At 60.3% G+C, this 55,562-nt stretch carries 58 protein-coding genes and 1 pseudogene (1 of these 59 running past the window's edge); 28 read left to right on the top strand and 31 right to left on the bottom strand.

Going from position 1 to position 55,562, the window contains the following annotated elements; translation table 11 throughout:
- The 8 genes from QRM57_RS12025 to QRM57_RS12060 all read left to right on the top strand — a co-directional run.
- The coding region (locus QRM57_RS12025; protein WP_284986770.1) for a DUF6668 family protein at positions 1–581 on the top strand (581 nt) is incomplete at its 5' end.
- An 11-nt stretch (positions 582–592) separates the two neighbouring features.
- Positions 593–862 carry a hypothetical protein gene (locus QRM57_RS12030; RefSeq protein WP_011777317.1) on the top strand — a complete coding sequence of 90 codons (270 nt, stop codon included), beginning with the start codon at positions 593–595 and terminating at the stop codon, positions 860–862.
- A 28-nt stretch (positions 863–890) separates the two neighbouring features.
- The gene (locus QRM57_RS12035) at positions 891–1,625 is read left to right on the top strand and encodes a DUF8175 domain-containg protein (protein ID WP_284986771.1); all 735 of its coding nucleotides are present in this window, start codon (positions 891–893) and stop codon (positions 1,623–1,625) included.
- Positions 1,622–2,920 (top strand): TrbL/VirB6 family protein, encoded by a 1,299-nt coding sequence (locus QRM57_RS12040; protein WP_284986772.1) that lies wholly within the window; start codon positions 1,622–1,624, stop codon positions 2,918–2,920. The genes QRM57_RS12035 and QRM57_RS12040 overlap by 4 nt, the downstream gene beginning before the upstream one ends.
- On the top strand, positions 2,907–4,415 hold the full coding sequence (locus QRM57_RS12045) for an SCO6880 family protein (RefSeq protein WP_284986773.1): 1,509 nt from the start codon (positions 2,907–2,909) through the stop codon (positions 4,413–4,415). Before QRM57_RS12040 ends, QRM57_RS12045 begins: the two co-directional genes overlap by 14 nt.
- The gene (locus tag QRM57_RS12050) at positions 4,415–6,010 is read left to right on the top strand and encodes a putative type IV secretion/conjugal transfer ATPase (protein ID WP_284986774.1); all 1,596 of its coding nucleotides are present in this window, start codon (positions 4,415–4,417) and stop codon (positions 6,008–6,010) included. Before QRM57_RS12045 ends, QRM57_RS12050 begins: the two co-directional genes overlap by 1 nt.
- Positions 6,007–7,776, top strand: a complete 1,770-nt coding sequence (locus tag QRM57_RS12055; protein WP_284986775.1) for a type IV secretory system conjugative DNA transfer family protein — start codon at positions 6,007–6,009, stop codon at positions 7,774–7,776. Before QRM57_RS12050 ends, QRM57_RS12055 begins: the two co-directional genes overlap by 4 nt.
- A 10-nt stretch (positions 7,777–7,786) precedes the next feature.
- Positions 7,787–8,230: a DUF4913 domain-containing protein gene (locus QRM57_RS12060; RefSeq protein WP_284986776.1), complete on the top strand. Its 444-nt coding sequence runs from the start codon at positions 7,787–7,789 to the stop codon at positions 8,228–8,230.
- Between the two features lie 134 nt (positions 8,231–8,364).
- On the opposite strand, the gene QRM57_RS12065 is transcribed toward QRM57_RS12060, so the two are convergent.
- Together QRM57_RS12065 and QRM57_RS12070 are read right to left on the bottom strand one after the other, a co-directional pair.
- Positions 8,365–9,852, bottom strand: a complete 1,488-nt coding sequence (locus tag QRM57_RS12065) for a UbiD family decarboxylase (RefSeq protein WP_284986777.1) — start codon at positions 9,850–9,852, stop codon at positions 8,365–8,367.
- 10 nt (positions 9,853–9,862) lie between these two features.
- The gene (locus tag QRM57_RS12070) at positions 9,863–10,474 is read right to left on the bottom strand and encodes a UbiX family flavin prenyltransferase (RefSeq protein ID WP_284986778.1); all 612 of its coding nucleotides are present in this window, start codon (positions 10,472–10,474) and stop codon (positions 9,863–9,865) included.
- 81 nt (positions 10,475–10,555) lie between these two features.
- Here QRM57_RS12070 and QRM57_RS12075 point away from each other — a divergent pair, with 81 nt between their 5' ends.
- Positions 10,556–10,984: a MarR family winged helix-turn-helix transcriptional regulator gene (locus tag QRM57_RS12075; protein ID WP_284986779.1), complete on the top strand. Its 429-nt coding sequence runs from the start codon at positions 10,556–10,558 to the stop codon at positions 10,982–10,984.
- A 158-nt stretch (positions 10,985–11,142) separates the two neighbouring features.
- Here the strand turns inward: QRM57_RS12075 and QRM57_RS12080 are convergent, their stop codons facing one another.
- The 7 genes from QRM57_RS12080 to QRM57_RS12110 all read right to left on the bottom strand — a co-directional run bounded on the left by QRM57_RS12080 (position 11,143) and on the right by QRM57_RS12110 (position 19,860).
- Complete coding sequence (locus QRM57_RS12080) at positions 11,143–11,421, bottom strand: hypothetical protein (protein WP_284986780.1); 279 nt, start codon at positions 11,419–11,421, stop codon at positions 11,143–11,145.
- Positions 11,422–12,012: 591 nt separating this feature from the next.
- Positions 12,013–13,497, bottom strand: coding sequence for a CocE/NonD family hydrolase (locus tag QRM57_RS12085; RefSeq protein WP_284986781.1), 1,485 nt, complete (start codon positions 13,495–13,497; stop codon positions 12,013–12,015).
- Between the two features lie 52 nt (positions 13,498–13,549).
- The gene (locus QRM57_RS12090) at positions 13,550–15,424 is read right to left on the bottom strand and encodes a dipeptide ABC transporter ATP-binding protein (RefSeq protein WP_284986782.1); all 1,875 of its coding nucleotides are present in this window, start codon (positions 15,422–15,424) and stop codon (positions 13,550–13,552) included.
- Positions 15,421–16,119 (bottom strand): ABC transporter permease, encoded by a 699-nt coding sequence (locus tag QRM57_RS12095; protein WP_284986783.1) that lies wholly within the window; start codon positions 16,117–16,119, stop codon positions 15,421–15,423. Before QRM57_RS12095 ends, QRM57_RS12090 begins: the two co-directional genes overlap by 4 nt.
- Positions 16,120–16,279: 160 nt before the next feature.
- Positions 16,280–17,233, bottom strand: coding sequence for an ABC transporter permease (locus QRM57_RS12100; protein ID WP_284986784.1), 954 nt, complete (start codon positions 17,231–17,233; stop codon positions 16,280–16,282).
- A 4-nt stretch (positions 17,234–17,237) separates the two neighbouring features.
- On the bottom strand, positions 17,238–18,788 hold the full coding sequence (locus tag QRM57_RS12105) for an ABC transporter substrate-binding protein (protein WP_284986785.1): 1,551 nt from the start codon (positions 18,786–18,788) through the stop codon (positions 17,238–17,240).
- Positions 18,789–19,227: 439 nt separating this feature from the next.
- Positions 19,228–19,860: a GntR family transcriptional regulator gene (locus QRM57_RS12110; RefSeq protein WP_284986786.1), complete on the bottom strand. Its 633-nt coding sequence runs from the start codon at positions 19,858–19,860 to the stop codon at positions 19,228–19,230.
- A 263-nt stretch (positions 19,861–20,123) separates the two neighbouring features.
- On the opposite strand from QRM57_RS12110, the gene QRM57_RS12115 reads away from it, so the two are divergent.
- The 5 genes from QRM57_RS12115 to QRM57_RS12135 are packed head-to-tail and all read left to right on the top strand — an operon-like array spanning position 20,124 to position 23,984.
- On the top strand, positions 20,124–20,918 hold the full coding sequence (locus tag QRM57_RS12115; RefSeq protein ID WP_284986787.1) for a carbon-nitrogen family hydrolase: 795 nt from the start codon (positions 20,124–20,126) through the stop codon (positions 20,916–20,918).
- A gap of 7 nt (positions 20,919–20,925) precedes the next feature.
- Entirely contained in the window at positions 20,926–21,609 is a 684-nt protein-coding gene (locus QRM57_RS12120) for a DUF2848 family protein (RefSeq protein WP_284986788.1), read from the top strand.
- Positions 21,609–23,084, top strand: a complete 1,476-nt coding sequence (locus QRM57_RS12125; protein WP_284986789.1) for a 4-hydroxyphenylacetate 3-hydroxylase family protein — start codon at positions 21,609–21,611, stop codon at positions 23,082–23,084. Before QRM57_RS12120 ends, QRM57_RS12125 begins: the two co-directional genes overlap by 1 nt.
- Positions 23,085–23,086: 2 nt before the next feature.
- Entirely contained in the window at positions 23,087–23,458 is a 372-nt protein-coding gene (locus QRM57_RS12130; RefSeq protein ID WP_284986790.1) for a cupin domain-containing protein, read from the top strand.
- A 1-nt stretch (position 23,459) separates the two neighbouring features.
- Positions 23,460–23,984 (top strand): flavin reductase family protein, encoded by a 525-nt coding sequence (locus QRM57_RS12135; protein ID WP_284986791.1) that lies wholly within the window; start codon positions 23,460–23,462, stop codon positions 23,982–23,984.
- 348 nt (positions 23,985–24,332) lie between these two features.
- Here the strand turns inward: QRM57_RS12135 and QRM57_RS12140 are convergent, their stop codons facing one another.
- Genes QRM57_RS12140 through mobC form a run of 3 tightly spaced genes read right to left on the bottom strand, consistent with a single transcriptional unit; the run spans position 24,333 to position 27,616 of the window.
- Positions 24,333–25,553, bottom strand: coding sequence for a hypothetical protein (locus QRM57_RS12140; RefSeq protein WP_284986792.1), 1,221 nt, complete (start codon positions 25,551–25,553; stop codon positions 24,333–24,335).
- A 30-nt stretch (positions 25,554–25,583) separates the two neighbouring features.
- Positions 25,584–27,221, bottom strand: coding sequence for a relaxase/mobilization nuclease domain-containing protein (locus QRM57_RS12145; RefSeq protein WP_284986793.1), 1,638 nt, complete (start codon positions 27,219–27,221; stop codon positions 25,584–25,586).
- A gap of 2 nt (positions 27,222–27,223) precedes the next feature.
- Positions 27,224–27,616, bottom strand: coding sequence for a plasmid mobilization relaxosome protein MobC (gene mobC, locus QRM57_RS12150; protein WP_502868644.1), 393 nt, complete (start codon positions 27,614–27,616; stop codon positions 27,224–27,226).
- A gap of 222 nt (positions 27,617–27,838) precedes the next feature.
- Here mobC and QRM57_RS12155 point away from each other — a divergent pair, with 222 nt between their 5' ends.
- Both QRM57_RS12155 and QRM57_RS12160 read left to right on the top strand, forming a co-directional pair.
- Positions 27,839–28,141: a hypothetical protein gene (locus tag QRM57_RS12155; RefSeq protein ID WP_284986794.1), complete on the top strand. Its 303-nt coding sequence runs from the start codon at positions 27,839–27,841 to the stop codon at positions 28,139–28,141.
- A gap of 189 nt (positions 28,142–28,330) precedes the next feature.
- Entirely contained in the window at positions 28,331–29,389 is a 1,059-nt protein-coding gene (locus QRM57_RS12160) for a HEPN domain-containing protein (protein WP_284986795.1), read from the top strand.
- A gap of 467 nt (positions 29,390–29,856) precedes the next feature.
- Here the strand turns inward: QRM57_RS12160 and QRM57_RS12165 are convergent, their stop codons facing one another.
- From QRM57_RS12165 to QRM57_RS12180, 4 genes are all read right to left on the bottom strand, one after another.
- A complete protein-coding gene (locus QRM57_RS12165; RefSeq protein WP_284986796.1) occupies positions 29,857–30,471 on the bottom strand; it encodes a hypothetical protein in 615 nt (204 codons plus the stop codon).
- Between the two features lie 61 nt (positions 30,472–30,532).
- Complete coding sequence (locus QRM57_RS12170; RefSeq protein ID WP_284986797.1) at positions 30,533–31,111, bottom strand: recombinase family protein; 579 nt, start codon at positions 31,109–31,111, stop codon at positions 30,533–30,535.
- The gene (locus QRM57_RS12175) at positions 31,108–31,962 is read right to left on the bottom strand and encodes a nucleotidyl transferase AbiEii/AbiGii toxin family protein (protein ID WP_284986798.1); all 855 of its coding nucleotides are present in this window, start codon (positions 31,960–31,962) and stop codon (positions 31,108–31,110) included. Before QRM57_RS12175 ends, QRM57_RS12170 begins: the two co-directional genes overlap by 4 nt.
- Positions 31,962–32,318 carry a transcriptional regulator gene (locus QRM57_RS12180; protein ID WP_284986799.1) on the bottom strand — a complete coding sequence of 119 codons (357 nt, stop codon included), beginning with the start codon at positions 32,316–32,318 and terminating at the stop codon, positions 31,962–31,964. Before QRM57_RS12180 ends, QRM57_RS12175 begins: the two co-directional genes overlap by 1 nt.
- Positions 32,319–32,863: 545 nt before the next feature.
- Between QRM57_RS12180 and QRM57_RS12185 the strand changes: the two genes are divergently transcribed.
- Positions 32,864–33,721 carry a S1 family peptidase gene (locus tag QRM57_RS12185; RefSeq protein WP_284986800.1) on the top strand — a complete coding sequence of 286 codons (858 nt, stop codon included), beginning with the start codon at positions 32,864–32,866 and terminating at the stop codon, positions 33,719–33,721.
- Positions 33,722–34,055: 334 nt separating this feature from the next.
- Entirely contained in the window at positions 34,056–34,547 is a 492-nt protein-coding gene (locus tag QRM57_RS12190) for a hypothetical protein (RefSeq protein ID WP_284986801.1), read from the top strand.
- 133 nt (positions 34,548–34,680) lie between these two features.
- Here the strand turns inward: QRM57_RS12190 and QRM57_RS12195 are convergent, their stop codons facing one another.
- Both QRM57_RS12195 and QRM57_RS12200 read right to left on the bottom strand, forming a co-directional pair.
- Positions 34,681–34,992 (bottom strand): hypothetical protein, encoded by a 312-nt coding sequence (locus QRM57_RS12195; protein WP_284986802.1) that lies wholly within the window; start codon positions 34,990–34,992, stop codon positions 34,681–34,683.
- 139 nt (positions 34,993–35,131) lie between these two features.
- Positions 35,132–35,983, bottom strand: a complete 852-nt coding sequence (locus QRM57_RS12200) for a hypothetical protein (protein WP_284986803.1) — start codon at positions 35,981–35,983, stop codon at positions 35,132–35,134.
- Positions 35,984–36,366: 383 nt separating this feature from the next.
- Here QRM57_RS12200 and QRM57_RS12205 point away from each other — a divergent pair, with 383 nt between their 5' ends.
- On the top strand, positions 36,367–36,945 hold the full coding sequence (locus tag QRM57_RS12205; protein WP_284986804.1) for a recombinase family protein: 579 nt from the start codon (positions 36,367–36,369) through the stop codon (positions 36,943–36,945).
- Positions 36,946–37,654: 709 nt separating this feature from the next.
- Positions 37,655–38,266 carry a beta/gamma crystallin domain-containing protein gene (locus tag QRM57_RS12210; protein WP_284986805.1) on the top strand — a complete coding sequence of 204 codons (612 nt, stop codon included), beginning with the start codon at positions 37,655–37,657 and terminating at the stop codon, positions 38,264–38,266.
- Positions 38,267–38,429: 163 nt separating this feature from the next.
- Here QRM57_RS12210 and QRM57_RS12215 read toward each other — a convergent pair whose 3' ends face one another.
- On the bottom strand, positions 38,430–38,870 hold the full coding sequence (locus tag QRM57_RS12215; RefSeq protein ID WP_284986806.1) for a hypothetical protein: 441 nt from the start codon (positions 38,868–38,870) through the stop codon (positions 38,430–38,432).
- Positions 38,871–39,094: 224 nt separating this feature from the next.
- Positions 39,095–39,427, bottom strand: a complete 333-nt coding sequence (locus QRM57_RS20980; protein WP_350309844.1) for a PadR family transcriptional regulator — start codon at positions 39,425–39,427, stop codon at positions 39,095–39,097.
- 304 nt (positions 39,428–39,731) lie between these two features.
- Here QRM57_RS20980 and QRM57_RS12220 point away from each other — a divergent pair, with 304 nt between their 5' ends.
- Positions 39,732–39,959, top strand: a complete 228-nt coding sequence (locus QRM57_RS12220; RefSeq protein ID WP_284986807.1) for a hypothetical protein — start codon at positions 39,732–39,734, stop codon at positions 39,957–39,959.
- A gap of 454 nt (positions 39,960–40,413) precedes the next feature.
- Here the strand turns inward: QRM57_RS12220 and QRM57_RS12225 are convergent, their stop codons facing one another.
- The 7 genes from QRM57_RS12225 to QRM57_RS12255 form a co-directional block, all read right to left on the bottom strand.
- The gene (locus tag QRM57_RS12225; RefSeq protein WP_284986808.1) at positions 40,414–41,325 is read right to left on the bottom strand and encodes a hypothetical protein; all 912 of its coding nucleotides are present in this window, start codon (positions 41,323–41,325) and stop codon (positions 40,414–40,416) included.
- Positions 41,326–41,399: 74 nt separating this feature from the next.
- A complete protein-coding gene (locus tag QRM57_RS12230; RefSeq protein ID WP_284986809.1) occupies positions 41,400–41,909 on the bottom strand; it encodes a single-stranded DNA-binding protein in 510 nt (169 codons plus the stop codon).
- Positions 41,910–41,929: 20 nt separating this feature from the next.
- The gene (locus tag QRM57_RS12235; protein ID WP_284986810.1) at positions 41,930–42,082 is read right to left on the bottom strand and encodes a hypothetical protein; all 153 of its coding nucleotides are present in this window, start codon (positions 42,080–42,082) and stop codon (positions 41,930–41,932) included.
- A gap of 139 nt (positions 42,083–42,221) precedes the next feature.
- On the bottom strand, positions 42,222–42,368 hold the full coding sequence (locus QRM57_RS12240) for a hypothetical protein (protein ID WP_284986811.1): 147 nt from the start codon (positions 42,366–42,368) through the stop codon (positions 42,222–42,224).
- Positions 42,369–42,430: 62 nt separating this feature from the next.
- Positions 42,431–43,057 (bottom strand): hypothetical protein, encoded by a 627-nt coding sequence (locus QRM57_RS12245; RefSeq protein ID WP_284986812.1) that lies wholly within the window; start codon positions 43,055–43,057, stop codon positions 42,431–42,433.
- Between the two features lie 73 nt (positions 43,058–43,130).
- Positions 43,131–43,364 carry a glutaredoxin-like protein NrdH gene (gene nrdH, locus QRM57_RS12250; protein WP_284986813.1) on the bottom strand — a complete coding sequence of 78 codons (234 nt, stop codon included), beginning with the start codon at positions 43,362–43,364 and terminating at the stop codon, positions 43,131–43,133.
- Between the two features lie 159 nt (positions 43,365–43,523).
- Entirely contained in the window at positions 43,524–44,132 is a 609-nt protein-coding gene (locus tag QRM57_RS12255; protein WP_284986814.1) for a DUF6349 family protein, read from the bottom strand.
- Between the two features lie 432 nt (positions 44,133–44,564).
- Here QRM57_RS12255 and QRM57_RS12260 point away from each other — a divergent pair, with 432 nt between their 5' ends.
- Both QRM57_RS12260 and QRM57_RS12265 read left to right on the top strand, forming a co-directional pair.
- The gene (locus QRM57_RS12260; protein ID WP_284986815.1) at positions 44,565–44,915 is read left to right on the top strand and encodes a hypothetical protein; all 351 of its coding nucleotides are present in this window, start codon (positions 44,565–44,567) and stop codon (positions 44,913–44,915) included.
- A 22-nt stretch (positions 44,916–44,937) separates the two neighbouring features.
- A complete protein-coding gene (locus QRM57_RS12265; RefSeq protein WP_284986816.1) occupies positions 44,938–45,951 on the top strand; it encodes an ATP-dependent DNA ligase in 1,014 nt (337 codons plus the stop codon).
- Here the strand turns inward: QRM57_RS12265 and QRM57_RS12270 are convergent.
- Complete coding sequence (locus tag QRM57_RS12270) at positions 45,948–46,796, bottom strand: hypothetical protein (protein WP_284986817.1); 849 nt, start codon at positions 46,794–46,796, stop codon at positions 45,948–45,950. The genes QRM57_RS12265 and QRM57_RS12270 overlap by 4 nt on opposite strands.
- Before the next feature lie 166 nt (positions 46,797–46,962).
- On the opposite strand from QRM57_RS12270, the gene QRM57_RS12275 reads away from it, so the two are divergent.
- From QRM57_RS12275 to QRM57_RS12290, 3 genes are all read left to right on the top strand, one after another.
- Positions 46,963–47,295, top strand: coding sequence for a hypothetical protein (locus tag QRM57_RS12275; protein WP_284986818.1), 333 nt, complete (start codon positions 46,963–46,965; stop codon positions 47,293–47,295).
- Positions 47,296–47,580: 285 nt separating this feature from the next.
- The gene (locus tag QRM57_RS12285; protein ID WP_284986819.1) at positions 47,581–47,979 is read left to right on the top strand and encodes a hypothetical protein; all 399 of its coding nucleotides are present in this window, start codon (positions 47,581–47,583) and stop codon (positions 47,977–47,979) included.
- A 9-nt stretch (positions 47,980–47,988) separates the two neighbouring features.
- Positions 47,989–48,135, top strand: coding sequence for a hypothetical protein (locus QRM57_RS12290; protein ID WP_284986820.1), 147 nt, complete (start codon positions 47,989–47,991; stop codon positions 48,133–48,135).
- Positions 48,136–48,202: 67 nt separating this feature from the next.
- Here QRM57_RS12290 and QRM57_RS12295 read toward each other — a convergent pair whose 3' ends face one another.
- Positions 48,203–49,075, bottom strand: coding sequence for a DUF8370 family protein (locus QRM57_RS12295; RefSeq protein WP_502868645.1), 873 nt, complete (start codon positions 49,073–49,075; stop codon positions 48,203–48,205).
- 526 nt (positions 49,076–49,601) lie between these two features.
- Between QRM57_RS12295 and QRM57_RS12300 the strand changes: the two genes are divergently transcribed.
- Positions 49,602–50,258 (top strand): M48 family metalloprotease, encoded by a 657-nt coding sequence (locus QRM57_RS12300; RefSeq protein WP_284986822.1) that lies wholly within the window; start codon positions 49,602–49,604, stop codon positions 50,256–50,258.
- A gap of 49 nt (positions 50,259–50,307) precedes the next feature.
- Here QRM57_RS12300 and QRM57_RS21065 read toward each other — a convergent pair.
- Positions 50,308–50,424, bottom strand: a pseudogene (locus tag QRM57_RS21065) (SOS response-associated peptidase); the annotation flags it as partial.
- Positions 50,425–50,525: 101 nt separating this feature from the next.
- On the opposite strand from QRM57_RS21065, the gene QRM57_RS12310 reads away from it, so the two are divergent.
- On the top strand, positions 50,526–51,341 hold the full coding sequence (locus QRM57_RS12310) for a hypothetical protein (protein WP_284986823.1): 816 nt from the start codon (positions 50,526–50,528) through the stop codon (positions 51,339–51,341).
- Positions 51,342–51,382: 41 nt separating this feature from the next.
- On the opposite strand, the gene QRM57_RS12315 is transcribed toward QRM57_RS12310, so the two are convergent.
- On the bottom strand, positions 51,383–55,562 hold the 3' portion of the coding sequence (locus tag QRM57_RS12315; protein ID WP_284986833.1) for a helicase-like domain-containing protein. 548 nt of this gene lie beyond the right edge of the window; only the last 4,180 of its 4,728 coding nucleotides appear in the window; the start codon falls outside the window, past its right edge; its stop codon occupies positions 51,383–51,385.

Consider the following 55,562-nt stretch of genomic DNA (forward strand, 5'->3'; position numbering starts at 1 on the left):
TCACCAGCCCGGACGAGGGCATCGAAGAAACACCTAACGTGCACGTCCCGCCGGCCGCCGTGATCAGCGCACCTCTGAAGGGCATGGTCGAACCCGACACCGCAGATCGTCTGGCAAGCCGCACCATGACCGGGACCGCAGCACTGTGGATTGTCGGCAGCCACGGCGGAGCCGGTGAAAGCCGCACCGCTGACCTGCTCGACGGGGCACGCCCCACCGGGCACTGCTGGCCCATCCTGCAGGACCGCAGCAAGCCCCGCGTGTTGCTGGTCTGCCGCGCCGACATGCACGGCCTCACCACAGCTCAATGCGCCCTGACCCAATGGGTATCAGGAGCCGCACCCGCTGTGGAGCTGCTCGGCCTAGCCGTCCTCGCGGACGCACCAGGAAAAACACCCAAAGCACTCCGCGACTTCACAGCCATCGTCGGCGGGGGAGCGCCCCGCCTCTGGACCCTTCCCTGGGTCGAAGCATGGCGGCACGGAGACACCACCACCACACCAACAGGCCGCGAATACCAACGCTTCATCACCGACGTAACCGCCCTGGTTACCGAAACCAGCCCAAGCACCAACCACTGAAGGGTCACATCATGAACTCGATCACCGCCATCACCACCAGCACCATCCCCAACCCCACGCCGGTCGTCCCCGCAGAAGCCGGCGGCCTGCTCACCGTCCTGAACTGGGCCTCCGGTATCGGCCTCGTCCTGGGCGTTCTCGGCGTCATCATCGTCGGCATCACCATGGTCATCCAGCTCCAGCGCGGCGAAGGCGGCCAGTCCCTGGCCAAGCTCGGCTGGGTCCTGCTCGGCTGCATCATCATCACCGGTGCCGCAGGCATCGTCCGCGCCTTCGTCTAAGCCAGCACCAACAACGGGAGGTTCACCCTTGAGCCAGTCAACAGAGAGCACCACCGAAAGCAATCCGTTCACCAAACCCGGTTTCATCATTGCTGCCGCGCTGGTGGTCGCGCTGATCGCAGCAGCAGTCGTTATCTTCCTGATCCCCAAAGGACAAGGAAACGCCCAACCAGCACCGGCAGAATCCAGCAACTCCGCCACAGCTGATCCCAGCGCATCCGCCGCGTCCGGCAAGAGCGTCTGCGGACTGCCGGCTTCCAACGAAACGGCATTGGGGAAGGCTCCGGCAAGTAAGTGGGAACTCGTTGGAACCATGGCGGCCCCGACAGACCCCAAAGTCGGCCCGGGCAAGACCGATGACCAAGGCATAAGGTCTTGCTTCGCCCACTCTCCGCGAGGGGCGCTATACGCCGCAGTGAACCTCTGGGCCCTTGGCAGCGATCCTTCAAAAGAACGTGCCATTGCTGACCAGCTTGCAGCTAAAGGCCCTGGCCGAGACGCAGGCATGAAGGCTTCCCAAACGGCTGCGCCGCCGACAAACGTAAAGGTTCAGATCGCGGGCTTCAACGTTTCATACACAGCGAACCAAGCGGTGGTAGAGCTGGCATTCAAAGCTGACACCGGCGCTCTTGCGTCCGTCCGCACAACCCTTCTCTGGCAGGACGGGGACTGGAAGGGCGTCGTCGCTGACAGCGGTGCCCCCTTAGAAGAACCGCGCCAGATCCGCGATCTTTCAGGATTTATCCCTTGGAGCGGCGCATGAGGCCGGTATGGAACCCGGTTGGAGATTGGATCTCCGGCCTCACTGATGACGCCATGGGCAACATGGCCAAAGCCATTCTCGAGGGCATGAGTCAGATGGTTACGACACTGTCTACTTTCTGGGTCTCAACTCCGACGGTGAACCTAACTAGCCAAGACGGTTCGACGGCAAGCCCTGTTGTTTCCATAGTCAACAGCGAGTTGATGCCGTGGACCTTGGCTCTGGCAGTCCTGGCCGTCATCCTCGGCGGCATCAGGCTGATTTGGGAGCAGCGCGGAGCGCCCCTGAAGGACCTGCTCCGTTCCCTCGTCACGCTCACCTTGGTTTCCGGCCTGGGCCTTGGAGTGATTTCGATCCTGGTGATCGCCACAGACGCCTTCTCTGCCGCGATCATCGACCGCTCCACGGACGGCAAGGGCTTTGCCGAGTCGTTGCAGCAGTTGATCTCCACAAGTCAGACAGATGTCGGGGTTTTCATCCTTATCGTTCTGGGTCTTATTGGCCTGCTCGCGTCCCTCGTGCAGATCGTGCTCATGGTCGTGCGCAGCGGCATGTTGGTAATTCTGGCGGGCATCTTGCCCACAACAGCCGCGTTCACGAACACCGAAATGGGACGGCAGTGGTTCCAAAAAGCAGTGGGCTGGACCATCGCCTTCATCGCCTACAAACCCGCCGCAGCCATCGTCTACTCGGTGGCGTTCCTCCTCATGGGGAAGAGCGAGGGGAAAGACGCCTTGATCGGTTCGATCACCGGTTTCACGTTGATGGTCGTAGCGCTGTTCGCCCTGCCCGCCCTGATGCGTTTTGTAACGCCAATGGTCGGTGCGGTTGCCTCCGGTGGAGGTGCCGGGGCAGGTGCAGCTGTCGGGGCCATTGCCACCGGCGCTGTTTCACTGGGCCGTGGCGGGAGCGGCAGAGGCAACGCCTCACCAACCCCATCATCGTCAACGAGCACGTCGAACACCCAAAGCACGCAAACCGGCAGCTCGCCAAAGGGCAGCGATGGAACGTCAGGCCCGCGCGGCGGCGGGGGCCAGCCTATCCCGGGTGCTACGGGTCCGGGTGGGGCTGCGGGGACGGCTGCAGCAGCCAAGGCAGGTACGGCCGGCGCCGGAACCGCAGGGTCGGCAGCTGGTGCCGGTGCAGGAACGGCCGCAGCCAGCGGGGGAGCAGCCGCAGCTGGTCCCGTGGGCGTGGCTGTAGCAACAGGAGCAAAGGTGGCGTCCAAGACGTCGCAGGCAATCGAAAAGACCGCGCAGGATTCAACCGGGGAGGGCCCCAGTGGCAGCAATTAGCACCGAATACAAAGAACCGTCCTACGGCAACTGGCGTGTACCGCGCTCAGCAGGACTGGCCAACCTCGGCGCGATCGGCACCGCCATCGTCTTTGCCGGGCTGCTGCTGGGCATTGTGAGCTTCGCTATTTGGGGCCTGTTCGCCGGCCTGGGCGTTCTTGCCTTTGCCGGTGTCAGCGCCTTGCTGCTGACAGTCAAGGACAAGCATGGCCAGTCCGTCGTTGACCGCGCCGGAACCCGCATGGCCTTCAAGGTCTCCAAATCGTCCGGGACGAACCTCTACCGCTCCGGACCGCTCGGAGTGACCGAATGGGGCATGTACCAGCTCCCCGGCCTGGCCGCGAAGTCGACCCTGTACGAATTCACCGACTCCTACAAGCGCCCCTTCGCCCTGCTGCACGTGCCCACCACAAGCCACTTCACGGTGATCTTCTCGACCGAACCCGACGGGGCATCTCTGGTGGATCCGGAGCAGGTCGATGCGTGGGTCGCTAACTGGGGCGGCTGGCTCGCCGGGCTGGCCGATGAGGCCGGGCTGGACGCCGCAGCGGTGACGGTGGAGACCGCGCCGGATTCGGGGTACCGGCTGAGGAACGAAGTGTTGATGAACATCGACCCGGACGCACCCGAGTTCGCCCGGGAAATGCTCAACGAGGTCGTGGACACTTACCCGGAAGGTTCGGCCACGGTCCGCGCTTGGGTGTCGTTGACGTTCAACTCCGCAATCCGTGCCGGTGCCAAGAAGCGGACACCGGAAGATGTTGCCCGCGACCTGGCATCCCGGATCCCCGGCCTGTCGGCACGGTTGCAGTCCACCGGTGCCGGGATCGCCCGGCCCATGTCCGCGCAGGAGCTGTGCGAGGTTGTGAGGATCGCCTACGATCCTCCGGCAGCGCTGATCATTGATGAAGCCCACGCGGCTGGGTCTCCGGTGTCGTTGAGCTGGGGCGAGGTTGGCCCCACAGCAACGCAGGCAAGCTGGGATGACTACCGGCACGATTCCGCGTTCTCCGCGTCCTGGACCATGACCGGTGCCCCGCGTGGATCTGTGAACTCCTCGGTCCTGTCCCGGTTGCTGGCCCCGCATGGGGACATTGACCGCAAGCGCGTCTCGCTGCTGTACCGTCCAATGGACTCGGCCCGGGCCGCTGCGGTGGTGGAGCGGGACCAGAACAACGCCAACGTCCGAATCACCTCCGGCACCCGTCCGTCCGCACGTGCCTTGGTTGATGCCCGTTCAGCGCAACAGACCGCGCAGGAAGAAGCACAGGGTGCCGGGCTGGTGAACTTCGGCATGGTCGTCACCGCCACCGTGACCGACCGGGAACGACTCGCGGACGCTGTAGCGGCCGTGGAGCAGACCTCCGGCACCGCCCGGGTATTGCTGCGCCGGGCTTACGGTTCGCAGGACACCGCGTTCGCCGCGTCCCTGCCCTTGGGTCTGGTGCTGCCCAAGCACAGCATGGTCCCGTCCGAGATTAAGGATGCTCTGTAATGGCCTTCCCGAAACTCTTCGCCCGTTCCTCGAAGCACAGCACTTCCTTTGCGAAGGCTGCGCCGAAGAAGGCTGAGAAGCAGCCGCGTGAGGCCGGGCCTGGTGCCCGTGGCTGGCCCGGTCGTGGCGGGGGCATGGCCCAGCTCGTCCCGTCCGTGAAGGAGTACCGGGGAACGACGGTTCAGGTGTGCGGCCTGTGGCCGTTTTCCTCCGGTGCGTCCTCGCCCATGATCGGCGTCCCGCTGGGACGCCACGAGGAAACCCAGGCCACGGTCTGCTGTGACCCGATCAGCTGGTTCCAGCGCGCGCGCCTGATTTCGAACCCCTCGGCGTTCATCCTGGGAAAGCCCGGGCTGGGAAAGTCCACGGTCGTGCGGCGGATGTTCATCGGACTCTCCGCGCAAGGTGTTCATCCCTTGATCCTTGGTGACCTCAAGGGCGAGCACGTCAAAGCCGTTAGGGCACTCGGCGGGCAGGTTATCCGTCTTGGTCGCGGTGTCGGGTACTTGAACATCCTTGACCCGGGTCAGGCTGTTGAAGCCGCCCAGCTCCTTGAAGACAACGGCCACCACGAAGACGCAGCGCGCGTTCGTGCCGACGCGCACGGCCGCCGCCTGACCATGGTGGTCTCGCTGATCACGATCAGCCGGAACAACCCGCCCACCGACCAGGAACAAACGATCCTGGACCGTGCCTTGCGGGTCCTCGATGACCGTTTCGACGGTGTGCCGGTGTTGAAGGACCTGTTGGACGTCATCGTCTCCGCACCTGACGAGCTGCGGCAGGTCGCCCTGGACCGTGGCGACATGAACATCTACCTGCAGGAAACCCGGGCGCTGGAGGCAACCCTGCTCGGTTTGACCGGTGGCGGGAAGCTGGGGGAAATCTTCTCCCGCCAGACCAGCCAGCCCATGGTCCGTGACCGGGCCGTGGTCTTTGACGTGTCCAGCATTGACGAGACCGAGACGGACCTGCAGGCCGCCATCTTGCTCGCATGCTGGTCCTACGGCTTCGGCACGGTCAACGTCGCCAACGCCCTCGCCGATGCAGGTTTGGAACCGCGTAGGAACTACTTCGTCGTCCTGGACGAGCTGTGGCGGGCGCTGCGGGCCGGTAAGGGCATGGTGGACCGTGTGGACGCGCTGACCCGGTTGAACCGTTCCGTGGGTGTCGGGCAGATCATGATCTCCCACACGATGTCCGACTTGCTGGCCCTGCCGGCAGAAGAGGACCGGATGAAAGCCCGCGGATTCGTCGAACGCTCCGGAATGGTCATCTGCGGCGGTCTTCCGGCCTCGGAGATGCCTCTGCTGACGTCCGCTATTCCGTTGTCCCGGCAGGAGCAGCAGAAACTCATTGGCTGGCAGGACCCGCCCGCGTGGGACTCACGCGGCGTCGACGTCGAACCTCCGGGCCGGGGAAAGTTCCTCATCAAGGTCGGTGGACGTCCCGGGATCCCCGTCCAGGTCGGGCTCACCTCCTTGGAGAAGGGCCCGGAAGGCGTCAACGACACCGACGGCAAATGGCATGCAGCATCGGAAACCCTGCTCGAATCCGCAGCCCCGGCTCTGCCGATTGAAGGAGGCACCCAATGAGCGCACCAAACCGTAAAGGAATGGGCATGGGCGATGCTCTGCTGGTCTGGCTGGCCATCGGCTTCATCGTCGTCTTCGGCGGCGGAACCTATGGTGCCCTGCACCTAGGATCCTGGATGGCGGGCATCGCCGCACCACCAGCCCACCCCATCGATCTGATCGCCGGCCTAATCAAGGGCCGGGTGCCGTGGCCGACCGAAGCCACGGTTGTCGCCTGCCTCATGGCCGCCGTGGTCGTGGCCCTGACCATCGTTGTGCTGGTGGCCTGGCGGAAGGGTGCGTCCAAGCGTGCCCGCGTCGATAAGGCTGCCCGGTACCTCGGTCGCGGTAAGTCGTTGGCCGCCTTCTCGGAAAAAGGGGCGAAGGCGACCGCCGAGCGTCTGGGCGTCACTGACACTCCCGGCATCGTGGTGGGCAAGGTCGTCTCCACGGGCCAGAAGTTCATCCAGTCCTGGGAAGACCTGTCCCTCGATATCTGGGGTCCCCGTACCGGTAAATCGACCTCACGGGTCATGCCCGCCATTCTGGACGCACCCGGCGCCGTGGTTTCGACGTCGAACAAGCGTGACGTCGTGGATGGCACCCGTGGCGTCCGCGAGGCCACGGCTCCGGTGTGGGTGTTCGATCCGCAGAAGATCGCCCAGGAAGAACCGGATTGGTGGTGGAACCCGCTCTCCTACGTCACTGACGAAGAGAAGGCCTACAAACTCACCCAGCACTTCTCCGTCGGTTCCCGCGTGCCCGGGTCCAAGCCGGACGCCTACTTCGATCCCAAGGCAGAGGACATTCTGTCCTCGTACTTCCTCGCGGCCGCGCTCGGGGACCTGCCCATCACACAGGTCTACATCTGGGTCACCGAACAGGTCAGCCAAGAGCCTATTGAGATCCTCCGGGAGCATGACTACGAGCTGCAGTACAAGGGCCTTGAATCCACGCTGAAGCTGGCCGATAAGCAGCGCGACGGTATCTTCGGCACGGCCGAAAAGATGATCCAATGCCTCAAGAGCCGGAACACGCTGCGCTGGGTCGCCCCAACAGGTGGGGCAACGGTGGCCACCGAGAGCCGCCGGCAGTTCAACCCGCATGCTTTCGCCACGTCCCAGGAAACGATTTACATCCTCTCCAAAGAAGGTGCAGGCTCCGCCGCACCCCTCACCACCGCCCTGACGGTAGCCATCGCTGAGGCCATGGAAGAACGCGCCGAACGCAACGGCGGCCGCCTCCCCAAACCTGCACTGTTCGCCCTCGATGAGCTGGCCAACGTCGTCCGCTGGGCAGGACTCCCGGACCAGTTCAGCCACTACGGCTCCAAAGGCCTGATCGTCATGGGGATCCTGCAGTCCTGGTCCCAAGGGGTCGAGCTATGGGGCGAAGCGAACATGCGGAAAATCTGGTCAGCGGCGAACGTCAAGGTCTACGGCGGCGGCGTGGCAGAAGAAGGCTTCCTCCGTGCACTTTCGGACCTGATCGGAGACTACAGCTACATCAACGTCTCCACCTCCTCCGGTAAGTCCGGCTCCAGCCGCTCACGCCAAGAAGGCAAGGAACGCATCTTCGACGTTTCCAACCTGGCCGAACTGGACCGTGGCCGCGCCGTCGTCCTCGCCTCCGGCGCACCCGCCACGCTCGTCCGCACCATGCCCTGGTACACCGGACCCCACAAGGAAGCCGTGGAGGCATCCATCAAGAAGTACAGCCCACGCCCCGAAGAACCCGATGAGGCTGTGCCGGCTGCATCGACAACCAACCCTTGGGTTACAAAGTAGGAGCTTCCCGATGACAAACGACATTGGGCTGTTCGCCCCAGTTCCCGGCAGTGGAGACGCGGGAGTTTCTGCGGAGCAGTCCGCCGTGGAACCTAAAGCACCGGAGCTGGTGTACGGGTCGGCCGAGGAGTTCCTGCATGAGCAGCTGCTCCCGACCTACGTGCGCAACGTTGATGGCCGCTCAGCTCAGTGGTGCATCGAATGGTACTTCCACCCCGAAGCCCTCTCCCGCATAGAGGCACTGTGGAGGGCATGGGAACACCTCAGACTCGACGGCGCTACCGGCATGAGCGTCTGGTGGAAAGACCACGCAGACCACCACATGAGCATCCTGCTGGACCCGCGCGGCCCCTTCCACAAATGCGACATGAAAACACACCGGGATCCCGAACACCTCGAGCCTAAGAAAGCTCCCGCCGGCTGGTTCCCCGATGTCCGGAGCATCCAGCCATGAAGCCAGACACAGGTCCTGTCCCCCCAACACAATATTGGATTACAAAAGGCTAAGCCTCGTTCGAGACTTCATCCAGCGGGCTTGCCCAATCAAGCTGTTGGCGGCATATCGGGATTTTGGCTTTTATGCAGCTATCAGTCAGCTGCGAAGCCGTAGGCCGTCCATTTGCTCAGTACGTCCTCCTGAAGCTCTTGCGGAAAGGATGTGCCGAAAGAGGCCGCCCGAGCCAAGGATGTCCCGGTGAATTCCCCGGGAAAAAGGCAGCTCGTGATTGCCTTTCCTCCGGAGCCGGCCGCATGGTCTATGGCAGTCAGGTAGGGCGCCATGGGGATTCCGGGGGATTCAGGGTAGAGATATGTTCCTGTGCTGGGGTGATGGCGTGTCGCCATCGCCCACACAACCTGGTTGATGTCAGTGATGTCCACGTCATCGCCGATGAGGATGACCTTGGGGACAAGCCAACCCGCGTGCGAATCGAACAAGACCTTCGCGACGGAATCGACGAACTCCTTTTCCGTGATTATCCGGTGCGAGAGCTTTTTGGTGTCCACGGCCAGCGCAATCCAGCACGTGGCGGCCTCGTAGGAGCACCAGGCCATCGAGATCGGCAAGCCGGCCCGGCGCAGGACATCAAGCGCCACTGCGGAGATCATGGTCCCCCAGATCGTGTGATTCTCTTCGGGAGGTAGTCCTGCCACGCAGATCGGGAGAATGGCCTCGTCACGGAACGTGATGGTCTCGACATGAAAGACCGGCTGCAGCTTGCCTTCGGGGAAGGAGTATCCGTGATACTCGCCCATTGGTCCCTCCGGGCCGATTTCCTCAGCCGAAATCCATCCCTCAAGGACAATCTCGGAGGTAGCCGGCACCTGCAGGCCGCCTTGCTCTGTTTCGACGACGTCGACGGGAAGCCCGGTGAGGGCCCCAACGTAGCCGTCTTCGCTGACGTGCGCAGGCAAGGGCATGCCGGCGGCGGCCAAGGCTGCTGGGGGCGCGCCGAGCACCATGGCCCACGGCGTGCGTTCGCCCAAGTCACGCCACATGCTGTGAATGATGCCGATGTGTTGTTCCGGCATGGCTGGTCCAACGAGGGTAGTTGGCCCGTGAAGCATCGTCCGCCCGACTGACCAGCTTGTCCAGCTGGCGTCGGGCGTCTTCACGACGTGGAAACCGTAGGTGCCAAGGTAGCGGCCGCCGTCCTCGGCATGCAGCAGAGGAACAGGGAGTTTTCGAAGATCCACTTCGTCCCCGCGCCAGATGTTTTCCTTGCACGGGCCGGACTCAACAATTCGGGGTGGAACCGGGTCAGCGTGCATCGCCCGGATCAGATGCTCCACGATTTGGCGGGGACCGGCTGTGCGGTCGAGTCCAAGATGCGCAGCCAGTCGCCCGTGCTCCCCTTTGGCTTTCGGAGACATCCCGGCGGGGGCTCCAAGGATACGGAATCCGGTTTCTCCCTCGGTCAGTGAGCAGAATAGCGGTGCCGGTCCGCGGGTCTCATAGACGCGACGGGTAATGGCCGCTGCCTCCAGGTGCGGACTGACCGGGGTGGTGATTTCAACGGCGTCTTCCACCGTCAGGAGATCTTGCACAAAGTCGCGAAAACTTTGGGAATTTGTCATTGCATTCTTCCTAATCGCGTGGTTTTGCAGCGGTTGCGCTGTGATGTTGTCGGCGCACTGGCTCAGGGCCGTTCCAGCGGCGGGCGGTCGGCATGTCCAGTTGGAATTGGTCCAGAACCCTCACAACGAGATGCTCGGTCATGTCCGCAATCGTCTTGGGGGTGTTATAGAAGGCCGGAACCGGTGGCATGACGACCGCACCCATGCGGGCGAGCCCCAGCATGTTCTCCAGGTGGATTACCGAAAGCGGTGTCTCCCTCGTGACCAGAACGAGTTTCCGTTGTTCCTTCAGCACCACGTCCGCTGCCCGGGCAATCAGCCCCTCGCCGTAACCGACCCGAACGGCGGCCAGGGTTTTCATGCTGCACGGAACGATGACCATGCCGTCGACGCGGAACGACCCGCTCGAAATCGGGGCAGCCTGGTCCTCCGGACTGTAGACAAACGATGCCAGTGACTGCAGGGCCTTGACCGAGATGCCGGCCTCTTGAGCGAGGGTCGCTCGGGCCCATCTGCTCACCACCAGGTGAGTTTCCACGCCAAGCTCCCGCAGTGCTTCAAGCATTCGAACGGCTATCGGGGCTCCTGTAGCTCCCGTTATGCCTACGACTAGTCGCACCATCAACCTCCATCTATAGGACGTGTACGTCCTATTTACTTAACCATATACTACGTACACGTCCTAATATGTTTGGAGGAGTCCTTGACTGTTGACATTGCCGAGACGATTGCCGGCGCCGGTCCCCTTAGCCGCCAACTGAATCAGCTCTATACACGCTTCTGGCACGAGGTGATGTCGGACTTTGATGTGACGGGGCCGCAGTACACGGCCCTGGTCCTTCTGGTCCTGCATGGCCCGATCGACCAAGGAACGCTGGGCGGTCTTGCCAGCCTGGACAAGTCCACGGCGGCTCCATTGTTGGCCCGCTTGCGGGACCGGGAGCTAGTCGCCATTGAGCGCGACAGCGCAGACAAGCGACGCAAGGTTTTATGCGTGACCGACCGGGGCCGAGCAGTGGTGGCGGACATGGCGCCCTTGGTGACACGGGTGGAGTCTAGAATGCTGGGCAACCTCAGCTCCGGGGAGGGGGCAGCTTTCCTCGCCTTGGCGCGTCGGGTCGTCCTCTCCTAAGCGCCCGGATTCCCTTCTCGTGGAAGGCACGGAGGGGTGTGGTGTGACACCGACTGCACGTAGAGGCCCGGAGCTGGTGTACGGCTCGGCCGAAGAGTTACTGTACGAATGGCTGCCCCCACCTACGTCTCAACGTTGACGGACGCTCAGCCCAGTGGTTACTTATGGCGTTGGCGAATCAGACCGAATGGAACCTCGGGGTGCGCCCGGACAATGTAGCGGCCGGCGGAAAGGCGCGTGACCATGATGCCGATGCGGTAGCTAGTGGCCGCGACACTGACATCGTTGATCGCCTTGTCTAATTCTTGGTCCAACTGATCTGCGCTTTCGACGTTGATCTCGACGACCCCGGGTGTTGAGGGGTGGAATCTGGATACCGTAACGGTTGTCGAGTGAGCATCGTCGGCCGCGGAAGTGGTGGACATTTCGTGCCTCATTCAAGTTCCTGCTTCGTAGATTTGTCGGGGTGTTGGCTTGCAGTTCAGGCTCTTCGCGTCTTGTTGTTCATGGCCTTCAAACGCTTGGATTGCTTGATCTCTGTTCGTTCGAACAGCTTCCTGCCTTTTCCGCCAGCTAGCTGCAGCCAAAGGAGGGAACCGTCCCTGCTGTACGTGTCGACAGTGCCGCTGACTGTTGATCCGTCCCGGGTATGAAGAGACACGTGGTCTCCTTCATTTAGTTGGTTCCAGGCTGGAGAGTCTTCCGTAGGGCGGGCTTTAGCACGTCGTGCCATGCTTGGTCCTTCTTTTGAGTCGCCATCAGCAGACGCAGCTGCCGATGGGCGAGGTTGTGCTTTGAGGCCAGATAGATCCCTGCCCCAAGAGAGTTGCCAGCCTTTCTGAGGTTTGAAGAATGATCACGGCGTAGGGCAACCCGCAGCTACGGCCCGAGGGGTGTAGCCGTTATCTGGGGCGCGAACAATAGGTGATGCCCTGATGAGCTAAGCCCCCGAAAGGAGAGGGCGGAAGTCCGAACGCCGAGGGGCGGTCTCGGTTGGATTCTTAACCGGCCCTCGGCGTTCGGAGCGGCTAGAGATTCAGGGTGGGCAGAAGGAGGGCGCTTTGGCCTGCCAGGTATATCTCGCTGGGGCGGAGGATGCCATCGGCCCTGCAGGCCGAGAAGCCTAAGCGCAGACGGAATCCCTTCTGTAGGGCCACACCCGTGGGCTGGAATTGCAACAACACTTCGTTGGTGCTCTCCAGACTCAGCGGCTGCTCTTGTGTGTGTTTGTGGTGGACGTACTCGATCTCGCCGTTGGCAAGATACCGGGATGCGTGCTCGTCGATCGTTCTGTGTGACAGGCGGAGACGGGCTTCGGTGAGCTGCGTGACGTCCCCGTTGGGGTGGACAAGGCTAAGCCTGGCGTGGAGGTCAATGTCACGGCATTCCGGCGATGCCACGTCCAACTTCAAGATCGGCGCGCCCTGGATTTCCGTACCCTCCGGGATGTCCAAGTCACGGGTCACCGTTTCGCCCCATAGGTGCATGCCCGAGTTTGTGCCTGTGTCCATGAAGACGGGCACCGGTGAAGGCGGAGCACTCATCGGCCATCCCCGGAAGGTCTCAGTGACGGGAATAGTGGGAATCTCGGCTCCCAGGGGAACGGCAAGGTGGGAGCCGGGTAGGCGGCGTCCTTTGGAGGAACGCCAGTCGTCGGCGCCGATCATCCAGAATTTGACGTTGTCACGTTCGGTTGGATTCTCGCCTTCGCCCTTGAGCCAGTAGGCGAGCCAGTTCAGCAGTTCGGAGGAGTCCTCGGGATACTGATGACCCCATGGTCCGAAAACGAGACGCTTGGGCGCTTTCAAGTTATCGAAAGCGCGGAGGGTGCCCCGTCCGAAGTAGTCAAAGAGCCCGCCCATGAACAGGGCCGGAACCTCTATTGAGGACAGGACCCGGTATGCGGATCGCTCCCAGAAGACTTCACCATCGAGGGGCGTGGATTGGGCAACGTTGTAGTAGAAATCCAAGGCCGGTGCGATGGAGCAGTTGGGCTGGTTGGCTTGAAGGAACGTGCCGGCGGCCCAGTTGGTGTGCGAGGGGATTCCTCCGCGGTGTGTCCAGTCGCGGTAAAAGTCGATGGGGCCCACAGATGGTGCAATACAGACGAGCCCGCGTGGCCGTTTTGCTGCCACGAGCATCTGGATTGCGCCGCAGTAAGAGCCCCCAGCCAAAGCGACCTGACCGTCGCTGAAGTCCTGATCGGCGAGCCATTCGATGAGCTCAGCTCCGTCCTGGATTTCGCGAGGGCTCAGTGGGCCCTCGAAAATGCCTGAGGATTCCCCGGTGCCGCGGATGTCGGCGACAACGCACAGGTAACCGTTCGCGGTCAGGTCGGCAATAGGGAGTTCTGTTGGCATCAGGTTCGGCTTCTGATACGGAGTCATGAGAAGAACTACCGGGCGGGGAGTGCGGTCAGTTTCATCCGGGAAGTAGACGTCCAGTGCAAGGTCGGTTTCGTCAGCTGTGGTGAACTTCACTAGCTGGGGTGTGGGCACGGATATGGTTTGCATGCATATGACTTTCTGTTGATGGTGGTGCTGGGTGTCATAGGGAACTAAACGCTCAGGCAGGTGTCGGTTGCCGGTATGCCGTCCGCAGCTCGCCTGGGAAGTGGCAGGCGGCCATGTGGCCGGCTTCATCCCCGGCCAGCTGTGGATCCTGGTCCATGCAGATCTTTCGATCGGTATTCACCAGAGGCCCGATCGGGCACCTGTTCCGGAAGCGGCAACCCGAGGGAGCGAGATTCGGGCTGGGAGTTTCGCCGAGGAGTTTCGGCTGTGAGCGGCCATTGTTCTTTAGCGACGGTGAGCTGGCCAGCAGGACTGTGGTGTAGGGGTGCTGAGGCGAGTGGTAGATGTCGGCCACGGGACCGACTTCGACGATTCTTCCCAGATACATCACGGCGACTCTGTCGCTAATTGACCGCACGACAGCAAGGTCATGCGAGATGAAGAGCATCCCGATCCCCGTTTCCTCCTGCAAGGTTCGTAAGACCGAGAGGACTTGAGCTTGGACCGAGACATCCAACGCCGAGACGGCTTCGTCAGCCACGACCAAGCGGGGGTTCACCGCCAGCGCTCGTGCGATGACCACGCGTTGACGTTGGCCCCCGGAGAACTCTTTCGGTAGCCGATCAAGGAAGGTGTGGTCGAGCTGTACTAGGTTCAGCAGGTCGCTCGCGCGTTGTTTCCGCTCGGGTGCAGGTACTCCGGCGAACGCAAGAGCTTCGTCCAGGCTCTGTCGGATTGTCATCTTCGGGTCCAGAGACGCGAAAGGATCTTGGAAAACATACTGAACGATGCGGCGCTGATCCTCTCGTTCCTGCCGTGAGGATCCTGCCGTGGTTTTTCCTGCCACAGTGACGCTTCCGGCGGAGGGACTGATGAATCCTACGGCCGTGCGGGCCAGGGTGGTCTTGCCGGAACCGGACTCACCGACCAGACCTACGGTTTCCCCTGGATGTATGCGCAAGGTCACCGCATCGACAGCCTTAACTGAGCGGTCTTTTCGAAGCCAGCCGCCAGTGGGTCCTACAGTTGTCGAGATGCAGTCCAGTTCGAGGATCGGCGACTCCCCGGTGACTGATTCCCTTGTAAGGATGGGGTCATCGATGGAGGGTGCGGCGGCAAGAAGGGCTTTTGTGTAGGGGTGCTGAGGCGCTCTAAGCACCGTCTGTGCGGGGCCCTGCTCGACTACCTCGCCTTGGTACATGACGATGACGTCGTCACAGGTTTGGGAGACAACACCCATGTCGTGGGTGATGAGGAGCACCGCGAGTCCCAGGGTGTCGCGAAGGTCGTTGAGTGTCTGCAAGATCTGAGCTTGAACCGTTACGTCTACTGCGGTCGTGGGCTCATCGGCGATCAGCAGAGACGGGTTGTTGGCAATCGCCATCGCTATGCAGACCCGTTGCCGCATTCCGCCGGAGAACTCATGAGGGTACTGCGTCATCCGCAGTTGAGGGTTGGGTATCCCTACGCTCTGGAGAAGAGCGACTGCCCTGTCCCTCGCCGATGCTGCTGGCGCACCATGCGCCCGGATGGCTTCGATGACCTGTTCGCCAATTCGTAGGACCGGGTTCAGGGAGGAAAGCGGGTCTTGGAAAACGGCGCCCATCTGTGCCCCGCGGACGTTCCTCATGGCCGATGCCGGCATAGCCAAAAGATCCTGACCGTTGAGACTGATGGATCCCGAAGAAATTCTGGCCGCCTCGGGAAGCATCCGAAGCACCGACTTTGCTGTCATGGATTTTCCGGAACCGGACTCACCGATCAGCCCAACTATCCTTCCGCGCCCAACGGAAAAGGAGACGTCCTTCAGTACGTGCGCGGTCTGATCTGCTTTTTCGAGAACTACGTTGAGGCTTTGGACAGTAAGGACTGCCTCCGCCGAGGGCGTTGAGACGTGACTTTCAATGGTTTTCGATGAAAGGTTCATCGGCTATTCCTTTCGCTCAGGCCGTCGGCGATCAGGTTCAAAGCAGCGGCGAGAACAACGAAGACGAGGGCCGGTCCGATGACGTACCCAAGCTGGGCGTATACGTACCTCAACCCGGTGCTGATGAGCCCTCCCAGGCTCGGCGTTGGCGGCTGGATGCCCAGACCCACAACGCTGAGGCTGGCCTCAAGGATGACCGCACTAATCAGGGAGATTGTCAGCTGCGCGAGCAAAGGACCTGACGAGTTTGGCAGGTAGTGCCTGGTGATCAGGCGCAGACGAGATACGCCGAACCCCTTTGCTGCCTGAATGTAGTCGCGGTGTTCCAGAGTAAGGAGGGAGCTGCGTGTTAGTCGGCCAAAAGCAGGAACGCCGGCGATAACTATCGCTATAAACAGCGCAGTGAAGCCCGGGCCGGTTATCGCGACGACACTTAGGCCCAGAATGATGGAGGGAAACCCGAGGATGATGTCGATGATTCGTTGCCCGAGTTCCCCGAGCCCGCGGTTTAGGACCCTGAGCATGCCAAGCGTGCATCCGATAATAAGGCTCAGCGGCACGGCCAGGAAGATCAGTGCGAAGTCCAACTGAAGCCCGTAAAAGGTGCGGGTGAAGATGTCCCGGCCCACTTCGTCAGTTCCGAACGGATGCTGGAGCGAAGGGGAGAGCAAAGCTTCGTGAGCTTGGTCGTTCACTCCGGCACCGGTTATGAGCGGAACAGTGAACGCCGCTATGAACATCAGAAGTAGGAGGACAAGTCCTGTCAGACCGCGCCGGCCCAAAGGAGCCCTGCGCCTGGCCCGGGGTCCAGGTTCGGTAGGAGATGCGAGCTGCTTCTCGATTGTTGCTTTCATGCTAGGCCGGGCTTTCTAGCCGGACCCGGGGGTCCACGGCTGTCTGCAGAAGTTCTGAGATGAGCTGGATGGTTACTGCTACGACGACGGCTCCAAGAATGAGGACCTGCGTCACCATGTAGTCCCTGTTGGCGACGCTGGTGACGGCCAGGGAACCCAAGCCCTGCCTGCTGAAGATGTTTTCAACGATGACTGCTCCGCCCAGCAGTTCGCCGAAGATTACGCCTGCGACGACAATTGCCGGGCCGAGTGAGTTCCGGCGGATATGGCGCGCGTTGACCTGCCTCGCCGAAATACCTTTGGCGATCGCCGTCTCAACGAATTCTTCACGTTTCACATCGAGCATTTGGCGTTGCACCAGGCGAACGAAAACAACTGTGGGAACTATGGCTACGGTGAGGGCGGGGAGGATCAGGTACTGAAAACCCCTGACGGGGTCTTCGATGACCGCCACCGATCCGCTCACCGGCAGGACAGGTAGAACGATGCCGAAAACAATGATCAGCGCCAAACCTATGAGGAAGGCAGGGACGGCGAGCAAGGTACTGGAGATGCCATCGATCGCGTTCCGCACCCACGGTTTAGTCGTCGTAGCTCCAAGGGATGCGGTAGCGAAACCTACCAGCAGGGTTATAACCAGACCGGCAACTGCCAGTTCTACTGTGGACGGGAGTCGTTCAATCAGTAGGGCGGAAACGTCCTGCTTGGAGAAGTAGGAAACGCCAAGATCGCCTTGGGCCAAGTTTCCCATCCATGCCACGTACTGTTCCCAGACGGGCAGGTCAAGGCCCATTTGTGTACGAACCGCCTCATAAACATCCGGGGGAGCGTTCTGACCGACCATGGCCGCGGCCGGATCCCCTGGGGCGAGCCGGGGAACGAGAAAGGCGAGGATCGAGCCAACAAAGATGACCAACAGTGCAAGTGGCAATCGATGTGAAAAGAAGTAGCGCATGAGTCTACTTACCCGGTTTCAATCCGAGACCAGTCAACGAGCCGGAGTTCGTGAATACCTGGTTGTCTCCAGTGCCGCTGGTATCGATTTTCGAGTCTTTGACGACCAGTACCGGCACCTTGACCAGGGAGTGGTTGAACGAGACGTCCAGCAGGTACTTGGTGATCTCCTGGAGTGCTTTCGGAGCCGCTTCCGGTGATGCCTGCTCCACCGCAAGGCGGAGCTCGTCATACTTGGGATCGCTGAAGTGCTGAGGCGAAGTGGGCGTTGAGCTGAAAACAGGAGTGGAAGCCATCAAAGTGGCAGGTGTTGAGACATCGGTCGCATCGTAAAAAAGGTACGAGGGACCAAGATCGCCGCGAAGCAGTCGGGAGACTGCGTCATTTCCTTCAATCTGCACGGCCTTCGGTTTGAAGCCGGCTTGTTCCAGGCCGCTGGCAATGATCTCGTAGAAGCTCATGTAGAGGGCGCTGGTGGGGAAGATCAATGGTACTTCTGCCCCCGCGACGCCGGCTTCCTGGACGAGCTTTTTGGCTTTCTCCGGGTCGTAACTGTATTGGCTGTTGAGGGTTTCATCCCAGCCTGGCTCGTCCTTGTCCCACCATGTGGCCGCCGCTTCCCCTAATCCGGATCCGGCCTGCTCGATCAGCCGCTTACGGTCGATGGCATAGCCCACTGCTTGCCGCGCGAGCTTGTTATCGAACGGGTAAGCCGTGACGTTCATTCCCATGCCGACGCTCATGGAAGCGACCTCGACGGTGTCGAACTTGGGATCCTTACCGAGCAGGGTGGCATCCTGGGTTGCCATGCCAAAGGCCATATCCGCCCGTCCACTACGAAGCGCAGACTGCTGAGCAGTGGCATCGGAGACCACGACGACGTCGATGTCTTCGTACGAGACGCTGGCTGCGTCCCGGTAGTCGCTGTTCTTCTTAAGTTTAAGTTCGTTGCCAGGCTTCCAAGACTCCCATTTGTACGGACCTGTGCCGTTTACGACCGAACCGTCGGCGATTCCGCTGTACGTGTTCTTGTCGAAGATGAAGGTTTGGAAGAAGAGATCCCACATGTTGGCCGTAGGGCTGGCGAAAGTTACGGAAACCGTGGAAGCATCGGTTGCCGCCACGTCGGTGACCTTTGCGGCGACAGCGAATGCCTTGGAATTGTTCTGAGGCAAGGCAGCCTGCTTGAGAGAAAAAACGACGTCCTCTGCGGTGAGTGGTCGACCGTCGTGAAATTTCACATTCTGTTTGAGCTTGAACTCAACCTTGGTCAGATCTTCGCTGACCTGCCATGTATCCGCAAGCACCGCCTGCGGGTCTCTCGAATTTGTTGCTGCGCGAACCAGGGGTTCTAGAACCGGCACAAACCACTGGCTTTGTCCGAAGACCTGGTTGGGTGCGGCGTCAGCGGCGCTTACAACGGTGAGAGTCTTGTCCACTGCCGGCTGCCCGGTTGTGCCGCTGCATGCGGACACGGTAACCATCAGTGCGATGGCGCATCCGGCGACCAGGTTTTGCCTCCAGCGTTTGGGGGTGCTCCATGTTGGAGTTTTCATAGTTGTTCCAATTCCCGCCGAGCACCTCTAAGGAAGTGCGATCTGGGCGTGTATGCAATCAGAGAGTCGGGCACTCGAGTGGCTAATGAACCTTCAGTCCACGAGTTGTATACAGACTATATACCGACATGTGAGCCTTGTCACCAGCGGATCAAGTTGTTTTTAGGGCAGGAAGCGCCTTGCAGGGTGCGCTCTGCGGCCGGATTGTGGCCAGATGCGAGGCGTGGGCTTAGAGCACGTGCGATGCAGTCGCTTTACGCGAGCGGAGGTGGGGTCGCTCCATGGTGGAAATGGGTGGGCTATTGGCAGTCCGATGGGCCCCAACGTCGGGCGAGCGATTTGAGGGCTCGTTCCTCACTTTGACGTGTACGCAGGGTTTGAGCCGAGGCTGCGCGCTAAGCGCTCATGCGGCAGTTTGAGCGGAGGCTTTTGGAGTTGTTTAGTAGCCGATGACCGCTTGGCGGGTCGAGTCCAGGTGTGCGTCAATGGCCCCGTGAGCGGCTTGGATACTGCGGGCCCGTAGTGCATCGACAATCGATAGGTGCTCCCGCAGAACGTCCCGGGCCCGCTCTGTTCCTTGGCTCACCGCCCGGACTCCAATCCGTAGCTGCCGCTGCCGAAGGGAGGCGTAGAAGTCCGCAAGGATGGGGTTGCCCCCCGCGCGTACCATCAGGGTGTGGAATTCGGTGTCCAGTTCAATAAACCGCGCGGGGTCATCTAAGGCTTCCGCCTGCAGGTCGATGATTCGCTGGAGCGCGTCAAGCTGACCGTCCGGAATGGCCTCAACGGCCATAACCGCCCACTTCTCAACGACAGCGCGAGCCTGGAGGAGCGCCCGGACGTCGGGATCGGAAATGGGGGGAACGTACGCGCCTTTGTGGGGGATTCGCTTGACGAATCCTTCCGCTTCCAGTCGCAGGAGTGCTTCCCTGACGGGCGTGCGTGAAGTTCCCGTGGACTTGGCGAGGACCGCTTCGTTGAGAAAGGTCTCTTCCTCCCGCGGCAAGGCCGCGATGTAGCTCTTCATCCATTGGTAAGCAACTTCGGGTTGGGACTGAACTGCGGGAGTCATCTGCATCATCGAAAGCCTTTCTGCAATGTTCAGTATACGAGCTGCATTCACTGAACTACGGTCCGAGGGAAATTGAAATAGACTAGCTGTATACAAGTAGTCTACAGTGTTGCCCAACGTGATGTCCCTCACCGCCTTAGCTCTGCGGTAGTCGGCGTTACGGGCAATCCGAGGCCCATTGAAGCCCGATAGGTGGCTCCGCAGGGCATCGTTCCCACGCGCTCACTTGACGGCCGCTAGGCGGCCGTCAGTTAGGAACTTCCATGAAAATTGCACTCGTCCAGGTGGCCAGCCCGGACTCCGAAACCCGTGAGGAACGGATTCACCGTGTAGAGGCGATACTGCGGGGCATCAAGGGCGCTGAACTGATCGTCCTCCCGGAACTGTGGAGCGCCGGCTATTTCCATTTCGATGAATACCAGGCCCTGGCGGAAACGCTGACCGGGCCCACGGTGTCCATGTGCGCACGGATAGCAGCGGAACAAGGCGTCCATCTTCACCTGGGCAGCATCATCGAGGCCGGGGAAAACGGCCGACTCAGCAACACGTCCATTCTGCTGGGACCGGACGGCAGCGTGGTCCACACCTATCGGAAGATCCACGTCTTTGGCTACAAGTCCAAGGAATCCGATCTGCTCACCGCAGGAACCTCGCTGCCGGTAGTGGAACTCCCCTTCGGAGCCACGGCCGGAATCACCTGCTATGACCTCCGCTTCCCGGGACTGTGGATGGAGCTCAGCAACCGCGGCGCGGAAATCGTCATTGTTCCGGCAGCCTGGCCCGCGGCCCGGCGCGAACATTGGCGGCTCCTCACCACAGCGCGGGCCCTGGAGCACCAGATCTTCGTGGTGGCCTGCAACGCGGCAGGCACCCAGGAAGGAGTGGAACTGGGAGGCCACAGCCGCGTCGTCGACCCGGCCGGGAACGTGCTCGCGGAGGCTGACTCCGGCGAATCCGTGCTTCTGGTGGACATCGACCCTGACCAGGTCAGCACAGTGCGCAACGAATTCCCGGTCATTAACGACCGCCTCGCCAGCTACCAAACTTTGACCGTTTAGGAGAACCATGGAAACAACACGGCAAGTCCCGCTCACCCTCAGGGTGGTGGACACGGACACAACAATCACGCTCATGGACTTCCACGCAGTGGTGGCCGGCTACACGGGACGGGATCCTGAAGCAGTCCAGCACCACATCGATGAGCTGGCGGCCATTGGAGTAGCGCCGCCGCCGGAGGTACCCATGTTCTACCGCATGGACTCTGACCTGTTCGAGACCTCGGGCGAGCACGACGCATCGGAGAACCTGACGTCCGGCGAGATCGAACCCCTCTATATCCGCCACGAGGGGAAGTTCTACCTGGGCATCGGATCCGACCACACTGACCGTGACATCGAAGCCACGGACATCGGCGATTCCAAGCGGGCATGCCCCAAGCCGGTCGCGGGCGAGGTCATCGCCGTCGAATCCCTGGCGGACCTCGACCTCGACCAGTGCACTGCACGCTCCTGGGTGGATGGCGAGTTGTACCAGGAAGGCCCGTTGAGCGGCCTGCGCAAGCCGGCCGACGTCGTCGAACGCCTTTTGGCCCGCACGGACATCGGTGACGCCGACTTCATGTGCCTTGGCGGAACTCTGCCCCTGCTGGACGGGAAGTTCGTTGATGGAACTTCCTGGAAGTTGGAGCTCTCGTTCCCGAATGGGATCACCATTGAACATAACTACAAAATCAAGAAAGGCTCACTCTGATGAGGACCGGAAAAGAGTACCTGAAGTCCCTGAATGACGGCCGGACGGTGATCCTCGACGGCGAGGTGGTCGGCAACGTGCTGGAACACCCGGCCTTCGCGAAGGTTGCCCAGACCATGTCCGAGTTGTTCGATATCGCCGCGGATCCCGCGAACGGCATGCAGTTCCACTCCGAGGAGATCGACGGACCGGCCAACCGGACCTTCGCAGCACCCCGCACACAGGAGGAACTGGTCCTGCGCCGGCAGGCCATCGAAACCTGGGCCAAGCACACGCACGGCTGGGTTGGCCGCAGCCCTGACCACGTCGGCACCTTCTTCGCAGCATTCGGATCGCACGCGGACGTCTTCAACAACGAGGAACGCGACTTCGCCGGCAACGTGGAGCGGTACTACAAGAAGGTCCTGGCCGAGAACCTGTACCTTTCTTACGCCATCATTCCCCCGCAGGTCTCCCGCGCAACCACAGCGTCAGGGTGGGAAGGCGAATACCTGCAGGTCGGCGTCGTGCGTGAAACCGAGGAAGGCATAGTTGTCCGCGGCTCGCAGATGCTGGCCACCGGTGCCGCGATCGCCGACGAAGTATTTGTCACCTGCATCAAGCCGCTGGGGCCGGACGACGTGGACTTCGCCGTCAGCTTTGCCATCCCGGTTGCCACCGACGGCCTGAAACTTTACTGCCGCCGCCCGTTCGCGCCGGCCGCCACCAGCGACTTCGACTACCCGCTGACCAGCCACTACGACGAGCCGGATGCCTTGGTGGTGTTCGACGACGTCCTCATCCCGTGGGACCGCGTCTTCATTAACCGGAACATCGACACCCTCCGCCGCCAGTTCTTCGAGACCGGCGCGCACGCCCTGGGCAACTGGCAAGCGCAGATCCGTTTCTCCACCAAGCTCAAGTTCATTGCCTCCGTGGCCCGCAAGGTCACCCAGGTGAACGGTACGGACAAGATCCCCGGTGTCCAGGAGAAGCTCGGCGAACTCGCGGCCATTGTGCAGTCGGTTGAGTCGGCCGTCCTCGCTGCCGAATACACCGCAACAACGGACGACGCCGGCATGCGGGTGCCCGGGAAGGCTGCACTTTACGGGGCCATGGGCCTGCAGTCCGAAACGTACCCGCGGGTCATCTCGATCCTGCGCGACCTGGTGGGCGGCGGCGTGCTGCAGTTGCCTTCCAGCATCGCGGACATGACCAGCAGCGTCACCCGCCCGGACATGGAACGCTACGTGCAGTCCCCCGGAGTTGCCAGCGAGGAACGGGTCAAGCTGTTCAAGCTTGCCTGGGACATCATTGGATCCGAGTTCGCCGGCCGCCACCAACAGTACGAGATGTTCTACGCCGGTGCTCCGTTCGTGGTCCGCGGCGCCTACACCTACAGGAACTACGGCTACGACGCACTGGTCGCTGAGCTGGACACGTTCCTGGGTTCCTACAGCATCGACAGCACTGTCAACGGCACGGACGGAGAGTAACCATGGCAAAGCCCGAATTCGAGTTCACCCCCGTCTCATCGGTGGACTTCGCACCCTGCCACCCGCACATCGAGGGCCTGTCCGAGGCCATCCTGGCGCGGGATTCGGACAACGACAGTGTCACGCGCATCCTGAAGTTCGAGCCCGGCACGGACACCTCCCCCAACGGCGTCCTCACCCATGACTTCTGGGAAGAGGTCTTCATCTTCGAGGGCTCGTTCGTGGACCAGCGCCTCGGCAAAACCTTCAAAGCCGGAGACTGGGCCACCCGCCCGCCGGGCATGGAACACGGACCGTGGGTCTCGGAAAACGGCGCCAAAATGTTCGAAGTCCGGTACTACACGGACCGGGTCCCAGCGGAGCGGAGCAATTGACATGAGCCTGGCACCAGCCTTCACCATCCCCGATGCCATGGGCATGCGCCGCGCCATGGGCCGCTTCCTCACCGGTGTCGCCGTGGTCACCACCCAGCACGAGGACGAACAGTACGGGATGACCATCAGCTCGCTGACCTCCATCAGCCTGGAACCACCCATCCTGATGATCTCGCTGAACTTCGGTACCCGGACCGGCGAGGCCTTAATGGAAAGCGGCAAGTTTGCGGTGTCCATCCTCGGCGCGAAGCAGGAATCAGTGGCCCGGCGGTTCGCTGTCCGCGGCGGCGACCGGTTCGGCGACGGCGACTTCGACATCACCGACAACGGCCTTCCTGTGATCAAGGGCGCCCTCGCCCAAGCGGACTGCACCGTTGTACAGCAGTACGACGTCGGCGATCACCAGGTCTTCTTCGGCCAGGTCACCACGTGCCGGGACCGGGACGGCGACGTCCTCGCCTTCAAGGCCGGCCGCTTCGGCTCGTTCAACGACTTCGGCCACACAGAAGTCCCCTGGATGTTCTAAGTTATCTAGAGACAACTCGGGGCCGTGACGGCACCCTAGTCTGATAATGGGCGCTCTACAGTACCGAGAATGGAAGAGGCGGACGGTGTAGACCGTGCGCCTCTTCTTCGGTGGGCGTCGTTCCCGGGCTGGTCATGCATCTGAAGCGGACGTAACTGGTTTAGTCGCTCGGAACCTTGGACCGGCGCTAACTACCGCTACGTGGAGCCTTTGATGGATGACGATCTTCACAACCATTTGCAGCAGCCGTTGGTGCAAATGTGTTCGGTTTGTCCCCAGCGTCCAAGGAAGATGCCGGGGTGCCGCTGAGCTCAACCTTTACGCGCGAATTACTGGTGCTGCTGGAAATCAACGCGACAACCCGCTTTTGCCGCGCTCAACGCCCATGGTTGATCCTGTACGGGATTTCCGGGCTTTGGTGGCTTTCCCGGTTGTTACGGCCGCGCTGGGGTGTGTGCCTTCGCTGCGGGCGGCTGCGAGACGGCCGCGGATCTGCCTTTCGTTGGCACCGGTATCGGCTAGGGAATCCGCGAATTTCTGGTGGTGTTCGGCGGAACCGTAGCCAGACTGTGCAGCGGTTTCGGTTTTCAGGCCCTGGTCTTTTAGCCGACTACTGTCATTTCCGGTAACGCGGTTCTCGATCTCCCGGCCGATGTCCTCCATGCGGGCAAAAAGTTCCTTCTCGGCCCGCTCGTACCTCTGTTCCTGCGTCGACCATTTGTCGCCCTTGAATCCGCCCTCTGCCAGCAGTTTGGCTTCGTGGAGGTTCTTGGCTGCGTCCACGAAGGCAGGGTCTTTGAAGTGTTCTTCGCCGGCACCGTTCACGTTGGCCGTGGTCTCCTTACGGAGCTGGTCGACATCCGGCCCGTTGATGCCGTCCTTGCCGATCAGGAACATGCGTTCCTTCACAACGGCATCCGCTACCTCCAAGGCCTTGGGTGTCCTTGCGTTATGTGCCTGCTGGAGTGCTTTGGTCAGTTCGGGGTTGGCCAGGTACTCCGCCGGCACCTGGTGACGTTCCATTTCGGGGGCGAGTTTCGCTGCTTGGGCACGGAGTTCTTCGGCGCGGGCGGCCGCGATGAGTTGCGTCGCTTTCTGGTGCTCAGCATCAGATTTGTGCTCCTCTTCCTGACCACGCGCCTGCTCGTCTTTGGCCTTCTCAGTCGTCGCCGTTTGGATGCCGGCTTCGAGCTCTGCACCGACCACATCGCGGGTGTCGATGGCATACCTGGACAGCACTTCATGACGGATCTTCTCCGACGCGGCCAGGGCAGTGGGATCGTAGTCTTTCCATCCCTCAGCGACGGCATGTGCAGTAGCAATGTCGGAGGGTTGGGCGTTGTCCCACCACTGGTCCTTGTCTACGTGTGCGAGGACCGCATGGGCGGTGCTGCGTTCGGCTGCAAACCGTGCGGCGGCTTCGTGCGCGGCCTGCGCGTCACGGTGTTCCTGTTGCCGCTGCTCTTCCTGCCGTCGACGGGCGAGGGTCTCGGCTATGCGGGAGGCTATCATCAGGGACTGACGCAGTCCGCCGTCCAGCAAGTCATCCATTCCGTCTGATTCACTCATGGTGTTCCCCTTGCACTAGTGGTGTGATTCTTATCGGTCGAGTCCCGTGCCGGTGTCGCTTCGGCTGGGTTGATAGGTCTTTGCCGGTGTAGCGGTTGGTGTGGTGGGCAGCGCGGATCCAGAACGGATGGGAACCAGGCCTCGACGTGCGATATCAATTGCACGTGGAGGCACCGTTGCCTCAGCTGTTTGCTGTTGACCGGCCTCCACGGGTGCCGCCTTGGGCATGGTCCCTGTGAACGGTGCGAGCTGGTTCTCCACCACTGAACGGATGCGCTGGGCTTCCCGTGTCCGGCCGGACTGCTGATGCATTTCGTACACGGCGAAGGCGGTGTTGATCAGCTGCACCATCAGAGCTGTTTGCGCAGCAGTTTTGTTCTTACTCCACGCCGCCATGAACAACATGGCCGTCCCAGCAATGGATGGCAGCGCAATAGGTTTGCTGTGCGTCCTGGGTGCGCGGAGCTGGGCTGTTCGGGACAGTTCAGCGGCCGTAGCTGCCAGTGGCCCGGGTGTGGGTTCGAGACGGTGTGACCATGCGGCAAAAGCTCCGGAAACCTCCCGTGCTGCCTTCGCCCAGGTCGCGTGATCGTCGCGGGGAATGGAACGCAGCTGCTCAGCAAGGGCTGTCGCGTTGCGGGTGTACTCCACCCACACCTGGGCCGGTGGTGTTGCCTTCTCGGGTCCGGTCCTGGAGACGGTGCGCTTGTTGCGTGCAGCGGCATTCCATTCGGCTGCAGCTTCGGTGGCAAGGTGCGGCGAGTCCATCCACTCTTCACGCAGTGCACCCAGCTTCAAGTCCGATGCGAGCGTTCCTCCGCCGAACCAGATGGGGCGCTCCCCGGCCTTGGGCCGTTCGGCCACGGAGTACCCAACAATGACGTCGGTGGTGTTCTTGGCGTAACGCGGGCGAAGCAGCATGCCGGTCTCGCGGGCACGGCGGACGAACTCACCTTCGGTAGCTGAGGAACTGGCACTGGCACGCACCTTCCGCGCCAGGGACATACGGTGCATTTCCCGTTCGTCCCGCACGGCAGTGGCCTTCTCGGCACGATCGTAACCACGGGTGGCGTACACGGTGGAGAGTTGCTCCAGACCGTACTTAACTTCCAGTTCCCGGCAGGTCTGTTGTGCCCTCTTGTAGTCCCCGTGGGTGGATGCCTTCGTGCCATCTTCACGAACAAGTGAGACCGCAATGTGGATGTGGTGATTGCCGTTTTCGCTCGTTCCGTGGTTGACCGCAGCCCATCGGCACCGGGTCTTTCCGCTTGCCTCGGTGAAGCCCATGGAATCCACAAAGTCATTCGCAATGTCACCCCATTGCTGGTCCGTCAGTGCGCCCTCTTCGGCGCGCAGACTCAGCGAGCAATGCCAGACACTGGCGTCCTTGTAACCAACGTGGACGCGCTCCTTCTTGGAAGCGTCCCACTCGAAGTCCTTGACCTGAACGGAAACGCCGAACAGCTTGCGTGGTTGGTCAAGGTGCTTGGCGATAGCCAGAGCATCATCCCTGTCCAGTACCCCGTCGTCATACCAACTCATGATGGCCGCGTCACCTGCCACTAAATGCGGGTCACTGTGCGCATTCTTGGTCTTGTCAGAGTCGGTCGACGCCAGATAAACCATCAGACCACCCATCCGCGAACCACGAGTGATGTTCGGAATCATCCCTACATCAACCCCTCAATGGCACGGTCAATACGCATAGCCACAGAACGCAGATGCTTCAACGCTTCGCGCGCCTCAACCGGGAACTCACCCGTCGCGTTGGCCTGCCGTGCAAGCTGGTTGATGTTGTTCGAAGAACGTGCCAACAGGTTGTGCAGCTGCATCAGCTCGGCACCGATGGCACGGCGCTCGGTCGGTGAATCGGTACGTTCGGCCAGGGCCGATGAAACCAGCAGGTTCGGAACGGTCACTTTCTCCCGCTCGGCCCTCGCAACGAGAGCCGCTTCCTCTTCCACCGTGACCCACACGTCACGGCGCTTCTTCGTCCCCGCCGGAGTGTTGGCACGACGACGGCGAGACAGATTGGGGCGGTGAGTGCTTTCCTCTTCCGACAACCCAATCATTCCTTTCAAAGGCCCAGCGCAGCGACCCCGAAACGGGGACCACACTGACAAGTGTGCCGTACTCGACCGCCACTGTCGAGGACGACAAGCCACTTACACCCGTGTAAATGTATAGCTTGCTCCGCTGGGAAATGTTTGCGGGTTTCTCACACCTTCTGTGCTTTGCCCGCAAACATTCGTCCCTATTTCAGTGCCACGGGCTAGACTGGCCGCATGGACATCAACGACATTGCCGCTAAAGCGGCCGCGAAAATTGACGCTGCCAGGGACGCAAAGGTCAACGCCGTGAAGAACGCAGCGGCCAGCAGCGTCGAACTCCAAGAGGCAGTCCAATTACTGATAGCCGCCGAACAGAAGTACGCCAAGGACTACCAAACCGCCCTACGTGCAGACTGGACAGAATCCGACCTACGCAGCTTCGGCCTGGACGCCCCGGGCAGGAAAGCCGGCGGACGCCCGCGCGGCAGGAAGACCGCACGCGAAACAGCACCGAACACGGGATCATCCGAACAGTAACCCCTCGCCCACATGGGCACGGCAAAAGCTCAATCCTTCGGGCTTTTCCCGCACACATGTGGACGACGGGACCCAACTGACCGCCTGCACACAACCACCACGTCACCACCGGGACAAGCCTCACCAAAGTGAGCAGTGGCCGTGCACAGCCTCCAAGTGAATGCCCGTAGGAAGAGAAACGAACCTCTGATGGATGAGACACAGCAGCAGACCGACGATCCCTTGTCAGCATTTGAGGAAATCAAGGCGAGGCATGCCAGGCTTGAGAAGATCATGAAGGCCGCAGAGGACCGTTCGCAAATGCACGCTCAGAATGATGAACGTGAAGGCTACTTCGTCCTTATTCAAGGCTTGAGAGAACTCCCAGACGAGACTGATGAAACGCTTCCGATCGAAGGAGCCCACGTCACGACGTCCCGCCACAAAGATGGACAACTCCTGATCGATGAAGGACTCATCAGCCTTCATTCCGTGGATAACTTCCCCGGGCAAATCCATCTACACCAGGCGCTCAAGGACGAATGTGCTCACTACGTATATCAGGTCCTAGGTGAACGCCGCACAAACCTCTACGAGCTCTACATCAGCAATGACATTGCAGCCGACTCCGACCAAGCACTGGTCCTCGCCCACCGGGCTCTCTGCCTACTCAGAGCCACGGGCGGTTGCTTCTTCAAGGTTCCCTTTTGGAGTGACTCCTCCTGGAATCAAATCGCAGGAAAACAAAAGCGAGTGTTCATCAACCCCATCGCCTTGGAAGAGAACAAGACACCGCTACTCGCCAGCGGATTCATCTCCCGTGGCGACTTCAGCTGGGTGGTTCAGCGCGTTTGGCGCACGATCGAACTTTACGAAATACCAGCCTTCCGTCTCGCGTTCGATTCCCTCAGCGAAGCACCTTTTCAGTCCAGCGAACGAATGTCCATCGCCACGTCATGGGCCGGGCTCGAGTCACTACTCGGCATCGACCACGAACTGAACTATAGGATCGCCATGTACCTGGCAGTCATCCTGTCCGACGACCCCGAGACAAGACTGGAAACCAGAAAGCACGTTAAGAAACTCTATGGACTGCGATCCAAGGCAGTGCATGGATCTGAAATCAAAGAAACCGATCTCGTCCAGACAGCCGAGCAATCGTGGGTCCTTCTCCGTAACGTTCTTGTGGCCATAATCGACTCCGAAAAAGACTTGCCAACACCCGAGACACTGGATCGGATACTCCTGGGAGCATCACAGACCCACTGACGCACCGATAAAATCCAGGACCTCCCGGAAGCTGAGCCCATGCACGGCACAAACATATGAGTTTCCCATGGTCCAAGACTGGCGTTGCCGTCGCGCCATGGGGGGCGGGGCCGGGTTCTTTTCAGCCTTGGCGACACACACTGGCCGCACCGGGCCGGGGCATTGCAGGCACAGGAACCACGGGCGTGGGAAGTGTTCTCAAGCGGCAGGGGGATTTGCGTAGGGGTACTCCCAGCGATCACCCAAGACCCACCACCCAGCCCACACCAGAAACGACAGAACCCAGATAGTCAATTAGCACCTCAGCGAAAGCAGGCTGTGCACGGCCACTGCTCACTTTGGTGAGGCTTGTCCCGGTGATGACGTGGTGGTTGTGTGCAGACGGTCAGTTGGGTCCCGTCGTCCACATGTGTGCGGGAAAAGCCCGAAGGATTGAGCTTTTGCCGTGCCCATGTGGGCGAGGGGCTTTAGACGATTCTCTCTGCAGATATGCCGTGGTTTGGTAGTGGTGGCTTCCGCTCTGGTAGTCGGCTTAGGGCCTTTTCGCCGGCGGCAATCATTTCCTCGATGCTGGCCTCGACGTCGGGACTTGGGTCTAGCTTTCGTGCCACGCGGAGATTGTTGATGAACGCTGCAGCCCATTCATTCGGCGCATGGTGGGCGTCTTCTATCTGCTTCATGGTGTGGCCGCTGCCGTTCAGCTGAACCGTCGTTTGTTCGAGCAGTCCGTTGATCACTTTGTGCTCGACGCTCATCCATCGGTCGAGTCGCTTGTAGTGCTCGCTGGTTACCCCATCGACCAACTCCATCATGGATGAACGAACGCGCACGAGGACCGGCCTGAGGTCCTGTGCAAGGACATTGGCTCCCACAACATCCTGCATGGCACTAATGACTTCGCTCCACAGTTCGCGTTGCCTTGCTCGGGAGCCTTCTTCCTCAGCTCGGATCGCCCGCAGGTCGGCTGCTGCCGCGCGCTTGTCTGCCCGCGTTGCGCGACGGTCCGCACGGACGGAGATGATGAAGCCGGACAGTCCTGTTAGGCCGCCGAGGATGGCAATCCCCGTTGCAAGTGCGTCCATTGTGCGAGTCCCCTTTGAGCGATGTCTGGTTAATTCTTGCCGCTTCTTGGAGAGAAGCCATTCAAGCGGATTGTTCGGCCTGCTGTTTCCGCAGGGCGCGGCTTACGCTCATCCGACCGACACCGAGTACCTGGGCGATTTCGGTGATGGGTGTTTTCTTCGCGTGCATGGTGCGGGCCGCGTTCACCTGAGCTGCGGTCATGGTGGAAGGCCGGCCACCGACGCGGCCGCGAGCACGGGCGGCTTCAAGGCCGGCCCGGGTGCGTTCAAGCATCCTGCTGCGTTCGTGTTCTGCCAGTGCGGAGAAGATGTGGAAGATCAGTCGGCCGTCTGCGGTGGTGGTGTCGAGGAAGCTCTCTGTGAGGGACTTGAACTGGATGCCGCGTTGGTCCAGTTCTGTCACGATGCGGGCGAGGTCCGCTGTGGATCGCCCCACGCGATCTAGCTTCCACACCACTAGGACGTTGCCGGGTTGGAGGAAGTCCAGGCATCGCTGCCATTCGGGACGGTCCTGGGTGGACCCGGATGCGTAGTCGGTGAAAGTGCGGATGACTCCGGCACGGTCCAGTGCGTCCTGCTGCAGTTGGGGGTTTTGCTCGGCGGTGCTTACGCGGGCGTACCCTATGAGGTTCGCCGTCACCGAGATTTGTCCTGTTCGGTGCCTCGACCCTTGGTCTGCTTTGTTGCTTCGGCTGTAGGTGCCTGGGCCGGTGGCCGCAGCGCGTCACGTGGCGAGCCTGGGTAGGAGGCATGTACCAGCTTCATGACTTTTTCCATGCGGGGATCCACGGCTGCCGATTGTTCCTGGTTCTTCTGGGCCGGGTGCCGGCCAAGTGTCGGTGGGTTCGTGTGCAGCTGCTCGGCCCATCCGCTGAGCCGGGATTTCAGCTGTGCCAGTTCGTGTTCTCCGACGCCGTACTCCTGCACTCGAAGAGTGCTTGAAATGCGGTTTACTTGGTCGAGCTGTCGGGCAAACATTCCGACGTCGAAACCGGGGTCGCGGTCAGCTGCGAGGTCGAGCAGCTGCCCGTCAGTGAACCGCTTGGATTCCCTGATGGCATCAAGGTCAAGGTAGTCGCGAACTTCACCACGGCTGTAGACAGCAACAACTTTGCTTCCCACAGCGTCCTCGAGGCTCAGGACCGGGCCGATGGAAAGGGTTACAGGTTCAGCCGCGCGCCAGTCGACGCCCAGGTCCACTTCGACGGTTTGGCCTGTCGGGGATGTGGCAGAGAAGTTCGCGAACTGTGGTGCGTTGCGCACTTCCACGACTTCGAGGCCGCGTTCCCGCATCGCGGCCGCGAGGCGTTGTGTTGAAAGGGCGAAAGCCTCGGTGCTGGTGACGGAGGTGAACAGGTCGATGTCCTGTGTGGGGCGGTCGATGATTCCATGTTCACGGATTGCTCCGGAGCCTGCCAAAGCGAAACCTCCGCTGGCCAAGGCATCAAGCGCCAGGCGCGTGACATCACGCTGGTATTCGACGTCCCACATTAGGAGCGCTGCGCCAGCTGCGGGAACTTGTTCTCCCACAAATCACGGACGCGAATGGGAAGCATCAGCTCGTCCCAGACCTTCCCCAAAAGGCCGGCGTTGAGCAGCTGCTCCTGGTCCGCCCGCGTACCCTCACGCAGGATCGCCTGATAGGCCTTGAACACACCTTCAAGCTGCCCCAGATCGCAGTCCGCCTGTGGACCCCAATAGATGTGATGCGGCAGCGTCAGGACGCCCTCCCCCGGCCCCTGCAGAGCATCAAGGCTTGCGGCCACCTCGTATGGGATCACGTCCTGTATTAGGACGCGTGGCTCATTGGAGTGGTCGCCCGCGTGCCTGGGCTTGAGGGTAGGCATTGGTCTCTCCTGTTGGGGCGGCGGATGTTGCCGCTGCGCTTAGGTTAGCAAGAGTGCACGAAACTCAATACAGAACGTCGTTGTTCATTTTCTGGTTTCGTGCAGTGTTTCGTGCAAAAGCTGGGGGTTGGCTTCGCCTAGATGACGCGGGGCCGGGGATCCCGGCGCCGGGGGTTCTGCGGGTGCACGAATACGAACGATACGGAGCCTCCAACGCCCTGATGTGATCGGCAGAGCACAGAAGACCCAGAGCTTCTCCGACTCAGGCTCTTCCCCAGAACCTCAGGCACGCAGCTCGAAGCCCCTTTCACCCACCTGACGCCATGCGCACCAACTGCCGATCGAACTGATCGAAAACCTCCTGTTGCAATGACTACTTGAATCCGCCGATCCATCACCGGGACAGAGATTGTTTAGATAGTTCGTCGCGGAATCAGCGAGCAAGTAAACGTCGCATCGCCACACCTGGCCAAGCATCTGGTCTCGTAACCCGACGAAGTGAGTCGCAGAGTAGAGCTCCGCCCTCAAGGATGTTGAATTGGTGAATGGTTGAAAAAGCGGTATCCGCACCCACATACAGGTCCCTGTTGTTGAAGCTCTACTGGCTGAATCCCGACAACGAATACAAGGAGCTTTCGACGGGCACCGGATTCCTCGTCCACCACGAATTCCAGGACTACCTAATTACTAACCGGCACGTTCTTTCAGGGAGGGACACGTCGGGAAAATACTTGTCGTCGCACGGCGTCGCCCCGACGCACGTCCGAATCATGCACAATTCCAACTGGAAACTGGGCGAATATACTGAGCTGGAAGAACCCTTATTTGACGATGACGACGTCGATCAGCTTCGACCCCGTTGGCTCGAACATCCCCGCGGTTTTAAAGTGGATGTTGTGGCGCTGCCTCTGACTCAGGACGGCGAGGACTTCAAAAATCAGATAGTCCGGCATCGATATGAACTGCCTGATCCCACTGCGGCCAGGCCCTACCTTCGTCCATCGGATACGGTGCACATCGTTGGATTCCCTTTTGGCCTCGCGTCGCATGGGTCTTTCGCAATCTGGACTAAGGGATCAATGGCATCCGAACCAGAGTTGAGTTACGGGGATGCCCCTCGCTTCCTGGTCGATGCACGAACCCGCGAGGGACAGTCTGGTTCTCCCGTGATCGTTCACTTTTCAGCGAATACTCCGCCGATGATGTTCACGGACAACAGTATGAGGAGTCATATTGTGGAGCACTCGTATCTACTAGGCGTCTACTCAGGACGGGTAAACAAGGTTTCCGATATCGGGATTGTGTGGAAAGCCTCAATCGTGGCGACCATACTCGAGAAGAAACGCAGACACCCTCTGCCCGCAGAAGATGACTATACGGATGCCCTGATCCCGACTCTTTGATGTGATGGTGCGATTCTGGCTTAGCCGGTGGGGCGCGCCGAGTGGTAGTACCGGGTAGGTCGCGTACGCCTTAATCAGACGTCGATTCGGCATTGGCCTTTGGTCTCAAGTAGCTCACAAGGTCAGCCGGGGCTTCGACACCACGCATCTGTCTGGGCTGAGTGCGTTGACGGCCAACTTGAGCCCCGCTAGTGATCCCTGAGCGTGCTTCCGAACAGCTTCGAACATCGACATTTGACGTCACGCAGGCTGGGACCGCGAGCCTACCGACTCACGCGTCCAGCTTTGCTGCATTTGTGGACCGAGGCCAATGTGGAACGGCTACCCTAGGCTCATGAGTGAGCTTGAAGATGCGCTGGCGGATAAAAGGGCTGAAGAGGCCGCGCGGATGCTTCAGCAGGATGCGCGAGAGCGGGAAGCCAAAAAGCAGGGAGCCGAGCTGGCAAAGGAGTTTATCCAGGCAGCGGCGCGCTTAGGAATAGAGCCGGACCAAGTTCTTGAACACGTGACATTCGAGTACCACGAGCATCCCAACACCAGCAGCCGGTACCCGGATCGGACGCGCGGTAAGGATATCTCACGAGTCAAGGTTGCCGAGTGCTGGGACATTCATGGCTACCTGATGACCACGGATGGTCATCGCGCTGTCCGCACCTACGCCCGCTCCGAGACCCGCCGTCGGCTCTTCGGCAAGCCGTACAGCATCGGAGAGGAAGGCTGGGAGATGTGCGAGGTCTCTTCCGACTTCTATGGCTACATCGGTGACAACTACACATCCCTTAAAGAGATGATGGTCGAATACATCGACCGACGCAGCCGCACATAGCTTCCTTGAATGGCAGGGTAAGTCTTCGGGGCGCCTGCTCGGAAGTGACACCGCCGAGTTAGGAGCCAGCGCCGAGCACAACCCTGCCAACCGCCCAAAGAGCAGTGCACGCCCGGCAACTTCGAACTGAGGTTCAGTTACGGAGGCCGACTCCTCGGGAGGAAACGTTGTATCCAAAGGTGCACCAAACCCAGGCTTCTTGGCCGCTTCCTGCCTTCTTCCAGTCACTCTGGACGAAGGACGAGTAGAAGGGCCAATACGTCTGCTTGCAGACGGCATATGCCTGGTAATAGCCCGTACCGCCAGTGCACTTGGCAGTACTGTAGGTACCTCCACCCCCTGTCGAGCACCCGGTGGGCGCGGCCGCTGCGGATGCAACCCCGGCGAATGTTAGGGCTGTCGCGGTTGCGATTGCCGCTGCCGTAGACGCTAATTTGTGTTTCATGGCCTGCTCCTTCTGACTGAGTCGATGCGAGTAACAGCCATTTGATCAGAAAGCGTCTCTCTCCCTCTAGTTGCTGATCGCGTGCACTTAGGCGGGAGCACCCGGTCCGGTCCTCCTGTTTGGGAGGTGTTTTGTGGTCCTATTCGAGGATTCGTTTCTGTGCTGCTTCCTCCACGGAGAGACCGTCACCAGGGTCGACAAAGCCGAGATATAGGCCCATGGCGGCTGTCCCGAGGATTGAGGATTTTGTTTCGTGATCGAGGATAGGTTCATCGGTGCCTGCGAGCAGACGCATGCCCAGGCCTTCGGCAGTCGACTGGAGGATGATGTTAAAAGTCTCAAGAGAGATGCCGGGGCGGAACCGGACGTTGTGAGCCCGAAAGACCTGAGCGTATAGAGCTGTCCACGACTCCGACAGCGTGGCATACATCTTTGACAATGCATCGGATGCAACAGAGTCCGCCCCTGCGGAGGCCACGGCCAGAAGCTGGAATCTGTAGGCGGGGAGCTCAAGCACAAGTTTCAAGTCTTCGTAAGCTACCCGGTGCACGGCATCGGGGAATGCTTCAGCCGAGCTCAGCATCTCCTCGACGCTTTTAGAAAGGGCTATGTGTAGGCTCCAGTGGCGGGCAGTCAGTGCGTAGGAGATAAAGTCTGCGAGAAAATGCTGGTGCGCTGACCAGCGGTCACGGAATTTTCCAGGGGTCGGATCCAGATCAGGGGAATCTGCGATGGTCTGGGCCAGAACCTTGGGCCGCGATAGATACGACATTGTCGGGCGGACGTCATCAGCAGTGCCGAGGGATCCCAGAAAGAGTTCCTCCGTGAGTTTTAACGCAGAGACCAGAAAAGCCTTCGTTAACGGATCGTTGGCCAATTTCTGTCGGCCCCTAGTTGTGACCCTAGCCAGGTTGGTGACAATGCCCGAAAGATCGTCCGGCTCCTCGTAAGGAACCGACAAACCCTCAGCGTTCCGCCTATCTAACTCCACGTCATACCCCTTTCGCGCACCCTTACGGATACTGAACTAAAAGTAGTTCACAGACATCGTGACGGTGGTTTGTTTCGACGGGTCTGTCGTCAAGCCGGCAGGAGGCCGCGACAGAAACTCACCAGTCATCCGGACCAACACGTCACTGTTGGCCCGAAAAGCTGACCGTCAATTTCGATTTCGTGTCCCAAGCATCCATTGACATGGTTCAGCCTCCGTCAATTACGCCGGGGACCATGCCCGTAACCCGGTCCTCCACCGGCCGCCATGCGATCCCGAACGGCGCTCATCAAAATGCGCGTCATTCCGCGGAATTAGAATTCCCGTAAGACCCGCCCGCAAAACTGCCCGGTGAAGGTACCCCAAACGCTACACTCAACATCATGCTTATCGGCTACGCCCGCGTCTCCACCAACACCCAGGATCTGACCGCCCAGCGGGATGCTCTCGCGTCGGCCGGCGTGGACGCTGACGCGATCTACGTCGATCACGGATTCACCGGAACCCAGCGCGAACGACCTGGCCTTGGCAAAGCCTTGGCTGCCTGTCGCAACGGCGACACCCTCGTAGTGACAAAACTCGATCGCCTCGCGCGGTCATTGCCTGACGCTAGGGACATCGCCGATGAGCTCACCCACAAGGGGGTGGCTCTCAACCTCGGTGGCAGCGTCTACGACCCGCACGATCCGGTGGGGAAGCTGCTCTTCAATGTCCTGGGCATGGTGGCAGAATTCGAAGCCGACCTAATCCGGGCCAGAACCCGCGAAGGAATGGCAGTCGCCAAGTCCAAAGGCCGGCTACGAGGGAAACAACCAAAGCTCTCTAAAGCGCAGGAGGCGCATCTCGTAAGCCTCCACCAAGGAGGAGTGCACACCACCACCGAGATAGCTGAACTGTTTGGCGTCGCCCGCTCTACGGTCTACCGCGCCATCCGACGAGCAACACCACCGCCACCCAGGTGACAAAAGCGCCGCAAAAAATCCGACCGGAGATCCCGACACTAAAGGTTCGGCAAGCGCACCAATACGATCCTATTTGGAAATTCAGTGGGCGACTCACACTGGAGTAACGAAGCCTTGGGAGCGACAAGGACGGCAGCGCTGTTAGTTTGAAGGACTGGGTAGCATTCGGTGGAATCCCCGAGCCTACTTATGGATCATCCCCGGCGAGAAGGTGGGCTGCTCCCTCAAATCTGGCCAGTCATAGAGCAGCGGGCAGAGGCGGCCGATAAGAAATTTCATTCCCCCCTCCAGTTATGCTATTTTCTTCATACTGCCTACACAAGGCCTGATTTGGGGGATTTAAATGAGTAAGCCATGTGACATTGTTGTGTCGTCGCCGTTCAGGCCCGCACCCTCACACTTCACTCCGTAATCCTCCGAACTAGTTTCCATGTCTTGAGGTAAGGGATGATCCGGTTCGTCTAAGCGACCGTATCCCTATCCAGGTCATCGCTTCTGCATCTCTCTTGCCACAACGGTGAGTAATTTGAAGCAGAACCAGTTGACCGCCCCAGCGGCAACTTCGGACGCGCCGCGAAGCGCGAACCCCCGAAGGGAAGTTCATTTTTCGTGACCCGTACCAAGACCGCACCCAACCACAACGCGGAACCTTGATTAACAAGGCAACACCGCGCGCAAATTCAGAATCAATATCTCATTGGGGGACAATATGCGATTTATTCGCAAATCAGTACTCGTATCGGCCGTCTTTCTGACAGCCATCATGGGCATGGGGACCGGTGCTGCAAACGCTGCAGACGGCACACCGTCGTCATCTGACGGCATCGCATACGTCGGGGAAACTAGAGGCAACGCAACTGCTCCTGATGAGGTCATCACCCTCGAAAACAGTCGCAAGCTCAGTGATGACGAGGTCCGGAGCCTGTACGGCACGGATGACATGGTCCGGCAGGGAAAGACCTTGGGGGAAATCAAGAAATACTATCCCGCAACCACCGCGTCAGAGGTCAAAGCGATTAAACAGGACATTGCTTCGACCCCGCAGCTCCGCATCACCAACCCAATCTGCAACAACGTGGATTTCTACAGCATCGTCAGGGATTTCGACTACAAGGAATATTGCTTCGCAAACGCGGGATACATGGACTTCTACATGCCCAACATCTTCAAGGTATGCCCGGGGAATAATAACGGATATGTCTACTACACCCCGGCAAGCGGCGGATACTTCCAAAGCATTCCCCGTGGTCCGGTTGTGCCGAGGACACACTGCTACGGCTTCGGCATGAATGTCACCGTGACAGGCGTACGCATCAACTAATCAGATCCCCTCGCTTAAATATTGACAACGCAGGACCTTGACATTAGGTCAAGGTCCTGCGTTTCATTGTCGGAATGTTAGAGCGATGATGGGCGGTAGCCTAAGCCATATGTAAAACAGTCGAGATGCCTCTTCACGGCGCAAACTCGTCTTGTGGGCAAAGTCATCCGACGGTTTTCGAGCCGTCTTCGCGTGTACGAATGACCCGACCCTTCTCGTCCACTGGGAAATCCTCAATGGCTCTCCCTGTGGCCATGTCAATGATGACAATCGAGCTAGCGGGCCAGGCCGGGTCTGGGACCACGGTGTAGTGGGCATCAGCGACTGACAGCTGCTGACCCGCCGCAGCCTTCCGCCAGTTCGAATAGTCGACGATCTTTCCAGTGTTGGTGTTGAATGCCACGGTCTCCTCTGGGCCGGTGGGAGTGCCGTTCAAGGTCGCTGAGTTCCACCACCCCTCATAGCCGGCGATGGGTCGATCCGCCACGGGCCCCTTGAACGCCGAGTCGGCCTCTTGCCCGGTTGTGGCATTCGCCTGGATTCCGCCTGCAACGACAGCAGCCAACACTGCGGCTGCGCCCAGTGCACCTAGTACCGGTTTCATATTTTCCCCCTTAGTAATACGTGACAGGATGATGCCGCCACGATGTTTCAAGTCGTAAATCCTGGACGCGACTGACGAGCATGCAGCCGCCACCAGCAGATCGGAAGTGGATATCCCCATCCTTGGGCCGTCAAGGAGATCGGCCCTCCACTGCTCTTCACGGACGGGCCGGAGTCGTGCAGGGGTCAGTGCGAGGCAGGCAGCAAGGATTGCCTCTCTTTGCCTCATGCTGGACTCCATGCACCCTTATTGAATGCCGGTGACGGGTGGGTAGCAGCTGAAGTTTTTGATTTTTGCGTCCTTACAAAGCTCTGCGCCAGTGGACGGGCATCAGCAAGGAGGCGGTAGTATCGCCGACGAGGTCCCTTGCGCTCTTCCGTTGTCTCCCATTCCCCCTGAACCCAGCCAGCCGCTTCCAGGCGTTCCAATATGGGATACACCGTCCCGGGCTTTTTGCCGGTATCTTTGACGATCTGGAGCCCCCACACACTCTCCGCTGACAACAAAGCATCAAGGACCAGTGCAGTCGCCGGCGTGACCCGCCCCAAGTTCTCCATGGCACTAATCTAACTATATAGATATGAAAGTCAAGCGGCGCCCTGGTGCATCCTGATCGGCACGGCATCGAGAGGCGACGACGAACCGGGTGTCGACGAATGGCACCGGCTCGCCGTCAGCCTGCCGCCGTGATTCAAACTCAGCGGCGCTACCGCCCGTTAATGCGCCCTTTGCGAGGTGCGGGAACGGGTCGGTGGTCGCTACCCCGGGTCCAACGTTAGAACCGGTTGCCGCCCACGCAACCTGCCGCAAGTGCACGAAAACGAACGATTCCGTGCACGTCCTCCTGAGTAAGGTGAGGACATGACCCCGCCGGCACCGCTTGGACACGGAAAGCGCGGCTATCACGGGCACAGGTGGCTGCTGTCGCTGGCTGTCGTGTTCACCATCGCCGCAGCTGGGTCACTCCTGCTGGTCGCTACCGATCTGTTGATCGGCCGCCCGCCGGCAGGCGACCTGTTCGTTGCGTGCCTCAATGTCCTGGCCGCAGTAGTGCTTTGGCGAGAAGTTTCTAACCAGAGGTACACGTAGGGCCTGGCCGCAACACCTCACATCAGCACGTTCCTCTTCCCGAGGAAACTGCCAGCACGCTAATATCACCTCAGCCCCCGATGTCGGCGCGCAGCGGATAGGCCCTTTTCTCGTCGAGTAGAGGTGCCGTTACGTTCCGGGGTCGGAAGGTGGTCCGACATGGCTGAGAAGTCGTCGGGGAAATGGGAGTGCAACTGCCCGTGTCGGAACCGTTGGTGGCTCGCCATCCGGCTCGCATGGTCGGGAGCTCTCGCAACTGGGTTCTTCATCCTCCGCCACTTATTGGGTTGGGGGTAAGAAACCCGAGGGTGGGCCAGCGAACTGGCCTACCCTCACCTTCCTGACGTGTTCTGCTGGGTACACCACAGACTCAGATTTCCGGACGCTGAGGGTTCATGCTGGTGCCTTGCTCTCGGCTTGCAACAAAGATTCCGTGCGCCAGGTCCGGGAGGTCCTATGGAAACCACTTTTCCTCCTCATCGTCCTCGGCCTCCCGTTTCACTATCCGCTTGTACACGGCCTCCAACTCCTCTGTTACAGGTTCCTCGTCCGATATTCGGGCGATGTCGTACCTGAAGAAATTTGCGGTGGTTTGAGTCAGGGTCGGTGAGACAACCTCGCCCAGTATTGGGATCCCTTGACTTGTGTAATAGGTGGCGACATCAAGAATTTCCGCCACCCATCGAACCTTGCGGTACAGCTTCAAGGTCACGCCAACAGATGGCACGTATGTTGGAAGTGCCAGGTCCTCCCGGACTCTTTGGGAGGACGATTCCAACCCAGCATCGGCCAGCTCCGCTTCGATGGCGTAAACCATCGCATCCTTGAGGGCAATTAGGTCGCGTACTTCCTCTGGAACGGAAACCTTGGCAGCCAGCGCGGACCATTCATTGAAGGTACTGACCTCTGGGTTGTCCTTCCAAAGAGAGTCCAAGTACTCATATCGTCCGTCACCGTTAGCGAACCGCTCAACCATGTTTGTGAGTTCGGGATCAAGGTCATCCTCCGGTCTGGTGAGGTACTTCGCTCTCCCCATAGACATACCGGGTCCGGAAGGGACTAGCTCCTCAACAGCATCGAGCAACCCGCCGATCCTGTGATTGTATTTCTTGAGTTTTGGGAACTCTCCTTTGGCAGCGTAGCCGTTGCACGCGATAGCCAGCTTGCAAAGGCGCTCAAGCCCAGACGAGTAGGAGTACATGCCGACGTGGAGGGAATAATTCCGATCGTTTGAACGCCGCTCTCCCCCTAAACCCGGCTCCGTAGGTACAGAGCACAGCCGCCGAAGACCGGTAATTATCAGTTCAGTAGCGAACTGGGTCTCGGCCACCAGGCTGTCCCACATCAAGCGGCTCTCTACGGCCATGTACTCACAATCCTCTACTCACTTTGCTTGGCGTCGGGGCCAGCCTATCGAGCGGCCCGGATTCGCCATGACGCTTAGAACGGGGGCTCGGAGTCCGGGCCGTTGCCCCAGCTGCCTCCGCTTGTGGTTTGCGGGGTAGCCCATGGGTCATCCTGTGGAGATGCAGCGGCGGTGTTACTGTTGCCGAAGCCGCTACCTGTTTGGCCGTTTCCGTTGGAGCGTTGGGTTCGGTTGACCTTGGCGTTGGCGTAGCGGAGGCTGGGGCCGATCTCGTCTACTTCGAGTTCTATGACGGTGCGCTTTTCGCCTTCTTTGGTCTCGTAGGAGCGGGATTTCAGCCGCCCGCTGACGATGACGCGGGTACCTTTTGTCAGGGATTCAGCGACGTTCTCAGCAGCTTCCCGCCAGACGCTGGCCCGGAGGAACAGCGTCTCACCGTCTTTCCATTCGTTGCTCTGACGGTCAAAGGTCCGGGGGGTGGAGGCGATGGTGAAGTTGGCCACCGCGGATCCGCTGGGCGTGAATCTCAGCTCGGGATCCGAAGTTAAGTTTCCTATGACGGTAATGGTTGTTTCGCCGGACATGTTGGTGCCTTTCTCTCGGTTTAGAACAGTGCGTTTCGCGGTTTGATGTCGGGAATATCGCCGTACGTTGGCCACCCGCCCCCTTGTTCCACGGCGAGGAAGCGCTGTGTCTGGTCTCCGCTGATGGGCTTGCCTTCCTCAGCGTATTCGGGCTGGGAGTAGAACTCGCGCATCTCAAAAACGGTGGAGTTCCCGTGAGCTGACCATCCGGAAAGTTGCACCGGAGTGGTTCCTCGGGGTCCGGTCTCCCTTGTGGTGGTTCGAGGTATCCGGTGATCTTGGACGGAAAGCTGCTGTTGCGTGCCATGGTTCCTAGACTTCGATGGTGCCGATTTGGCGTACTTCGCTGAACGAGTGCGTGTGGCTTTCGAGCCAAGTGTGCAGCTCGTCCTCTGTGGTGGCTGCTTTGACCTTGGTCTTGCCCTGGTGGGAGTCGTAGACGGCGAACCAGATAGTCATGATGTCCTCCAAATTGGTGGCCCGGTACCAGGGGCTTGTGCCGTCCGGGTACCGGAGGCTCGTTAGTCTGCGGTGGGGATTCCTGCGGCGAGGAGGTCTTCCCAGATGCCTGAACCTTCGACGTCGGTCCAGTCCGAACCGGAGTGGAAAGCTGCGTGCACTTCCGGTGTCCGTTGGCGGTTTTCCCAGATTTCCAGTCCGCTCAGGGAGCCTTTGTCGTCCATGATGAGCCGGGTGGTCAGGTCTTCGTTGCTGGGGTCGCGGTAGACGGCTGCGATGTGGTGGTCATCAATATCGTGCAGTTCCGGCAGCTGCTTGCCGCAAACGAGGATGGGGTTAGCTTTGAGCAGCGTTTCTGCGTGCTGGTCTCCGTAGATGCCCGAGTCGATGGCTCGGCGGTCGAAGACCTGCGGCTCAACGTCCGTCACTTCGTGCTCGCGTCCGTAGGTCTTGGCGGTGATCGAGGGGAGCATCCCCGAGCCGTGCATGACGTCGATGTACTGGTGCAGCCTTGCGGTGGTGATCTCGGGGCTGTCGTAGTGTGCCTGGACCCACGATTTCAAGCCGTCGCGGCTGATGGTGACATTGGCTCGGAGCTCAAAGGATTCGCGGACGGTGATGGTCACGTCCAGCGTGTCAGTGGCAGTGGTGGCGCTGGGGCCGGCTGTCAGGGTGGTCTTGTTCTTCATGGTGTTCTCCTTGCGTAGGAAGGGTTGTTCCTGCCGGTGCTGTGTCCGCAGCTTGCAGGTTTGGTGGTTCGGGCTAAGCGGCCAGCTGAGCCAGTTCCTCGATCTTGTCTGGCCGGAATCCGGACCAGTGGTCGTGATCGGTGACAACAACGGGGGCTTGCATGTATCCGAGTGCCTTGATGCGTTCCAGTGCTTCGGGATCCTTGGTGACGTCAACCGTCACGTGTCCGATGCCCTTCTTGTCCAAGGCCCGCTCGGTGGCATCGCACTGTACGCAACCCGGCTTGGTGTAAACGGTGATCGTCATCTGTCTCAGCTCCATCGTGGCGTCGGTTCTGGTTTCGTTCGGCTGCTTGGTTTGATACTACGATAGTATCACTATGATACTACGCAATCTAGGTTTTTATGGTGTTTTTCCCGGGAGATATGGGAGAGGCGGAGTCTTTCGACCCCGCCTTCTCTGCGTCTATTTGGTGTTGTGAATGACTCCGATGTCATAGCCGCCCCATGGGCTGCGTCCGGGGACGTGCCGACTGCCCATCGGCTCCCTGAGTGTCCTCACTGGCGCGCCAGGGTATTGCCAGTCCGTGGGGTAGTCCTCGGGGATTTTGTACCCGTATCCGCCGCCGGGTTTCATGGTTGCCGTGACCAGCGGCAGCTCCTGCCATCCGGTCCAGCAGTGGTTGAGCATGTCTTCCACGGCGCTGTTCTCACTGTCATGAATACCACTCCACCAGTCGCAGTCGTGGCAGTAGATGCGGTACAGGAGGTCTCCCAGGCACATGCAGTTGGGGTTGCGCCAGTGCTCGTTGCATCGGAGGTCGGCGCCGCAGGTGAAGGTGCGGTGCGGGGAGCCGGGTGCCACGTTCCGGCCCGTCTGCCACTCATTCCACTGACGACTCCAGTTGGATACGCCGAGGAGGCCTTCGCTTTTGCCCCGGTAGGCGTAGGCCTCGTCCAGCTCGTCGGGGTGATAATGCCCGACTGTGAAGTGCAGTGGGGCCGTGGGCTTGTTTTCGAGTTCCAGTAGGGTTAGAAGGTCAAGCTGGCCGGTCAGCACGTCTGTTGCTGCCATGGTCCAATCTCCTTATTGCGTAGGGATGAGGGTCGCTTGGCCGGGTGGGTTCTGTGTCCGCAGAGCCCACCCTTTTCTATCCTCGCGATACTATAATGATATCATTATGATACTATGCATTCAAGGTATCGCTACTGTTTACAAGCACATGGAAATGCTTGTTTGTCGTTTCTGGTGTGGGCTGGGTGGTAGGTCTTGGGTGATCGCGGGGAGTACCCCTACGGAAATCCCCCTGCCGTATTAGAACTGTTCCGGCACTCATGGTTCCTGTGCCCGCCATGCCCGGCCCTGCGCGACCAGCGTGTGTCGTCAAGGCTGAAAAGAACCCGGCCCCGCTCCCACGGTGCGACCGCAACGCCGGTCTTGGACCATGGGAAACCGGGCCGCCCACAGACCGCCCCAACGTGGGGGCGATTCTGGTACAGTCTGAATATGTCTACTGAAATGAACGTTGAACAGGCCGCTACTGCTGCCATCAGCCAGGCACGACTTCTCGCCCACCAAGCCAATTTGGCTGCCGAGACCGCGATCAAGCAGGCCGTCACCCTGTTGCTGGATTCGGGGATGAGCCAACGGGTAGTCGCACAAGTAACTGGCGTCAGTAAGTCCAGTGTTGCTCGAATCGCCAAATCTCGTCCGCCACTTGGCGTTGCGGTCGGCCTACAGACAGACGCTCGTGTGTATGCGTTCGCGAACGAGTGGATCTGGGGCAGCCAGAAGAACGCCGCGGCAGTTTCCAATGAGTTGCTCCGTGCCGGCGAGGGCCAACACAGCGGTCAATAGGACCGCCGGTAGAGGGCATTCCGTGTACGAGACCATCCCGCCAGCTCTGCAACCACCGGTTGGTGTTGCTCTGGCCAAACTCATTAAGTCCTTTCCCGGTCCGCGTGCGTTGCCGGGCGGGCTTTGGATGGAGCCCAAATGGGATGGCTTTCGGGCTATAGCCCTTGTCGAGGCTGATCAGGTGAGGCTGTACTCCCGCCAAGGCAAGGAGCTGACGAAGGTGCTGCCTGATCTGGCTGAGGCTTTGCTGATGCAGGTTCCGCCCGGCGTGGTTCTTGACGGCGAAGCCGTGATTTGGAACGGGGATCGTCTGGACTTCGAGTCGCTGCAGCGGCGTATGGTCGCCTCAAGGGCGGCTTTGCCGGAGTGGGTTCGTGAGCTACCGGCTGCGTTTGCCGCGTTCGACGTGCTGGCCGTTGCCGGGCAGGACGTTCGAGGGGTTACGTTTACTGGACGCCGCCAGCTGCTTGAGGAATTGGCGCGGGAATGGACCGCTCCGCTGAACCTTTCCCCCACCACTGCGGATATGGAACTGGGTAAGACCTGGCTGCGGGATTTGCCGTCCACCGGGGTGGAAGGGCTGGTTTTCAAAGGTGGATCACAGATTTATGATTCGTCTCGGTCGTGGCTCAAGTTGAAGCACAAAGACACTTTGGATGTGGTGTGCGCTGCCGTCATAGGGTCAATGAGCCAGCCGCAGGCGATCATCGCCGGCCTGCCGGTCGATGGGACGCTGCGGATCGTCGGCCGCACGACGCTTCTTTCGGCGCGGGTAGGACGTGAACTGGGTCGCCAGCTCCGCCGGTCCCAGCCCGGGCATCCGTGGCCGGAAGAAATCAGCGAAACCTCTCTGAACAGATTCAGCAAAGACAAAGGTCCTGTGCGCCTAACGCTAGTTGAACCGTTCGTAGCCGAGGTGGAAGCCGACGTCGCTTGGTCCGGTAAATCATTTCGACATCCGTTGACTTACAGGCGTTCCAGGCCCGAGCTGGATCCCGCCGAAGTCGAGCTGCCCCCATATCTGCAAACCTATTAGGTCCCATCGCAGGCCGCGTTCAGCATAGCCACGGCTTGTGGTTCGTGAAGTGTCCCCCATTTTTGGCCGTCCCATCGCCAGCCAAGTCCGGACCGCTCATGGACCACCCATAAGTGGGTAATAGCGGAATTCAGCGACGGCTTGGCAGTAGGGGTCCCCCATGATTCATCGACTCCGGACGGTGCCTCGTGGCTGAGCGGGCGGCTAATGCTCCCATCTGTGTCGTCGTCCAACCACACAAACAAGTGGCGCTCCTTGGCGCCCGAACAGCACAGCTTTCTTATGTTGTCTTCTCTGTTCGGCTTATTGAGCTCGTTGATGAGTTCTACGAGGGAGCTGTTGCTGCCGCTCACCGGCCCGCCACCCCAAGGGCTAATTTGGACGGAGTGAGCATGCTCCGGGCAGTCCGGACGCTCTTCCAGGGGATGTGCCTCCGCGACGCCCGCATTCAATAGCGGTCCGTAGATATGCGAAAACTCGCCTTTGTCATGGACATGATCCCAGGCGTCCTGCTCGTTGTAGGATGTCAGCCCGGCCGCCTCCAGCTCAGCGACCAGGGGCTGAACCCTCTGCACAAGGTTTTTTGCCGGCCTGAGGACCTCAGAGAGGGTAACCACCCAGCAAGTCTGCAGACTCGCTTCAGAGCCCTCCGTCGCGGATTTCTCGAAGGTGCGGCGGGTGTCCTTCTTCTCTTCGTCGGTGACTCTCGTGACTTCCAGGGCGACTTTGCGATCCTTTGAGCGATAGTCGACCCCTCCAGTTTTGTCCGCGTGTTCGAGCTGGATCCCCAGCACTCTTTCAACGATCTTCTTCGCAGCGATTTCCTCCGGGCCTTCCTTGTTCATCGGCCTGTTCCTCTCGCGAATACGGGCAAGCTACCCGGCACGGTAATCGCACCCAATCGGGGGCGATGGTTATCCTGTCGTACCTCTCCCCCAGAATGGAATCAACGGCCAACCGGCCGTTTTTTCTTCGCGTGTCGATTCGAACATATATTCTAGTGGTGTGGTAGTGAATCCCGATCAAGCCAAGGCGTTGCACGCGAGGTATTCCAAGCGTGCGCAGCCGTTCGGGCTCACATTGGAAGAGCTTGACTTCAAGAATTTCCCTGCCCGCAACGAGTATCCGGGGATCCCGGTACGTGCGTGGCTGCGGTTCCCGAACTGCGCCGAGCTGGTGGAGGGTGAAGTGTTCGCCTGGACCGAGCGCGCGGTCGAAGTGACGTGGAAGGACGGGCCTTTGACGTACCGGACGTGGGTGTGGGCCTCGGCGGTTACTCGCCGTGGAGAAGCAATGAGCAGGAATCTAGGAGATCGCGTAAGCCGTGACAGCAACAGCGAATGAAATCACCCTGAACGTTGAGGTCGATGTGCGGTTCAATCCGACGGGGCGGCCTCTGGCCGTCAGGCATGATGGCCGGCTCTGGGTGGTCACGGAGGAACCGGTGCATTGGTTCGAACGGGACTCTTGGTGGTAACGCCGGACGACGGCACCGGTAGGCGTGGGGAACATCGTGGATATCGAATTTTGGCGGGTACAGGTCAAGCTTTCGGCTAACTCGGCATTGCGGACTTTCCTGCTGCGTCTGGATCCAGCGGCCCCGCAGTGGGTCTTGGAGTCCATCAGCTAGTGACTGCCAACCTTTACCGCTCTCCCGTCCCGGAGCAACTTTGGGACCGGATCCGCGAGGAGTTCACGCTCCCCACTCTGGAACAGGTCCGGGAACGCCTCGCGGCCGTGCACGAGGATCCCGAACCATCGATGAGGCAGCTGGTCCGCGTGTTCGTCGATGACCAGACGTACTGCCCGGGTTTCCAGTTCCGCACTGATTTGTCCCTCAGCCCTGTGGTGGTCAGGGTATTCGAAAGGGCGATGCAGCTGCGGATCCCACACAATTACTTCGCTCTCTGGATGATGGTCCGCTCCCCCGCCCTGCAAGGCCGGCGCCCGGTGGATCTGAAGGACGGCGTGGATCCGGCGCCCCTCCTCGCGGCCTTGGACCGCGTCCGAGCTGACGTGGCGGCCTAGGATATTGGGGTGAAAGTGATCTTGACCGTAGAGGCCGGCGACGGCGAACTCAGCCACGTCGATGCCGAAGGTGAGACGTATGAAGAAGCCAAGGCAGCCGCCGAAGCGGGTATCCCCGAAGGGTCCAGATCCATCGCCATCCGCACGTCTCGATAACTAGAGGCTGCGCGGAAGACTGGGCAGGTCTCTGGTGGACGTGCCCAGCCTCCGGCAGGATCCGGCCTTAGCTGGCCTTCGGCAGACCCCTCAAGATGCGACTGCGGGCCTCGTCTGCGTCAAGCGGAACATATGCCTGGTCTACTTCCTGCTGGTATTTCTGTACGTGATTGCTCACGGACATGTCCTTCAGGGTTCGTTCTGCGTTGAACTGCTTGATCTTCGGGTTATCGGCCTTGATCTGCCACTTGTATGGCTTATCGAGTTTCCCCTCCGGGGTGATGCTGGTTTGCTCGTCCTGAACCGCCTGAGTTGTGTAGCGGTTGTAGAACGGGTTGGGGTGCATCAGCGGCTGCCATGTCACCCAGCTCCGAGGAATCAGTACCAGCTGCTTCCCGCCGACGAACGGTAGCTGGCAGCTCCTGGTGGTCCAGTCGAACTTCTGAGGATCCCACAGCATCACGTCCTGCGTGGTGGTAGTGGTTGCAAGGGCGGGATATTGCCGCATCATGTCCTGCGTGAAGTCAACCAAGATGTCCATGGTCACCCGCGTAACCATGTCGGACATAAGGTCCCGGTCGACGCCATCCAGGAACAGCGGAAGGTGTTCGATTCGGGTCAGCGCTTGTTGCTGGCAAAGCGGATCGCCCAGAGCGGTCCAGAGGACTTTGCCAAGTCCATTTCCGAACCCCTTGCCGTTCGTGCCCGCAGCGGAGTAGCCCAGCCGGGTCTCCCCGGGTTCCCTCATTCGCTGAAGGATGGAAAGACCACGGGTCCTGTCTGCAAGTGACTGACTCTGGCGGAGCTGAATCAAGCCGGTGAAGAAGCTCGTCAGCTGGGCATGGGCCCGCACCCCGTAGGAGCAGGTGGTGTTGCGGATGGCACTGCCATCTGCGAACAAAAGGTTGTCATTTTCCACGTCAACGTCCAGAAAGGGCACGCTAGCGGGAAGGGCGTAAATATCTGTAAGGAAGGCCAAAGTGATCTACTTACTCCGGGTTTTCGGCCCGGGGGTTTGAACTGTTGCGCTCCCCGGAGGTACCGGAAAACGGGCAGCCTATGTGCATGACGATTGGACACAACGGCCGAGTCCGCGTAAGCTAGATCTATCGCCTGAACAACGATTACTGATCGAGCCCTGCTTGGACTCCTCCACCTTTGGAGGTAAGCCAGCGGGGCATTTCTGCGTTCCCTAAAACTGGCCTTAGAACTAACTTTAGCACACTTTTAAAGGCCCGCAACACGACACCCTCTCAGCGGCTCCCTAAGGCCCCTTGTGGCGCCTACCCGCTAGGCGTGTAAAGCAAGTACCGCGCGGTGATTATCAGCCCCTCAAATCGCCGTACAGCGCCTTTTGATAACGAAACGGATAATTACATTGATGTAGTTCGTTTCGGCCTTTTTGCCGTCCTTTCCGCCACAGGACCTCCCCGCAGATGTCAGAGGCTTGAGGAACGATGGGGTCCATGAACAGAGCAACCGTAGACAGACAGGCCCGCGAAATTGCCTTCCCGATTCTGGAGTCTCTTTGCAACGCAAGGGGTTGCCGTGTGCCTGATTTGCATATAGTCGAGTGTTTGCCCGGCGGAAGCATGACCACTGCCAGAGCGTCTAGGGTCCAGGGCAGCGGCACTATCGAGATTCCGGCGTCGCTCGTGCTTTCCTTGTCCCGGCCGGCGCTGAGCTACTTGTTGGGACATGAGCTGGGGCATATCGTCCTTAAACGATCCTTCGCAGTCCTGCTGCGTCGTGCTGTATGGGCTCTCTTCTGGGTTTTTGGGCTGATCCCCTTCGCCTGCGTGGCGGCAGCCATCAGCGGTGGCGGCCCAGAAATTTTCCTTATCGGAGTGGGATCCGTCCTCATGACAGTCCCAGTCATTGCCGTAGTAACCGCCCTCTTACGCAAGCATGAGGCAGATTGTGATCTGTTTTCGGTCCGACTAGAAGGGAACCTGGCGGGGGCGCTGGAGCACCTGGGAAATCATGCAGCAGCGGCAGAGCGCAAGAAGCCACAGACGCTGTGGGTTCGAATGCTTGCCCATCATCCCAGCGACGTTCGACGAATGGAACTGTTGCTCAGGCACGCCCGGAAGGCGGGATACCCGAACAGATCAAGGAACTAAACGAGCGTCTGCCCGGCTGTGACCGCACATCCTGACTCCGACCACTCCGTCAGTCGGCTGGCTTGATCAACTCCGGTCCGTTGTTGCGGACGCTGTTCACACGGGTACTGACGATCCTCGGAGTCAGAGTGGGTTCCGGCAAAGAATCCAGCAGATGTTGGACGTCGGACATACCGGACGACACATCGCCACGGACGCGGCGCTGGTGATAAGCGCGGCCTGGGATTAGGCCACGGTTTTGTCGGCCCTACGTGATAGGCAACGACTATGAACCTTGACGTCGCTGTAATCCTTGGTCTCGTCTCCGACGTGTGCATTCTTACGGTCCCGGTGGCGGGCATGGTCGCGGCAGGGGTCTACCTCTGGTACCTCATACGGCGTCGAATCTCCCCGATTCGATGGTTCGTACCGCGCCAGGTTGTTAGGGATTTCGGTTTCCTGGCGTCTGCTCCTGGCATGTTGGATCCGAGAGAGAAAGTGATCCTGAGTAACGCCTACATCGTTCTCCCGGTGCGGCTGGTCAGATGTGCGGTCTTCTGCATGGTCTATTCGTTCGGGACCCAGCTTGCAGCTGACGCAGCTGACGTGATTCCTGACTCGGCGTCGCTGAATTATCTGGCAGTTGGATTGTCGCTTCCGCTCCTACCAGCACTGTTGGTCCTGTTGATCTACATCTGGTGCGAAGGCCGGCTGTCCGTCGCTCGTGGCATGGACCCCGGAACTAACCTCTCCAGGGCGGCTAAGAAGTTGATCGCCAAACCTAGTAGTCAGCATCGTAAGCTCCTAGCTACGGAGGGGCGGCGCTTCCTTAAATACGCCAGTAAGGCGGGAGTTCCGGACACTGATCCACGCATAGTACGCATCACGATGTTCCTGGACGACCCCACCGTTAGCAACGTTCAGAGCATCCCGGCCACCGTTCATCTGACACTTGTTGACGTCGTTAATGAACGGTTCGCCACGAGTTCGTGGGAACTCAACAGAGTGGGCAAGTGGGCCGCCGTGGCCCTGTCTGCACTGGGTCTGGGCCTCCCCTTGATCGTCCAGCTGTTGCAGCTTGTCCAGGTTGTTCGTCGCTTCTAGCTCGCAGGTCGGCACCGCATCAGACCCGGCTCTAGTGGCGGTCAGCGCCCGTAATCGGCGTCTTGTTGCCTTCCTTGTTCCGGTGTTCGTTGCTGGGCTGTTGAGGCGACTGTTGCTGTGGCCACCGTGCTGGGTGGTTGCGGGAAGGATGCTTTCATGAGGCGTTGCATCTTCTCCAAACGTGGGTCGCTTTCGGGGGCGGCTTGGGGTTGTGATGGTTCTTCTGGTTTGGCGGCGTCGGCCATGAGCTGGTCGATGCGCACCGAATTCGCCTGGGCGGCTTTGAGCGCGGCGGCGTGCTTGAAGGGTTCTGCCAGTGCCTTCTCTGCTTGCTGGACGCGGGTGAGGGCTTCCTGGCGTCGTGCTTCGACGTCGGCGGCAAGCCGTGGCAATGAGGAGACCCTGTTTTCGAGTTGTCTGATGGTGCCCACGTCGGCTGCCAGTAGGCCCTTGCGGGATATCTGGGTAGTGGCCCTGGGTACGCCCTCGATGCGGACTTCTACGGTGGCGTGGTCCAGTTCCCGTCCGGGAACGAGCTTGGCCCGGAGTTCGTGGCCGCCGAGGATGGCGATGGTGCCTAGTTCGTCGTTTCCGTAGAGGTTCATGAGCCGGTGGCCTTGCCGTCCCGCCCATGCCCGGAGGGCTTCGGCGGCGTCAGTCCTGTTGTCGAGGGTTTGGCCGCCGATGGTGGCTTTGAAGGCATCCGCGGTGGTGTCCACGGTCCGTGCCACAGCGGAGTGGATCAACGGTAGATCCTGGGCTGCTGCGTCGGCTGCTGATTGTTCGCCGCGTTTGCTGTGGTTCACCGCGACGAGGTTGCGGTTGTATGCCCTGTCCAGGCGGGACAGGCGGGCAAGCTCTTGATCCGCGACGGCCTTTTCGAGTACGAGCGGGTTGCCGCTGGTGATGGCTTTGGCTTGGGCGAAGTTCAGGGTGTTGTCCCCGATGTCTTCGATTTCCCGGACGTCCAGACGCCCGCGCATGATCTGGTTGATGAACCGGGACTTCCGTTCCAGTCCCTGCCACATGAAGGAGTCGAAGGATTCCTTGGTGACCACTTGGGAGATGCGGACCTCGGGGTTCTGGTTGCCTTGGCGCAGGATGCGGCCGTGGCGTTGTTCGACGTCGGCCGGCCGCCATGGGGCGTCCATGTCTACAAGGTGCACGGCACGCTTTTGAATGTTCGTCCCGACACCCATTTTGGATGTCGACCCAACCAGCACGGCGATCTGGCCGGACCGGGCCGCTGCGAACAGCCGGCCTTTCTCGTTGTCGTTTTTGGCTTCGTGGATGAACCGGACCATGTGTTCGGGCACTCCCCTACGGCGCAGCTGGTCCTTGAGTTCGCCGTAGACGTTCCACTTCTCCGAGGGGGTGCCAAAGTCACAGAAGACCAGCTGCAGGGCACCACGGGCCGGTTCCGGTTCCCCGGTGGAGGGGTCGGTGTAGATGCGGTCTTTGTGTTCCTCGTACACGCTGGCCAGCAGGTCGGCTGTGGCGCTGATCTTGGTGGGTCCGTGCTGGAACAGTGCGGGATCCACAAGCCTCATATCCAAGGCGGCCTTACGGCCGTCCGAGGAGACTTTGAGCATGTTGTCTTCCTCAGAGGCAACAAGACGTTGCTGGATGGCATCGACACGGTTGCCGATGTCCTGAATGTACTCACGCAGTTCAGGGCTGGGGTCCACAACCAGCATGTTCGGTTGCCGGAGCCCGTCCCCGTCCCGTACGGCCAGGGTCGGGACCGGCAGTTTGAGGTCTTCGGCGGTTTTGACGTCGGCGAAAGTGTGGAACATCTTCAGCAGCTCGGGGACGTTTTGGAACTTCGCGAACCGGCTCTTGAGTTTGAACCGGTCACCGCCGGCTACGGAGAGTTCCATTTCCTCGACGACTTGACCGAACGTGGCGGCCCAGGTGTTGAAGTCCTGGATCCCAGTGGCCCGGAGCAGATCTGGGCGCAGGTAGCGCTGCATGACGTACATCTCCGTAACGGAATTCGCGATCGGTGTTGCCGTGGCACCTGTTATCACGCGTCGTCCTTCGCGTTCGCGCAGGTATTCGGTCTTCATGTGAAGATCGGATGCCCGCTGTGAACCTTGGATCGCGGCGCCGGGGATGTTGGACGGCGTGCGGAGGTTCTTGTAGTCGTGCAGCTCGTCCACGACGAGGTAGTCAATGCCGGTTTCCTCGAAGCTGATCCCCGGGTCGGCAGGGCTGTCGAGCTTGGCTTTAAGGACTTCCTCTTCGGAAAGAATGATCTTTTCGAGGCGTTTGACGATGCTGGAGCTGGCACGGCCGTTCTCTTGGCCGTTGTTCTTCGCCGCTTCAAGGTCCGCCCGCAATTGGGCGATTTCGGAGGACTTGTAGGCAGCTTCGGCTTCGGGGCTGAGTGTCACGCGCTGGAACGCGGTGCGGGTCATGATGACGGCGTCCCACTGGTTCGCGGTCGCGCGGGCCACGAACTGACGGCGCTTGTCCCCGGCAAGGTCAGCCGATGAAGCTGCGAGGATGCGCGCCTGGGGGTAAATCTGTAACCATTCCCGGGCGAACTGTTCGAGCATGTGGTTCGGCACGATCACGGCAGGCTTGTTGACCATGCCCAGTCGGCGCAGTTCCATCACGCCTATGACCATCTCTGCGGTCTTTCCGGCACCGACCTGATGGAACAGGCCAACAGCTGGTTCGGAGAGCATCCGCGCCACAGCTGCGCGCTGGTGCGGGCGTGGGGAGAAGTCCTTGGCCATGCCGGGCAGGGTCAGCCGCTCCCCCTCGGTGCTGTAGTCACGGAGCACGATGGAGTTGAAGCGGCGGTTGTACTCGCCAATGAGCCGGTTGGCCCGTTCTGGTTCCTCCCACACCCATTCGCTGAAGCGCTCTTGCAGCAGCTGAGCCTTCTCCTGCGCCGCTGCGGTTTCGGTGGGGTTCAGGACCCTGCGCTTGTCTTCGCCCTCGTCGGTGACACGCACGGGCCGTTGTTCGAGGACCTGTTTGAGGATGTCCGAGGCGGGCATCCGTTGGGTGCCCCAGTTGCTCGTGGCCGTCAGGGTGTGGCGGTTGGCTTTGACGTCCCACATGGACCCGGCCGCGTTGGAGACGGTGGCGTAGGGGTCGTTGAGGAGTTCCCGGACGAACGCCTGATGGGTTTCGGCGTCTATCCAGACAGCGCCAAGGCGTGCTTCCACTTCGTCCATGCGCAGCGGTTCCGGCACGGCTTCAGTAAGGGCGTGAACGTTCGCTTTGAACCGTTCGTCACTGAGCGCGGCGGCTTGGGCAATTTCGAGCTTTTCGCGGACGTTCCCGGAGAGGTATTCCGCCCGGGTCTGGAAGCTCTCGTCCGGGCCGGGCACCTGATAGATGTTCTCTCCCATGGCCGCCCGGGTTTCTTCGCGGCTGATGCCCAGCAGGGACGCGGCATAGTCCAGGTCAACTTCACCTACCGTGTCGAGGGTGACCGTGAGGGCTTCTTCGGCAGTATCGACACCAAGAACGGGACGGCGGGGTTGGACCTGTCGGCTGGACAGCAGCGCAGCGGGGCTGGCTGTCTGGGTGGCTTCGTCGAAGTTCTCCAGTGCCTTGACCAGGGGCCCGAACGGGTCGCGACCAAGGATGGACACGGCCCTGGGTGTGGTTCGGGCCTGGATGGGCTCCTGCGTCTCTTCATCCACACGTCCGGTGTCCCTGAGGGTGAAGCGGTTGATCGGACCATAGGTGTCCACGTACTGGCTGTACGCGGTTTTCAGTTCATCGCGCAGAGTGTCGATGTCGGCGGTGTCGTCGCGGCTGTCGGCTTCGGCGGTGAGGAGCTTCCGGCCAGCATCCCTGAGGCCGAGCAGGGCGCGTAGTTCAGCGGCCTGAGTTTTAGGGACGGGGAGTTCGGTGTGGGAGCCGTTTTCGACAACGGTAAAACCATTGTCGGTGGCGCTGATGTGGCCTTCCCATTCCTTGGCTGCTGCGGGGACGTAGGCGGCGCGCTGGCGTTCCTGCTCTTCGGTGCGAGCCGTGATGACAAGTCCTGCGGCCTTGGCTTCGGCCACGACGTCGCTCAGCGCTGAGTTCAGACGTTCCGGAACGGCGGAGAGGTCAGCGGTGGTCAGCTGCAGGGTTTCGGCCCCGTACATGCCGTGGGCCACGTGCAGCTCCCCCAGCAGACGCTCTGGGTGCTCATCGAAGTATGAGTTCAGGCGGGTGATGGTCCCGTCGATCCTGCGGGCGCTGACGGTC

It is taken from the genome of Arthrobacter sp. fls2-241-R2A-172 (genome assembly GCF_030208885.1).
In the GTDB taxonomy this organism is placed as follows: Bacteria; Actinomycetota; Actinomycetes; order Actinomycetales; family Micrococcaceae; genus Arthrobacter.

Bases quoted from the DNA above. Each gene is read 5' to 3' on its own strand.
- QRM57_RS12030 (WP_011777317.1), top strand. From the start codon at position 593: ATGAACTCGATCACCGCCATCACCACCAGCACCATCCCCAACCCCACG.
- QRM57_RS12040 (WP_284986772.1), top strand. From the start codon at position 1,622: ATGAGGCCGGTATGGAACCCGGTTGGAGATTGGATCTCCGGCCTCACT.
- QRM57_RS12050 (WP_284986774.1), top strand. From the start codon at position 4,415: ATGGCCTTCCCGAAACTCTTCGCCCGTTCCTCGAAGCACAGCACTTCC.
- QRM57_RS12055 (WP_284986775.1), top strand. From the start codon at position 6,007: ATGAGCGCACCAAACCGTAAAGGAATGGGCATGGGCGATGCTCTGCTG.
- QRM57_RS12060 (WP_284986776.1), top strand. From the start codon at position 7,787: ATGACAAACGACATTGGGCTGTTCGCCCCAGTTCCCGGCAGTGGAGAC.
- QRM57_RS12065 (WP_284986777.1), bottom strand. From the start codon at position 9,852: ATGACAAATTCCCAAAGTTTTCGCGACTTTGTGCAAGATCTCCTGACG.
- QRM57_RS12070 (WP_284986778.1), bottom strand. From the start codon at position 10,474: ATGGTGCGACTAGTCGTAGGCATAACGGGAGCTACAGGAGCCCCGATA.
- QRM57_RS12080 (WP_284986780.1), bottom strand. From the start codon at position 11,421: ATGAGGCACGAAATGTCCACCACTTCCGCGGCCGACGATGCTCACTCG.
- QRM57_RS12085 (WP_284986781.1), bottom strand. From the start codon at position 13,497: ATGCAAACCATATCCGTGCCCACACCCCAGCTAGTGAAGTTCACCACA.
- QRM57_RS12090 (WP_284986782.1), bottom strand. From the start codon at position 15,424: ATGAACCTTTCATCGAAAACCATTGAAAGTCACGTCTCAACGCCCTCG.
- QRM57_RS12100 (WP_284986784.1), bottom strand. From the start codon at position 17,233: ATGCGCTACTTCTTTTCACATCGATTGCCACTTGCACTGTTGGTCATC.
- QRM57_RS12105 (WP_284986785.1), bottom strand. From the start codon at position 18,788: ATGAAAACTCCAACATGGAGCACCCCCAAACGCTGGAGGCAAAACCTG.
- QRM57_RS12110 (WP_284986786.1), bottom strand. From the start codon at position 19,860: ATGACTCCCGCAGTTCAGTCCCAACCCGAAGTTGCTTACCAATGGATG.
- QRM57_RS12115 (WP_284986787.1), top strand. From the start codon at position 20,124: ATGAAAATTGCACTCGTCCAGGTGGCCAGCCCGGACTCCGAAACCCGT.
- QRM57_RS12120 (WP_284986788.1), top strand. From the start codon at position 20,926: ATGGAAACAACACGGCAAGTCCCGCTCACCCTCAGGGTGGTGGACACG.
- QRM57_RS12125 (WP_284986789.1), top strand. From the start codon at position 21,609: ATGAGGACCGGAAAAGAGTACCTGAAGTCCCTGAATGACGGCCGGACG.
- QRM57_RS12130 (WP_284986790.1), top strand. From the start codon at position 23,087: ATGGCAAAGCCCGAATTCGAGTTCACCCCCGTCTCATCGGTGGACTTC.
- QRM57_RS12135 (WP_284986791.1), top strand. From the start codon at position 23,460: ATGAGCCTGGCACCAGCCTTCACCATCCCCGATGCCATGGGCATGCGC.
- QRM57_RS12140 (WP_284986792.1), bottom strand. From the start codon at position 25,553: ATGAGTGAATCAGACGGAATGGATGACTTGCTGGACGGCGGACTGCGT.
- QRM57_RS12145 (WP_284986793.1), bottom strand. From the start codon at position 27,221: ATGATTCCGAACATCACTCGTGGTTCGCGGATGGGTGGTCTGATGGTT.
- QRM57_RS12155 (WP_284986794.1), top strand. From the start codon at position 27,839: ATGGACATCAACGACATTGCCGCTAAAGCGGCCGCGAAAATTGACGCT.
- QRM57_RS12160 (WP_284986795.1), top strand. From the start codon at position 28,331: ATGGATGAGACACAGCAGCAGACCGACGATCCCTTGTCAGCATTTGAG.
- QRM57_RS12165 (WP_284986796.1), bottom strand. From the start codon at position 30,471: ATGGACGCACTTGCAACGGGGATTGCCATCCTCGGCGGCCTAACAGGA.
- QRM57_RS12175 (WP_284986798.1), bottom strand. From the start codon at position 31,962: ATGTGGGACGTCGAATACCAGCGTGATGTCACGCGCCTGGCGCTTGAT.
- QRM57_RS12180 (WP_284986799.1), bottom strand. From the start codon at position 32,318: ATGCCTACCCTCAAGCCCAGGCACGCGGGCGACCACTCCAATGAGCCA.
- QRM57_RS12185 (WP_284986800.1), top strand. From the start codon at position 32,864: ATGGTTGAAAAAGCGGTATCCGCACCCACATACAGGTCCCTGTTGTTG.
- QRM57_RS12190 (WP_284986801.1), top strand. From the start codon at position 34,056: ATGAGTGAGCTTGAAGATGCGCTGGCGGATAAAAGGGCTGAAGAGGCC.
- QRM57_RS12195 (WP_284986802.1), bottom strand. From the start codon at position 34,992: ATGAAACACAAATTAGCGTCTACGGCAGCGGCAATCGCAACCGCGACA.
- QRM57_RS12205 (WP_284986804.1), top strand. From the start codon at position 36,367: ATGCTTATCGGCTACGCCCGCGTCTCCACCAACACCCAGGATCTGACC.
- QRM57_RS12210 (WP_284986805.1), top strand. From the start codon at position 37,655: ATGCGATTTATTCGCAAATCAGTACTCGTATCGGCCGTCTTTCTGACA.
- QRM57_RS12215 (WP_284986806.1), bottom strand. From the start codon at position 38,870: ATGAAACCGGTACTAGGTGCACTGGGCGCAGCCGCAGTGTTGGCTGCT.
- QRM57_RS20980 (WP_350309844.1), bottom strand. From the start codon at position 39,427: ATGGAGAACTTGGGGCGGGTCACGCCGGCGACTGCACTGGTCCTTGAT.
- QRM57_RS12220 (WP_284986807.1), top strand. From the start codon at position 39,732: ATGACCCCGCCGGCACCGCTTGGACACGGAAAGCGCGGCTATCACGGG.
- QRM57_RS12225 (WP_284986808.1), bottom strand. From the start codon at position 41,325: ATGGCCGTAGAGAGCCGCTTGATGTGGGACAGCCTGGTGGCCGAGACC.
- QRM57_RS12230 (WP_284986809.1), bottom strand. From the start codon at position 41,909: ATGTCCGGCGAAACAACCATTACCGTCATAGGAAACTTAACTTCGGAT.
- QRM57_RS12235 (WP_284986810.1), bottom strand. From the start codon at position 42,082: ATGCGCGAGTTCTACTCCCAGCCCGAATACGCTGAGGAAGGCAAGCCC.
- QRM57_RS12240 (WP_284986811.1), bottom strand. From the start codon at position 42,368: ATGACTATCTGGTTCGCCGTCTACGACTCCCACCAGGGCAAGACCAAG.
- QRM57_RS12245 (WP_284986812.1), bottom strand. From the start codon at position 43,057: ATGAAGAACAAGACCACCCTGACAGCCGGCCCCAGCGCCACCACTGCC.
- nrdH (WP_284986813.1), bottom strand. From the start codon at position 43,364: ATGACGATCACCGTTTACACCAAGCCGGGTTGCGTACAGTGCGATGCC.
- QRM57_RS12255 (WP_284986814.1), bottom strand. From the start codon at position 44,132: ATGGCAGCAACAGACGTGCTGACCGGCCAGCTTGACCTTCTAACCCTA.
- QRM57_RS12260 (WP_284986815.1), top strand. From the start codon at position 44,565: ATGTCTACTGAAATGAACGTTGAACAGGCCGCTACTGCTGCCATCAGC.
- QRM57_RS12270 (WP_284986817.1), bottom strand. From the start codon at position 46,796: ATGAACAAGGAAGGCCCGGAGGAAATCGCTGCGAAGAAGATCGTTGAA.
- QRM57_RS12300 (WP_284986822.1), top strand. From the start codon at position 49,602: ATGAACAGAGCAACCGTAGACAGACAGGCCCGCGAAATTGCCTTCCCG.
- QRM57_RS12310 (WP_284986823.1), top strand. From the start codon at position 50,526: ATGAACCTTGACGTCGCTGTAATCCTTGGTCTCGTCTCCGACGTGTGC.